This window comes from Streptomyces sp. NPDC031365 (assembly GCF_055569765.1).
The window spans coordinates 111,694-168,220 of the sequence record NZ_JBVIIM010000008.1; the positions used below are offsets into that span (position 1 = coordinate 111,694).

General features: G+C 72.2%; 46 protein-coding genes and 1 riboswitch (2 of these 47 running past the window's edge). Of the genes, 27 read left to right on the plus strand and 19 right to left on the minus strand.

Features of this window, described 5'->3' with window-relative positions; translation table 11 throughout:
• Window positions 1–1,193 carry the 3' portion of a glutamine-hydrolyzing GMP synthase gene (gene guaA / locus ACZ5C2_RS14970; protein ID WP_468790322.1) on the plus strand. 388 nt of this gene lie to the left of the window's left edge, so the window shows 1,193 of its 1,581 coding nt (coding positions 389–1,581); its start codon lies off the left edge, out of view; it ends in the stop codon at window positions 1,191–1,193.
• A 9-nt stretch (window positions 1,194–1,202) separates the two neighbouring features.
• On the opposite strand, the gene ACZ5C2_RS14975 is transcribed toward guaA, so the two are convergent.
• Complete coding sequence (locus ACZ5C2_RS14975; protein WP_468790324.1) at window positions 1,203–1,694, minus strand: pyridoxamine 5'-phosphate oxidase family protein; 492 nt, start codon at window positions 1,692–1,694, stop codon at window positions 1,203–1,205.
• Between the two features lie 179 nt (window positions 1,695–1,873).
• Here ACZ5C2_RS14975 and ACZ5C2_RS14980 point away from each other — a divergent pair, with 179 nt between their 5' ends.
• The 3 genes from ACZ5C2_RS14980 (at window position 1,874) to ACZ5C2_RS14990 (ending at window position 4,820) form a co-directional block, all read left to right on the plus strand.
• Window positions 1,874–2,668, plus strand: a complete 795-nt coding sequence (locus ACZ5C2_RS14980; protein ID WP_468790326.1) for a class II aldolase/adducin family protein — start codon at window positions 1,874–1,876, stop codon at window positions 2,666–2,668.
• A gap of 187 nt (window positions 2,669–2,855) precedes the next feature.
• Window positions 2,856–4,136, plus strand: a complete 1,281-nt coding sequence (locus tag ACZ5C2_RS14985; protein WP_468790328.1) for a hypothetical protein — start codon at window positions 2,856–2,858, stop codon at window positions 4,134–4,136.
• 153 nt (window positions 4,137–4,289) lie between these two features.
• Window positions 4,290–4,820 (plus strand): DoxX family membrane protein, encoded by a 531-nt coding sequence (locus tag ACZ5C2_RS14990; protein WP_468790329.1) that lies wholly within the window; start codon window positions 4,290–4,292, stop codon window positions 4,818–4,820.
• A gap of 7 nt (window positions 4,821–4,827) precedes the next feature.
• On the opposite strand, the gene ACZ5C2_RS14995 is transcribed toward ACZ5C2_RS14990, so the two are convergent.
• Window positions 4,828–5,043 (minus strand): hypothetical protein, encoded by a 216-nt coding sequence (locus ACZ5C2_RS14995; RefSeq protein ID WP_468790331.1) that lies wholly within the window; start codon window positions 5,041–5,043, stop codon window positions 4,828–4,830.
• Window positions 5,030–6,484, minus strand: a complete 1,455-nt coding sequence (locus tag ACZ5C2_RS15000; RefSeq protein WP_468790333.1) for a PspC domain-containing protein — start codon at window positions 6,482–6,484, stop codon at window positions 5,030–5,032. The genes ACZ5C2_RS14995 and ACZ5C2_RS15000 overlap by 14 nt, the downstream gene beginning before the upstream one ends.
• Before the next feature lie 179 nt (window positions 6,485–6,663).
• On the opposite strand from ACZ5C2_RS15000, the gene ACZ5C2_RS15005 reads away from it, so the two are divergent.
• Window positions 6,664–7,956, plus strand: coding sequence for an ATP-binding protein (locus ACZ5C2_RS15005; RefSeq protein WP_468790335.1), 1,293 nt, complete (start codon window positions 6,664–6,666; stop codon window positions 7,954–7,956).
• Window positions 7,953–8,696: a LuxR C-terminal-related transcriptional regulator gene (locus tag ACZ5C2_RS15010; RefSeq protein ID WP_468790337.1), complete on the plus strand. Its 744-nt coding sequence runs from the start codon at window positions 7,953–7,955 to the stop codon at window positions 8,694–8,696. Before ACZ5C2_RS15005 ends, ACZ5C2_RS15010 begins: the two co-directional genes overlap by 4 nt.
• A gap of 22 nt (window positions 8,697–8,718) precedes the next feature.
• Here the strand turns inward: ACZ5C2_RS15010 and ACZ5C2_RS15015 are convergent, their stop codons facing one another.
• Window positions 8,719–9,771: a C40 family peptidase gene (locus ACZ5C2_RS15015; RefSeq protein WP_468790339.1), complete on the minus strand. Its 1,053-nt coding sequence runs from the start codon at window positions 9,769–9,771 to the stop codon at window positions 8,719–8,721.
• Between the two features lie 358 nt (window positions 9,772–10,129).
• Here ACZ5C2_RS15015 and ACZ5C2_RS15020 point away from each other — a divergent pair, with 358 nt between their 5' ends.
• Window positions 10,130–10,483: a hypothetical protein gene (locus ACZ5C2_RS15020; RefSeq protein ID WP_468790341.1), complete on the plus strand. Its 354-nt coding sequence runs from the start codon at window positions 10,130–10,132 to the stop codon at window positions 10,481–10,483.
• Between the two features lie 226 nt (window positions 10,484–10,709).
• On the opposite strand, the gene ACZ5C2_RS15025 is transcribed toward ACZ5C2_RS15020, so the two are convergent.
• Entirely contained in the window at window positions 10,710–11,894 is a 1,185-nt protein-coding gene (locus ACZ5C2_RS15025) for a C40 family peptidase (protein ID WP_468790343.1), read from the minus strand.
• 10 nt (window positions 11,895–11,904) lie between these two features.
• Window positions 11,905–12,073, minus strand: a riboswitch (cyclic di-AMP (ydaO/yuaA leader).
• A gap of 261 nt (window positions 12,074–12,334) precedes the next feature.
• Here ACZ5C2_RS15025 and pcrA point away from each other — a divergent pair.
• Window positions 12,335–14,815 (plus strand): DNA helicase PcrA, encoded by a 2,481-nt coding sequence (gene pcrA / locus ACZ5C2_RS15030; RefSeq protein WP_468790345.1) that lies wholly within the window; start codon window positions 12,335–12,337, stop codon window positions 14,813–14,815.
• A gap of 85 nt (window positions 14,816–14,900) precedes the next feature.
• On the opposite strand, the gene ACZ5C2_RS15035 is transcribed toward pcrA, so the two are convergent.
• Both ACZ5C2_RS15035 and ACZ5C2_RS15040 read right to left on the minus strand, forming a co-directional pair.
• A complete protein-coding gene (locus ACZ5C2_RS15035) occupies window positions 14,901–16,523 on the minus strand; it encodes a M23 family metallopeptidase (protein ID WP_468790347.1) in 1,623 nt (540 codons plus the stop codon).
• Window positions 16,524–16,703: 180 nt separating this feature from the next.
• Window positions 16,704–17,573 (minus strand): esterase/lipase family protein, encoded by an 870-nt coding sequence (locus ACZ5C2_RS15040; RefSeq protein WP_468790349.1) that lies wholly within the window; start codon window positions 17,571–17,573, stop codon window positions 16,704–16,706.
• A 401-nt stretch (window positions 17,574–17,974) separates the two neighbouring features.
• On the opposite strand from ACZ5C2_RS15040, the gene ACZ5C2_RS15045 reads away from it, so the two are divergent.
• Window positions 17,975–18,391, plus strand: a complete 417-nt coding sequence (locus ACZ5C2_RS15045) for a cobalamin B12-binding domain-containing protein (protein WP_468790605.1) — start codon at window positions 17,975–17,977, stop codon at window positions 18,389–18,391.
• A gap of 245 nt (window positions 18,392–18,636) precedes the next feature.
• On the opposite strand, the gene ACZ5C2_RS15050 is transcribed toward ACZ5C2_RS15045, so the two are convergent.
• Both ACZ5C2_RS15050 and ACZ5C2_RS15055 read right to left on the minus strand, forming a co-directional pair.
• Window positions 18,637–20,265, minus strand: coding sequence for a DUF5691 domain-containing protein (locus tag ACZ5C2_RS15050; RefSeq protein WP_468790350.1), 1,629 nt, complete (start codon window positions 20,263–20,265; stop codon window positions 18,637–18,639).
• Between the two features lie 111 nt (window positions 20,266–20,376).
• Entirely contained in the window at window positions 20,377–21,729 is a 1,353-nt protein-coding gene (locus tag ACZ5C2_RS15055; protein ID WP_468790352.1) for an SWIM zinc finger family protein, read from the minus strand.
• Window positions 21,730–21,862: 133 nt separating this feature from the next.
• Here ACZ5C2_RS15055 and ACZ5C2_RS15060 point away from each other — a divergent pair, with 133 nt between their 5' ends.
• The 5 genes from ACZ5C2_RS15060 (at window position 21,863) to sucD (ending at window position 29,870) form a co-directional block, all read left to right on the plus strand.
• Window positions 21,863–23,074 carry an ATP-binding protein gene (locus tag ACZ5C2_RS15060; RefSeq protein WP_468790354.1) on the plus strand — a complete coding sequence of 404 codons (1,212 nt, stop codon included), beginning with the start codon at window positions 21,863–21,865 and terminating at the stop codon, window positions 23,072–23,074.
• Entirely contained in the window at window positions 23,071–25,542 is a 2,472-nt protein-coding gene (locus tag ACZ5C2_RS15065; protein WP_468790356.1) for a DUF5682 family protein, read from the plus strand. Before ACZ5C2_RS15060 ends, ACZ5C2_RS15065 begins: the two co-directional genes overlap by 4 nt.
• A gap of 29 nt (window positions 25,543–25,571) precedes the next feature.
• Entirely contained in the window at window positions 25,572–26,735 is a 1,164-nt protein-coding gene (locus ACZ5C2_RS15070) for a VWA domain-containing protein (protein ID WP_468790358.1), read from the plus strand.
• Window positions 26,736–27,785: 1,050 nt separating this feature from the next.
• Window positions 27,786–28,964, plus strand: coding sequence for an ADP-forming succinate--CoA ligase subunit beta (gene sucC / locus ACZ5C2_RS15075; RefSeq protein ID WP_468790360.1), 1,179 nt, complete (start codon window positions 27,786–27,788; stop codon window positions 28,962–28,964).
• A gap of 21 nt (window positions 28,965–28,985) precedes the next feature.
• The gene (gene sucD / locus ACZ5C2_RS15080) at window positions 28,986–29,870 is read left to right on the plus strand and encodes a succinate--CoA ligase subunit alpha (protein ID WP_468790362.1); all 885 of its coding nucleotides are present in this window, start codon (window positions 28,986–28,988) and stop codon (window positions 29,868–29,870) included.
• Window positions 29,871–29,955: 85 nt separating this feature from the next.
• On the opposite strand, the gene ACZ5C2_RS15085 is transcribed toward sucD, so the two are convergent.
• Window positions 29,956–31,146, minus strand: a complete 1,191-nt coding sequence (locus ACZ5C2_RS15085; protein ID WP_468790364.1) for a helix-turn-helix domain-containing protein — start codon at window positions 31,144–31,146, stop codon at window positions 29,956–29,958.
• A gap of 96 nt (window positions 31,147–31,242) precedes the next feature.
• Between ACZ5C2_RS15085 and ACZ5C2_RS15090 the strand changes: the two genes are divergently transcribed.
• Entirely contained in the window at window positions 31,243–32,943 is a 1,701-nt protein-coding gene (locus ACZ5C2_RS15090; protein WP_468790365.1) for a cell division protein PerM, read from the plus strand.
• Window positions 32,944–32,996: 53 nt separating this feature from the next.
• Here ACZ5C2_RS15090 and ACZ5C2_RS15095 read toward each other — a convergent pair whose 3' ends face one another.
• Complete coding sequence (locus ACZ5C2_RS15095; RefSeq protein WP_468790367.1) at window positions 32,997–33,797, minus strand: hypothetical protein; 801 nt, start codon at window positions 33,795–33,797, stop codon at window positions 32,997–32,999.
• A 383-nt stretch (window positions 33,798–34,180) separates the two neighbouring features.
• On the opposite strand from ACZ5C2_RS15095, the gene purN reads away from it, so the two are divergent.
• The gene (gene purN, locus ACZ5C2_RS15100) at window positions 34,181–34,819 is read left to right on the plus strand and encodes a phosphoribosylglycinamide formyltransferase (protein WP_468790369.1); all 639 of its coding nucleotides are present in this window, start codon (window positions 34,181–34,183) and stop codon (window positions 34,817–34,819) included.
• The gene (gene purH / locus ACZ5C2_RS15105; RefSeq protein WP_468790371.1) at window positions 34,816–36,378 is read left to right on the plus strand and encodes a bifunctional phosphoribosylaminoimidazolecarboxamide formyltransferase/IMP cyclohydrolase; all 1,563 of its coding nucleotides are present in this window, start codon (window positions 34,816–34,818) and stop codon (window positions 36,376–36,378) included. Before purN ends, purH begins: the two co-directional genes overlap by 4 nt.
• A 49-nt stretch (window positions 36,379–36,427) precedes the next feature.
• On the opposite strand, the gene ACZ5C2_RS15110 is transcribed toward purH, so the two are convergent.
• The 6 genes from ACZ5C2_RS15110 to ACZ5C2_RS15135 form a co-directional block, all read right to left on the minus strand.
• Window positions 36,428–36,730 (minus strand): ALF repeat-containing protein, encoded by a 303-nt coding sequence (locus ACZ5C2_RS15110; RefSeq protein WP_468790373.1) that lies wholly within the window; start codon window positions 36,728–36,730, stop codon window positions 36,428–36,430.
• The gene (locus ACZ5C2_RS15115) at window positions 36,691–37,125 is read right to left on the minus strand and encodes a peptidoglycan-binding domain-containing protein (protein WP_468790374.1); all 435 of its coding nucleotides are present in this window, start codon (window positions 37,123–37,125) and stop codon (window positions 36,691–36,693) included. The genes ACZ5C2_RS15110 and ACZ5C2_RS15115 overlap by 40 nt, the downstream gene beginning before the upstream one ends.
• Window positions 37,126–37,157: 32 nt before the next feature.
• Window positions 37,158–37,613 (minus strand): peptidoglycan-binding domain-containing protein, encoded by a 456-nt coding sequence (locus ACZ5C2_RS15120; protein WP_468790376.1) that lies wholly within the window; start codon window positions 37,611–37,613, stop codon window positions 37,158–37,160.
• A gap of 258 nt (window positions 37,614–37,871) precedes the next feature.
• Complete coding sequence (locus ACZ5C2_RS15125) at window positions 37,872–39,215, minus strand: protein kinase domain-containing protein (RefSeq protein WP_468790378.1); 1,344 nt, start codon at window positions 39,213–39,215, stop codon at window positions 37,872–37,874.
• Window positions 39,212–39,955, minus strand: a complete 744-nt coding sequence (locus ACZ5C2_RS15130) for an FHA domain-containing protein (RefSeq protein WP_468790380.1) — start codon at window positions 39,953–39,955, stop codon at window positions 39,212–39,214. Before ACZ5C2_RS15130 ends, ACZ5C2_RS15125 begins: the two co-directional genes overlap by 4 nt.
• Before the next feature lie 209 nt (window positions 39,956–40,164).
• Window positions 40,165–40,755 carry a hypothetical protein gene (locus ACZ5C2_RS15135; protein WP_468790382.1) on the minus strand — a complete coding sequence of 197 codons (591 nt, stop codon included), beginning with the start codon at window positions 40,753–40,755 and terminating at the stop codon, window positions 40,165–40,167.
• A gap of 297 nt (window positions 40,756–41,052) precedes the next feature.
• Between ACZ5C2_RS15135 and ACZ5C2_RS15140 the strand changes: the two genes are divergently transcribed.
• The 4 genes from ACZ5C2_RS15140 (at window position 41,053) to ACZ5C2_RS15155 (ending at window position 46,163) form a co-directional block, all read left to right on the plus strand.
• A complete protein-coding gene (locus tag ACZ5C2_RS15140) occupies window positions 41,053–41,907 on the plus strand; it encodes a bifunctional methylenetetrahydrofolate dehydrogenase/methenyltetrahydrofolate cyclohydrolase (protein ID WP_468790383.1) in 855 nt (284 codons plus the stop codon).
• Window positions 41,897–42,412 carry a DUF3017 domain-containing protein gene (locus ACZ5C2_RS15145; RefSeq protein WP_468790385.1) on the plus strand — a complete coding sequence of 172 codons (516 nt, stop codon included), beginning with the start codon at window positions 41,897–41,899 and terminating at the stop codon, window positions 42,410–42,412. Before ACZ5C2_RS15140 ends, ACZ5C2_RS15145 begins: the two co-directional genes overlap by 11 nt.
• A gap of 616 nt (window positions 42,413–43,028) precedes the next feature.
• A complete protein-coding gene (locus tag ACZ5C2_RS15150; RefSeq protein WP_468790387.1) occupies window positions 43,029–44,204 on the plus strand; it encodes a helix-turn-helix domain-containing protein in 1,176 nt (391 codons plus the stop codon).
• 969 nt (window positions 44,205–45,173) lie between these two features.
• Window positions 45,174–46,163, plus strand: a complete 990-nt coding sequence (locus ACZ5C2_RS15155) for a malate dehydrogenase (protein WP_468790389.1) — start codon at window positions 45,174–45,176, stop codon at window positions 46,161–46,163.
• 102 nt (window positions 46,164–46,265) lie between these two features.
• Here ACZ5C2_RS15155 and ACZ5C2_RS15160 read toward each other — a convergent pair whose 3' ends face one another.
• Window positions 46,266–46,958: a GNAT family N-acetyltransferase gene (locus ACZ5C2_RS15160; RefSeq protein ID WP_468790391.1), complete on the minus strand. Its 693-nt coding sequence runs from the start codon at window positions 46,956–46,958 to the stop codon at window positions 46,266–46,268.
• 335 nt (window positions 46,959–47,293) lie between these two features.
• Here ACZ5C2_RS15160 and ACZ5C2_RS15165 point away from each other — a divergent pair, with 335 nt between their 5' ends.
• From ACZ5C2_RS15165 to ACZ5C2_RS15185, 5 genes are all read left to right on the plus strand, one after another.
• A complete protein-coding gene (locus ACZ5C2_RS15165) occupies window positions 47,294–48,814 on the plus strand; it encodes an aldehyde dehydrogenase family protein (RefSeq protein ID WP_468790393.1) in 1,521 nt (506 codons plus the stop codon).
• A 208-nt stretch (window positions 48,815–49,022) separates the two neighbouring features.
• Complete coding sequence (locus ACZ5C2_RS15170) at window positions 49,023–50,564, plus strand: GMC family oxidoreductase (protein ID WP_468790395.1); 1,542 nt, start codon at window positions 49,023–49,025, stop codon at window positions 50,562–50,564.
• Window positions 50,561–51,643 carry a quaternary amine ABC transporter ATP-binding protein gene (locus tag ACZ5C2_RS15175; protein WP_468790397.1) on the plus strand — a complete coding sequence of 361 codons (1,083 nt, stop codon included), beginning with the start codon at window positions 50,561–50,563 and terminating at the stop codon, window positions 51,641–51,643. The genes ACZ5C2_RS15170 and ACZ5C2_RS15175 overlap by 4 nt, the downstream gene beginning before the upstream one ends.
• 61 nt (window positions 51,644–51,704) lie before the next feature.
• Window positions 51,705–53,720, plus strand: a complete 2,016-nt coding sequence (locus ACZ5C2_RS15180; RefSeq protein ID WP_468790399.1) for an ABC transporter permease — start codon at window positions 51,705–51,707, stop codon at window positions 53,718–53,720.
• Window positions 53,721–53,814: 94 nt separating this feature from the next.
• Complete coding sequence (locus ACZ5C2_RS15185) at window positions 53,815–54,819, plus strand: ABC transporter substrate-binding protein (RefSeq protein WP_468790607.1); 1,005 nt, start codon at window positions 53,815–53,817, stop codon at window positions 54,817–54,819.
• 111 nt (window positions 54,820–54,930) lie between these two features.
• Here the strand turns inward: ACZ5C2_RS15185 and ACZ5C2_RS15190 are convergent, their stop codons facing one another.
• Window positions 54,931–55,437, minus strand: coding sequence for a carboxymuconolactone decarboxylase family protein (locus ACZ5C2_RS15190; protein ID WP_468790401.1), 507 nt, complete (start codon window positions 55,435–55,437; stop codon window positions 54,931–54,933).
• Window positions 55,438–55,483: 46 nt separating this feature from the next.
• On the opposite strand from ACZ5C2_RS15190, the gene pdxR reads away from it, so the two are divergent.
• Window positions 55,484–56,527: the 5' portion of a MocR-like pyridoxine biosynthesis transcription factor PdxR gene (gene pdxR, locus ACZ5C2_RS15195; RefSeq protein ID WP_468790403.1), read on the plus strand. 345 nt of this gene lie beyond the right edge of the window; only the first 1,044 of its 1,389 coding nucleotides appear in the window; the start codon lies at window positions 55,484–55,486; its stop codon lies beyond the right edge, outside the window.

A 56,527-nucleotide genomic window follows, 5' to 3' on the forward strand; every position in this document is an offset into this window, starting at 1 on the left:
CCCCGGGTGAGCAGGCCGTCTGGATGTCGCACGGCGACGCCTGCTCCGCCGCCCCCGAGGGCTTCACCGTCACGGCCTCCACGGACGTCGTCCCGGTCGCCGCCTTCGAGAACGACGAGAAGAAGCTCTACGGCGTCCAGTACCACCCCGAGGTGATGCACTCCACGCACGGGCAGCAGGTGCTGGAACACTTCCTGTACCGGGGCGCGGGCCTGAGCCCCGACTGGACCACCGGCGGCGTCATCGAGGAGCAGGTCGCCGCGATCCGCGAGCTGGTCGGCGACCGGCGCGCCATCTGCGGTCTGTCCGGCGGAGTCGACTCCGCGGTCGCCGCCGCCCTCGTCCAGAAGGCCATCGGCTCCCAGCTGACCTGCGTCTACGTCGACCACGGACTGATGCGCAAGGGCGAGACCGAGCAGGTCGAGAAGGACTTCGTGGCCGCGACCGGCGTGCAGCTGAAGGTCGTGGACGCGGAGGAGCGGTTCCTGACCGCGCTCAAGGGCGTCTCGGACCCCGAGGAAAAGCGGAAGATCATCGGCCGGGAGTTCATCCGGGTCTTCGAGCAGGCCCAGGCCGAGATCATCGCGGACGCGGGCCCGGCCGTGGAGTTCCTGGTCCAGGGCACGCTCTACCCGGACGTCGTGGAGTCCGGCGGCGGCACCGGGACCGCCAACATCAAGTCCCACCACAACGTGGGCGGCCTCCCCGAGGACCTCGAGTTCCAGCTGATCGAGCCGCTGCGCCAGCTGTTCAAGGACGAGGTCCGGATGGTCGGCCAGGAGCTCGGCCTGCCGGACGAGATCGTCCATCGCCAGCCGTTCCCCGGCCCCGGCCTCGGCATCCGGATCGTCGGCGAGGTCACCAAGGAGCGGCTCGACCTGCTCCGCGAGGCCGACGCCATCGCCCGTGAGGAGCTCACCGCGGCCGGCCTGGACCGGGACATCTGGCAGTGCCCGGTCGTCCTGCTGGCGGATGTGCGCTCGGTGGGTGTCCAGGGCGACGGCCGCACCTACGGCCACCCGATCGTGCTGCGCCCGGTCTCCAGCGAGGACGCCATGACCGCCGACTGGTCGCGGCTGCCGTACGACGTCCTCGCGAAGATCTCCACCCGCATCACCAACGAGGTGCGCGACGTCAACCGGGTCGCCCTGGACGTCACCTCCAAGCCGCCGGGGACCATCGAGTGGGAGTAGTCCCGGCGGTCACGTCCGTCTGAGGGTCCGCACCGGCCCTCCGGGCTTCCAGACCTGGACGAGCAGGTACTTCTCGTCCTCGACGCAGGTCCGCACGACCTCCGTCACTTCGGTGCGGAAGAGGTGGAACGGCTCCGGCGGTTCCACCTCTTCGGCGTACCTGGCCCGGGTCCCGGTGTCGTCGCCGGCGATCTCGACCGCCCGGCCGCTGATCCGGACGTCGCCGCCGCCCATGCCGGTGCCCTCGCCCGGGTTCGCCTGGAGCGCGAAGCGCGGGTCGCGGCGCAGGTCCAGCGCCTTGAGCGAGTCCGGCATCATGCCGAACCAGAGCTCCCCGTTCAGGAAGCGGACCTCCAGGCCGGTGGTACGCGGTGAGCCGTCCCTGCGCAGGGTCGCGAGGACGTGGTGCGTGTACGCGGCGAAGCGCTCCTCGACGGTCTTCGCCAGCTCGGGTTCGGCCGCGGTGAAGGCCGCCCAGTTCGCGGTCGTGTCTGTGCTCATGGGCCGAGTGTGGCGTGGATACCGGACATCCTGTGCCGGGTATCCGGGTGTCTTCGGTGCATGTCTTCGGTGCATCCGGCGTTCGGTGCCGGGTATCCGGCGTTACGGAACAGAGCTGTCGTCCGGCGCGGCACACCGGTACCTTCCGGTTCGTACGCAAACCCCCCGCGGGAGGACTCATGCACGGGCCCACGCCGCCCCTGCCGCTGCCCACCGACAAGCTGCGCTTCGCCATGCCGCCCATGCACGAGTCGGTCGAGGACGAGCGCCGGCACCGCAAGGAACGGCTCGCGGGCGCCCTGCGGCTCTTCGGGCGGCTCGGCTTCGAGGACGGTGTCTCGGGGCACATCACCGCGCGGGACCCGGAGTTCAGCGACTGCTTCTGGGTCAACCCGTTCGGAATGCCCTTCCGGCACGTCACCGTGAGCGACCTGGTTCTCGCCAACCGGGACGGCCAGGTCGTCGAGGGCGGCCATCACGTCAACCAGGCCGCGTTCACCGTGCACGCACAGGTGCACGCGGCCCGGCCCGATGTCGTCGCCGTCGCCCACTGCCACTCCGTGCACGGGCGGGCCCTCGCCGCCCTCGGTGACCTGCTGGATCCGATCACCCAGGAGAGCTGCGCGTTCTACGAGGACCACGCCCTCTACGACGCCTACAGCGGCGTCACCGTCGACGCCGAGGAGGGAAGGCGCATCGCGGGTGTGCTCGGTTCCCGCAAGGCGCTGGTGCTGCGCAACCACGGGCTGCTCACCGTCGGGGACTCGGTGGACGCGGCGGCCTGGTGGTTCGTGACCATGGAACGGTCCTGCCAGGTGCAGCTCACCGCGAAGGCGGCGGGCCGGCCCGTCCTCATCGACCACCGGCAGGCGGTCGCCACGAGGGAGCAGCTCGGCGGGGACCTCGTGGCGTGGATCAACTACCAGCCGATGTGGCAGGAGGTCACCCGGAGTGAGCCGGAGCTGCTGACCTGAGCCCGGGTGGTCAATGCGACGCCTCGAAGTTCACTCGCGCGGACCGGGCCTGCCGGACGGGAAGGGCGTGCGGTAGGGCACAATTCGCTCTCGTCACGGGGGACTTGTGTGGTGGTCGCCGGCAGTGATCGTGGTGGTGTCCTGGTGGTGTCGTGATGGTTGACGGTGGGGAAGGCGGGCTTCGGGCGTGGCAGTGCAGGAGGCGAGGCAGGGCGGCGTGGACGCGGGCACGCACGAGGGCGGCTGCACCTGCGGGGACTGTCCCCACGGGGCGCGTGAGGGGCATCGCCGCGCGGTCGCCGCGTTTCTGCTGAAGCGGGACGAGTTCGCGGCCGGGCAGGGGGTGCCGGCCGCGGTGGCGCACTCCGCCTCCGCCTCCCGGCAGTGGGTGTCCGAGGAGTTGACGCAGGCCGCTGAGGCCGTCGCCGAGCGGGGGCGGGCCGAGGGCGAGGCCTGGCTGGTGCGGTTGTGGCGGTGGACCGCGATCGTGGTCTGGGCGGGCGTGGTATCACTGCTCCTGGGACAGGCGCTCACGGCGATCGGCGCGGGGTGGACCGCCGCGCGCACCGCCGGGCTGCTGGCCGCGCTGGTGGTGGCCGGCGCGCTGACCGCCGCGTCGTGGTTCCACCGGGCGCGCGGTGGTGCGCTGGCGCCGGTGATCGGTGAGGACAACAGGCTCTCCACCTCCCGTGCGGTGGCCGCGAGCTGGGTGCTGTTCCTGGCGTTCGCGGTGCTCGTTCTGGTGGGTCAGCTGGCGGCCGCCTCCGGGAACCGGCAGCGCGATGCGCTGATCGACGGGCTCGAACTCGCCCGCGGGGCGGGTGTCGTGACCGTGCTGGCCGTGGTGTGCGGGATCGCGGTGCTGGTACGGCGGGTGGTCGGGCTGCGGGTGCAGGGGCAGCGGCTGCAGAAGGTGCGCGCGTACCGGCCCAGGGCGGCGGACCTGTTGACCGATGACGCGGGGCGGGGGAGTTTCGCCGACATCCAGTACGTCGTGATCAGCGGCGTCGCCCTGGCGTTCGCCGCGGTGCGGCTGGCCCGGCGGCCGGAACAGCTGCCGGATCTGCCGTGGGGGCTCGCCGTGGTGGTGCTGGTGTCGGCGGGGACGTATCTCGCGGGGAAGTACGCGGAGGGCGGGCGTCCGGTGATCCTCTCGGTGGTGCGGGCGCGTGAGGCGGGTGACCTGGACGCACCGATCCGCACCGGGGACGACATCGAGATCCGGGGGGCCGGGTTCGTGCCGGTGGGTACGCAGGGGGCGGACCGGTTGTCGCGGATGGTGGTCCGGGTGGGGGCGGTGAACGTCCACGTACCGCTGGTCCCGGTCACCGGCGGCTTCGACAACCCCACGGACGCCCGGCTGACGGTGCCCGTCCCGGCGGAGGTCGAACCGGGCCGTGTGGACGTCCAGGTCGTCACCGCGGCGGGCGTGGAGACGAACCGGTACACGATCGACGTGACCGAGTAGCGGTGCGGTCGAACCTGCGGCGCGGCGGGTGGGATGTCCGCTGTACCGCTTCATCGAGGAAAACTCCGCGCTCAGGGTTGAGCCGCCACAGATTGTCGTACGTATGGTCTTCAAGGGAGCCCCCGGTACGGCAGTGAGAGGCGGCGGTCAGTGATGACTCACGGTATGCGCACGGACACGCGCGCCCCACACTTCGAAGGCGACAGGGACTGGCGGGACACCGCCACCCGCTACGCCCTGCTCCCCCTGCGTATCTTCCTCGGCGTCACCTTCGTCTACGCCGGCCTGGACAAGCTCACGGACAGCGCGTTCATGCAGGACTCCGGCACCGGTTCGATCGGTGACATGATGCGCGCCGTCCGGGATTCCTCCGCCATCCCCGCCATGGTCGACATGTCTCTGGAAAGTCCCGTCGCGTTCGGCTACGCCATCGCCCTGGGGGAGCTGGCCGTCGGCATCGGCACCCTGCTCGGTCTGCTCACCCGCCTCGCCGCCCTCGGCGGTGCGCTGATCTCCCTCAGCCTGTGGCTGACCGTGAGCTGGGCCTCCGATCCTTACTACTTCGGAAATGATCTCCCGTACCTCATGGCCTGGACTCCGCTGGTGCTGGCGGGCGCTCCGCTGTTGTCCATGGACGCCGCCCTTCGCGCACGGCGACGGCGGCGGACGGGGGAGTACCGGTAGCTCCTCGTCAGGCCGGGGTGTCCGCCCTGCCCCGGTGTCGGCGTATGCGGCCGGTCAGGAAGCCGACAGCACCGGCCAGGCTGAGGCCGCCCGTGACGACGGGGATCATGACGAACCACGGGGTGTCCCAGGCGCCGCCCGCGTCGCCGGCGTAGACCACCGCGGCGATGGTGAGGACGACGCCGGCGACCAGCCTGCCGGGCTGGAACTCATGACGTAGCACGGCTCACCTCCGCCTGTCCCACACCGACATGGAGATCGAGGTCGAGGGTGCCCGCCGCCTCGGTGCCCGCGGGCGGGTCCAGGGTCACTTCCTTGTGCTTGCCGGGTGCCACGTCCACGTCCTTCTGTTTGTCGCCCGGCAACCGGATGTCGCCCACGCCCACGTCGATGCTCAGCTTCACGGTCACGTCCCTGGGCACGATCACGTGGATCCGGCCCAGACCGACGTCGGCCCGTGTCGAGACGGTGTCGTTCGCGGGGACGCGTATCGCGGACAGGTCCAGTTTCCCCTCGCCCCCGCCCAGCTCGTATGAGGGGCGTATCTGCGCGACCGAGGGGGGCTCCCAGGTCGTGCGTGCCCAGTCGGTGCCGATGTCCTTGGGAACGGTGGTCGAGCCGGCCAGCAGGCCCGCTGTGACGACCGCCAGGATGATGGATCCCGCCCCGGTACGGCCGAGGAACGCGCTGACGGCGACGCCGACGCCGAAGACGGCGAGCGCGCAGGCGAAACCGGTCTGCAGGCTGGTGCCGAGAGGGTGTGCCTCCCAGGTCAGACCGGTGCCGAGACCGGCCGCGATCAGGGCGAGCAGGAAGACCCAGCCGCCGATCCCGCGGGGGCCGCGCGGCTTCGGCGGCGTGCGCGGCGGAGCGTACGCCTGGTCGCGGGTGCCGGTGCGGGTGCCGAGGCCGATGCTCATGGCGGCGGTGATGTCCAGGTCGCGGGTGTCCCGGGGGCCCCACAGATAGCCCGTGCCGCCGACATGCGTGCCGTCCTTGACGATGGGGTCGCGCCACCACGAGGGGAAGGCGGCGGGGACCGGCGGTGCCTGGGGCTCCGGCGGGGCGTCGGCGACGGCCTGGGCGGCGATGTGGTCGGGGCTGGGCGCGCCGCGCCGCCGCGACCAGTACCCGGCGCCGGCGAGCAGCAGGGACAGTATGACGGCGAAGCTCAGCACACCGTCATTGCCCAGCATGGTGAGGAAGACGCCGCAGCCGACCAGCGCGAACAGCACGGCCGTCAGGGTGTGGCCGTCTACCCGGCCGGTCAGCAGGCGGCGGATCTCGTTCTCCTCCTCGTCGTCGTACGGGACGAAGAGCCAGGCGAACCCGTAGAAGATGAGGCCGATGCCGCCGGTGGCGGAGAGGACCGCGAGGGTGATCCGGAAGATGACCGGGTCCATGTCGCACTGCCGGCCGAGTCCCGCGCAGACCCCGCCGAGCATCCGGTGCCGGCGGTTCCGCCGGAAGTGGTGGTCCGGGTCCGCGGGGCCGGTCCTGCCGGGCGGCGCGGCGGTCGCTCCTCCCCCCTCGGTCGTGCCCCCGCGCTCGTGCGCGCGCGGCGGGTCCGCGGCGGGTGCGGCGTCCTGTGGCCCGGACCCCACGGAGGGGCGCGGGCCGGAGCCGGGCCCCGGACCCGTCGCGGCGTGCTGGTGATCGGTCATGGGTCCATGGTGACGGGCGAGCCGTCGTGGCGGGAGTCGGAACGACCCTGGCCGGACCCTGATATCGGTCCCTGATCGGGACCCGGGGAGTGTTCGAGGGGCCCGGAGCGCGGAGATCAGGGGAGTCTCCGGGGCCGACCCTGATGCTCCGCCATCCCGGGCGTGTGACCATCGTTGGCATGTCGGAAGCCGCCGCAGCGCCACTCGCCGAGCCGCGGCCGCCGCGCAAGCTCTACCGCAGCAGTGACGGACGCTGGCTCGGTGGTGTGGCGCGGGGGCTCGCCGGACACCTCGGGCTGCCCGTGATCTGGGTACGTCTCGTCTTCGTCGGTCTGTTCATGGCCGACGGTCTCGGCGCGCTGCTGTACGCCGCGTTCTGGTTCTTCGTACCGCTGGGCGTCGGCGGTGTGGACGCCCAGCGGCCGCCCTCGCTGGTGACGGCGGAGACCTCGTCGGACGGCCGGCGCAGACTCGTCACCCGGAAACCGGACAAGGGGCAGATCGTCGCCCTGCTCCTCATGGTCGTCGTGGCCATGATCTTCGTGGGCAATGTGAACCTGGCCAACGGGGCCAAGGCGTACCTCTGGCCGACCGTGCTGGTCGGTGCGGGCGTCGCCCTGGTCTGGCGGCAGGCGGACAACGCGCGCCGGGCCCGCTGGATGGAGGTCGGCCGGCGTCGGCGCACGGTCACGCTGCTGCGGGCCGTGGCCGGTGTGCTGCTGGTGACGGCCGGCGCCTCGGGCATCTTCGTCCTGCGGGGTTCCGGCAGCCACCTCGGCTCGGTGCTCCAGGCGGCCCTCGCGGTCCTGGTGGGCATAACGCTCCTCGCCGGGCCCTACCTCGTGCGCATGACGCAGGACCTCTCCGAGGAGCGCCTGATGCGCATCCGCGCGCAGGAGCGGGCGGAGGTCGCCGCCCATGTCCACGACTCGGTGCTGCACACCCTCACCCTGATCCAGCGCAACGCGGGCAACGCGGGCGAGGTGCGCCGCCTGGCCCGTGCCCAGGAGCGCGACCTGCGCGCCTGGCTCTACAAGCCGGAGGGCAACGGCAAGGACGAGGACGAAGAACCCACCACCCTCGCCGAGGCCGTGAAGCGCAATGCCGCCGAGGTCGAGGACAAGCACGGTGTCCCCCTCGAGGTCGTCGTCGTCGGAGACTGCCCGCTCGACGAGGGAGTCGGGGCACAGATGCAGGCCGCGCGGGAAGCAATGGTCAACGCCGCCAAGTACGGTGGCGAGGGAGGCGCGGTGCAGGTCTACGCCGAAGTCGAGGGGAAGAAGGTCTTCGTGTCCGTCCGCGACCGCGGTCCCGGCTTCGACCTGGACTCGATACCCGCCGACCGCATGGGCGTCAGAGAATCGATCATCGGCCGCATGGAGCGCAACGGCGGCACGGCGCGGCTGCGCGCGGTGCCGGACGGCGGCACGGAGGTCGAGCTGGAGATGGAGAGGGTGGAGACGACGTCATGAGCGAGCCGACCGAGGCCAACGCAGCGACGGGAGCGGGGCAGGGGCCCGAGTCCGCGGAACCGGCCGGGAGCACCGCCGGGCGTCACGTGCGTGTCGTCCTCGTCGACGACCACCGCATGTTCCGTACGGGGGTTCAGGCCGAGATCGGGCAGACCGCGCAGACGGGTGTCGAGGTGGTCGGCGAGGCCGCCGACGTCGACCAGGCGGTCACGGTCATCACCGCGACCCGGCCCGAGGTGGTCCTGCTGGATGTGCACCTGCCCGGTGGCGGCGGAGTCGAAGTGCTGCGCCGTTGCGCCCCGTTGATGGGCGACAGCGAGCAGCCGGTCCGATTCCTCGCCCTGTCCGTGTCGGACGCGGCGGAGGACGTGATCGGGGTGATCCGGGGCGGCGCCCGCGGATACGTCACCAAGACGATCACCGGGACCGACCTGGTCGACTCGATCTTCCGGGTACAGGAGGGCGACGCGGTCTTCTCGCCGCGGCTGGCGGGCTTCGTCCTGGACGCCTTCGCCTCGACCGACGCCCCGCCGGCCGATGAGGACATGGACCGCCTCACCCAGCGGGAGCGGGAGGTACTGCGGCTGATCGCCCGGGGGTACGCGTACAAGGAGATCGCCAAGCAGCTGTTCATCTCCGTGAAGACGGTCGAGTCCCACGTCTCGGCGGTCCTGCGCAAACTCCAGCTCTCCAACCGCCACGAACTGACCCGCTGGGCGACGGCACGGCGGCTGGTGTGAGCCGGGGCCCCGCGCGGGACGCTCAGCCCACCCGCGTCGCCCCCGCGAAGGGCATCTCGTCGAGGGGAGCCACGCGGACCGGGGCCGAGGGGTTCGGGGCGTGGATCATGCGGCCGTTGCCGACGTAGATGCCGACATGGCTGATGCCCGAGTAGAAGAAGACCAGGTCGCCGGGGAGCAGCTCGGAGCGGGCGACGCGGCGGCCGGCGTTGATCTGGGCGTAGGTCGTGCGGGGCAGGGAGACACCGGCGGAGCGGTACGCGGCCTGGACGAGGCCCGAGCAGTCGAAGGCGTTCGGACCGGTCGCGCCCCAGACGTAAGGGCTGCCGATCTTCTCGTAGGCGTAGGCGACGGCCTCCGCCGCGCGGGCGCCGGGGGCCCCGGAGATCGCCGGGCCGGAGGCCGGCAGTCCGTCCCGAGGGCTCGGCGAGGAGTGTGAGGCGCGGCCGGTGCCCACGTCGCGCTGCTCGGGTGCCAGGCGGGACAGCAGCCGGCGGGCAGCGGTCAGTTTGCCGGTGATCGTCCTCTTGTGCCGCTTCATCTCGGCCCGGCGGGACGTCAGCGACTCCGCCTCGACACGGGCCGCCCCGCGCAACTGCTCGATCTCGCGGAGTTGTTTGCGTACGCGCCCGACCTCCGCCCTCTGGCGGCTGCCCACGCGTTCCGTGAGGGCGGTGCCGTCCAGATAGCCGTCCGGGTCCCCGGACAGGACGAGTTGCAGGGCGGGGTCCAGGCCACCGCCCCGGTACTGTGCCGCCGCGACCGAACCCAGGGCGTCCCGTGCGTCGTTGAGCCGGTCCTTCCTGCGGGCCGTCTCATCGTGCAGATCGTGCAGCCGCCGCTGGGCCGACTCCGCCTTCTCCTTCGCGCCGTTGTACTTCTCGGTGGCGGCCTCCGCCTCCTGGTAGAGCCCCGCGACGTCGGCTCTGACCTGCTCCGGTGTCGACCGGGGCTTGGCGAGCGCCGGCCCGTCGAAGCCGGTTGCGGCGGCCGCGCCGGCGAGGGCGATGGTGGCTGCCGTGCGGGCCGTGTGACCGCCCGCCGAGCGCTTCCGGGATGTGCGGTGCGCTGCCACCTGGATGTCCGTCCTTTCCGACGACCGCCCCGAACGGACTGCCGTTCGGCGGTCCGGCGGCGGGGTGCACAGGGGAGCCCTCCGCCGCCGGACCTTTCGGCGGTGGTGTCCGGCTGCCACCCCTGGCCCGGGCGGCGATGGAGAGCCGGTCACCTGGTGGAGGACGCTAGGCCCCACCGCACGGCACGGGTAACGGGTTGTGCGGAAGTGACGCGAGCGGACCGTCGAGTGACCGTACGTGACCAGAATTCCGTTCTGGCTTCACCTTCTTCACTCTGGGTGATGACCGATGTGGTGAAGGGCGGCAGGGTGAGGGCGCCGGAGTGCTATGGGGAGGGTGTGGTTAGGCTCCGGCCTCATGGACGTACTCATCCACCTCTTCGTCGGTCTGCACATCATCGGCATCGCGTCACTGCTCGGTGGCTTCCTCACCCAGATGAAGGCGATGGGCGAGGGCACCGCGCGCTTCAGCCCCGCGATGCTGCACGGCGCCCTGACGATGCTGGTCACCGGCGTCATCCTGGTCGGCCTCAACCAGGCGCAGGACTATTCCGTCGACAACATCAAGATCGGTGTGAAGCTGGCGCTGCTGATCGTCATCCTCGGCCTGGTCTATGTGAAGCGCGACGACGAGAAGGTGGACAAGGGGCTGTTCGGTCTGGTCGGCCTGCTGACCGTGACGAACATCTTCATCGCGGTGCTCTGGACCTGATCCCCTGCCGCGCCGGCGGAGGCGACCGCCCCCGCCGTCCGGTGACCGTACCCGCACAACGGAACACGCCCCGGGCCTCGAGCCCCGGGATGCCGACGGCGGTGGACGCGGACAGCGTCGCCGCCGCCGTCATGTCCGGGGGACACGGTTGCCCGGTGCCGGGCGGGAAGGGGGGCCGGGCACGTTCCGATGCCGACCGAACCTGCCGGCCCGGCCCTCGAGCGGCTCAGGCGGGGCGCACCACGCTGTGGATCGACGACTCGCCGTCGTAGAAGATCGACTCCTCGCGGACGTATGTGCCGGGCTTCGGCGCGTGGATCATCATGCCGTTGCCGATGTAGAGGCCCACATGGGTGATGTCGTCGTAGAAGAAGACCAGGTCACCGGGCTGTGCCTGGGAGACGGAGACGGTCGTGCCCGCGTTGACCTGGTCGTAGGTGGTGCGCGGGATGGTGACGCCGGCGGCCTTCCAGGCGGCCTGGGTGAGGCCGGAGCAGTCGTAGGAGCCGGGGCCGGTGGCCCCCCAGACGTACGGCTTGCCGATCTGTGCGCGGGCGAAGGCCAGGGCCTTCTCGGCCTTGGTGGCGTACGAGGAGTCCGTCGATGTCGACGTCGACGGCGGGGTGGTCGAGCCTGCGGACCCTGAGGCGTCTGTGCTGCCGCTCTCCTGTTGAGCGGCGGCCTCTTCCTGGGCCTTCCGCTGCTCCGCCTGCTGCTGTGCGAGCTCGGCGGCCTGGCGGGCGGCCTCTTCCTGCTTCTTCCTCTCGATCGCCGCGAGCCGTGCCTTCTCCTCGGCGGTCAGCTTCGACATCAGCTCACGCGCGTCGGTGAGCTTCTTCTGGACGGTGGCCTTGGCCGTCTTCAGGTCGCCCTGCGACTCGGTGAGCGTCCGGAGGCTCTCCGTGGCCTCCTTGCGCTTCTTCATCGTCTCGGACTGCTGGGTGACGTAGTCGTCGACCGCTTCCTTCTGGCGGCCGGTCACCCGGTCCATCACCTGGCGCTGGTCGAAGACGTCCTGCGGGGTGTCCGCGAGCAGGAAGGTCGCGGTGTCGGGGATGCCCGCGCCGGTCCGGTACTGGGCGGCGGCGAAGGAACCCAGTTCCTCACGTGCGTCGTTGAGCTTCTGGGTGCGCTTGGCCACGTCGTCGAGGAGGGTGTCGACGCGCTTGCGCTGCTTGGTCGTCTTCTCCTTGGCCGCGTTGTACTTCTCGGTGGCCGACTCCGCCTGGCGGTAGAGGTCGTCGACCTTCTTCTCGACCTCCTCCAGACTCGGCTTGTCGTCGTCCGTGGGGACGGCGCCCGCCGTCTGGGAGAGCAGGGCCACGGAGGTCAGGGCGGCCGTGGCGAGGGCCGGGGTTCGTATGCCTGCCACGCGGGTGCCGGGGGTGCGCGACTTGCGGTGCGACGCCAAGGGAGGCGACTCCTTCCACATGCTCCGCCTACCGGGTTAGCTGTCGGGTTCGGGCGGTGCTTCGGAAGGGTTGCCCTACGGCCGCTCCGCGAGGGAGTGGGCCGATTCACCCCAAGGTCTCGGTGGGTCCCCGGCTCCGGCTGCCACGGCGGCAGTGACGGACTCGGCGGAGGCCGCACGGTCCGGCGAGGTTCGCCGGCGGGGGACGAGCGGCCTGCCCGCACCGTAGCCAACTGGTGTGGCACCTGTGAAGGTTGATGGGTGATATGCCCGATACATTTTTGTGACCTCGCGTGGTGGGTGACTCAGGGTGAGGCAACGGTCCTCGAGGGTGCGCGTCCGTGCGGTGACCGGGGACGGGCGCCGTGGCCGCACGAAAACCGGGGGATGTTCCGGGGCGGGCACGGGTTGTCGGTGGGGCACCCTAGACTCGGAGAGCGATGAGCAGCCTCTTTGACGACAGCTTCCTGGCGGACCTCCAGGCCCGGCGGGGCCCCGCGGACGAACCCCCGCCACCACCCGAGGACGATCATGCTCCGGAGACCGTTCCGGACGATCTGTTCGGCGGGAAGTTCGACGTGCCGCCGGACAGGGACGCCTACTACCGCGACGGGGCGCCGCGCCCGGTGATGGACGCCGCCGCACTGCTGGAGGGGCTGAACGACAACCAGCGCGCCGCCGTCGCGCACTCCGGCTCCCCGCTGCTCATCGTGGCCGGCGCCGGTTCCGGCAAGACCCGCGTGCTCACCCACCGCATCGCCCATCTGCTGGCCGAGCGGCACGTCCACCCGGGCCAGATCCTCGCGATCACCTTCACCAACAAGGCCGCGGGCGAGATGAGGGAGCGCGTCGAGCAGCTCGTCGGCCCCCGGGCGGGCGCCATGTGGGTCATGACGTTCCACAGCGCGTGCGTGCGCATCCTGCGCCGCGAGAGCAAGAAGCTCGGCTTCACGTCGTCGTTCTCGATCTACGACGCCGCCGACTCCAAGCGTCTGATGGCCCTGGTCTGCCGCGACCTGGACCTCGACCCCAAGCGCTTCCCGCCGAAGTCCTTCAGCGCCAAGATCAGCAACCTGAAGAACGAGCTGATCGACGAGGAGGACTTCGCCGCGCAGGCCGGTGACGGCTTCGAGAAGACCCTCGCCCAGGCCTACGCGCTCTACCAGTCCCGGCTGCGTGAGGCCAACGCGCTGGACTTCGACGACCTGATCATGACGACGGTCCATCTGCTCCGCGCCTTCCCGGACGTCGCCGAGCACTACCGCCGCCGCTTCCGGCACGTCCTGGTCGACGAGTACCAGGACACCAACCACGCCCAGTACGCCCTGGTCAGAGAACTCGTCGGCACCGCCGAGCATCCTGTCGACGTGCCGCCGGAGGCCGAGATCCCGCCGGCCGAGCTGTGCGTGGTGGGTGACGCCGACCAGTCGATCTACGCCTTCCGCGGCGCGACCATCCGCAACATCCTCCAGTTCGAGGAGGACTACCCGGACGCGACCACGATCCTGCTGGAGCAGAACTACCGCTCCACGCAGACCATCCTGAGCGCGGCCAACGCCGTCATCGAGCGCAACGAGTCGCGCCGCCCCAAGAACCTGTGGACCAACGCCGGCTCGGGCGCGGGGATCACCGGGTACGTCGCGGACACCGAACACGACGAGGCGCAGTTCGTCGCCGACGAGATAGACCGCCTCACGGACGCGGGCGAGGCCAAGGCGGGCGATGTCGCCGTCTTCTACCGCACCAACGCCCAGTCCCGTGTCTTCGAGGAGATCTTCATCCGCGTCGGCCTGCCCTACAAGGTCGTCGGCGGCGTCCGCTTCTACGAGCGCAAGGAGGTCCGGGACGTCCTGGCCTATCTGCGGGTGCTCGCCAACCCCGAGGACTCGGTACCGCTGCGCCGCATCCTCAACGTCCCCAAGCGCGGCATCGGTGACCGCGCGGAGGCCATGATCGACGCCCTCGCCCAGCGCGAGAGGATCAGCTTCCCGCAGGCGCTGAAGCGCGTCGACGAGGCCTACGGCATGGCAGCCCGCTCGTCGAACGCGGTGAAGCGGTTCAACACGCTGATGGAGGACCTCCGTACGGTCGTCGAGTCCGGGGCGGGCCCGGCCACGGTGCTGGAGGCGATCCTCGAACGGACCGGGTACCTCGCGGAGTTGCAGGCGTCCACCGACCCGCAGGACGAGACGCGGATCGAGAACCTTCAGGAACTCGCCGCTGTCGCCCTGGAGTTCGAGCAGGAGCGCGGTGAGGGGGAGTCGGTCGCGCTGTCCGACTTCCTGGAGCGGGTCGCGCTGGTCGCCGACTCCGACCAGATCCCCGACGAGGACGAGGACGGCTCCGGCGTCATCACCCTGATGACCCTGCACACCGCCAAGGGCCTGGAGTTCCCGGTCGTCTTCCTGACCGGCATGGAGGACGGCGTCTTCCCGCACATGCGCGCCCTCGGCCAGGCCAAGGAGCTGGAGGAGGAGCGGCGCCTGGCGTACGTCGGCATCACGCGCGCGCGGGAGCGGTTGTACCTCACCCGGTCGACGCTGCGCAGCGCGTGGGGTCAGCCGTCGTACAACCCGCCCTCCCGCTTCCTGGAGGAGATCCCGGCCGCCCACCTGGAGTGGAAGCGGACGGGGGCGAGCGCGCCCGTGTCGTCCGGTCCCGCGTCGGGAGTGGCGGCCTCGCTGTCGTCGTCCCGTTCGCGCTCGACGGCGTCGGGCGCCTCCGGCTTCGCCACCCGGCGGACCGCGGAGAAGCCCGTGGTGTCGGTCGCGGTCGGGGACCGGGTCACGCACGACCAGTTCGGCCTCGGCACCGTGGTCGCGGTGAAGGGCACGGGGGCGAACGCGGAGGCGACGATCGACTTCGGTGACACCAAGCCCAAGCGGCTCCTGCTGCGGTACGCGCCGGTGGAGAAGCTCTAGCCGCGCGTTGCGGTCCGCGAGCCGGGTGCGGGCTCGCGGACGCTTGCGGGCTTGTGGCCGCGCTGCTGCCGGGCCGGTCCCTGACCTACGACGGCTCGAGGCCGTGACTGCGCAGCCAGGCGAGCGGGTCGATCGCCGAGCCGCCGCCGGGGCGCACCTCGAAGTGCAGGTGCGGGCCGGTCGAGTTGCCCGAGTTCCCGGAGAACGCGATCTGGTCGCCGGCCTTCACGGTCGTACCGGACGGAAGCTGGTAGCTGGAGAGGTGGCAGTACCACGTCTCGGTGCCGTCCTTCGCCGTCACGATCATCATGTTGCCGTACGCGGAGTTGTACTGCGTACGCACCGTGCCGTCGGTCGCGGCCAGTACCGGGGTGCCGTACGAGACGGGGAAGTCGATGCCGGTGTGGACGGACATCCAGTTGATGCCGGACTGGCCGTAGTAGGCGCTGAGGCCGTGCTGCGCGACCGGGAGCGAGAACTTGGGACGCAACCGCTCCTTGCGGGCCGCCTCCTCCGCCGCCCGCCTGCGGTCGGCCTCCTGCTGCGCCTTGAGGTCGATGCGCTCCTGGGTGCGGCTGGCCCGGTCGGCGAAGTCGTCGGCGCCGGCGGCGAGGCTCTCCAGCTGGGTGTCCAGCTTGACGTTGGCGGCGGACGGCTTCACCGGCTGGGCGTCGGCCGCGGTCGTCGTCGTGTCCTGGCCGCTGTCCTCGGTCAGATCGCCGACCGAGGCGGCGGCGATACCGGCGACACCCATCACACATGCCGAGGGAACGGCCACCGTGAGCAACGCGGAGCGCTTGGCAGGCGTACGGCGACGGGAGCGGGAACCGGAACGTGAGGCCGCACGCGGGGGCGGGACGGGGAGGGCCTCCTCCTGCTCGTCGAGCAGGGACACGGCGGGCAGTTCACCGGTGTCGACCGGGTCGCCGTGGGCCGGCTCGCCGGCGGCGGGAGCGTCGTACGGGTCCTGCGCGTACGTCTCCTGCGCGTAGGACTCGGCCTGTGGTTCGTAGGTCTCGGACGCGGGGGCCCTGGAGGCCGTGTCGCCGCCGTCGGAGTTCCACTGCGTGGCGTCGTACACGCCGCTGTCGAAGGTCTGCGTGCCCCAGTCCCACTGCTGGGTCCCGTCGGCGGTGCTCTCGGCCCGGTCGGGCTGGAGCCACGCACCGGCGTCCCACTGGCCGCTCGTCTCGGGGGAGCCGGCCTGCGGCGGGATCACCGTCATCGGCTGGGCGCCGGTGGTCCAGGCGGTCGTGTCGCAGCCGCCGGTGTCATACGAAGTGGGCTGCTGGGCCGCGTACATGTCGTACTGCCCGGTGTCCTGGCCGCTCGTGGGCCAGTGTCCGGTGTCGTACGCGCCTGTGTCGTGGCCGCTGCCCGGGAGGTCACCGAAGAGGGGGTCGGTGGCGAAGCTCCCGGTGGTGTGGGCGCCGGTGCCGTAGTGCGTGGCGGCGAAACCGGTGGCGTCGTAGCCACCGTAGGTGGTGAAATCGCCGTACTGGGCTTCCTGGGTGCCGTACGACGCGTAGGGCGCCGGGTCGGCATCGGAAGCCGGAGCCGGGGCCATGGTCCCCGACGGGTGACGGTCGTTCACCAACTTCTCTTTCGCCTCGACAACAGGGGCTGCCAGAGCAGTGCGGCGACTGTACCCGGCGGTACGCGGGCGCGACAATCTTCCTGAGGTTTCGCTCGCGCAGGAAACGGGCATTCGGTCGTGTTTTGGCGGAGGGCGGGCGCGGTCTTGGCTCTTTGTTCGAAACCTGTTCGAGATATTGGGTGGTTCAGCGGCCGTAAGTCGGCCGTGTCGGACCGTTGTTGTTCGGATGTGGACGCCCGGTGGCGCGGTGGTCACGGGAGTGGTTGCCGGGCGTGTCGTGTCCTGCCTCCCTCACGCCACCGTCAGTCCGTTCGCCCGGCCGGTGGACGGTTCTCCGGGGTGTGCCGTGTCCAGCGCCTGCCGGATTCCGGTCGCCACCGCCGGGTGCACGGGCAGGGCGAGATGGCCGACACCACTCACCCGGACGTTCACCGTGGTCAGGTCCGGGTGCGCGACGCACGCCGCCTCCAGCGGGTCCATGATGTGGTCGAGGTCGCTCCAGAAGGCGACGAAGTGCGTACGGCAGCCGGGCGCCGGCTGGGCGAGCTCCTCGATCACCGGCGAGCCGGGGCGCATCTGGCGCACGATGGGATGCGCGTTGGCCAGCGGGGCGACGCGCGTGCCGGAATGCGGGGTGCCGAGCGTGACCAGTGTCCGCACGCGGCTGTCACCGCCCAGTCGCTGTACGTAGTACCGCGCGATCAGCCCGCCGAGGCTGTGCCCGACCACGTCCACCCGGCGGCTGCCCGTGCGCTCGCACACCTGCTCTATGTGCCGGCCGAGCAGTTCCGCCGCGATGCGGATGTCGCAGGTCAGAGGCGAGTAGTTGAGCGACTCGATCTGCTGTCGGCCGTGCTGCGCCAGGCTGCGGCGCAACAGGACGAAGACCGAGCGGTTGTCGATGAAGCCGTGCAGCAGTACGACCGGGGGCTTGGCCTCCGTCGGCAGCTGTGCCGTGCCCTCCGGAGCGGGCAGCGCGACACGGTCCGGGCCCCGCCGCTCCTGGATGATCCCGGCGGGATAAAGCAGGAGGTGGCCCGCCAGGATCGCCAGCTCCAGAGCGGTCGCCTTCAGCAGGGCCAGGGAGAAATCCGTCAGCCGGGTCGGCATCAGGCGCCGGCAGAGCGGCAGGAAGGGAAGAGCTGCCTCGGTGACCTTCATGGCCGACCTCCTGTCGGCACGCGGCAGGACAGCCTTGTCCCCCGTGTGCCCTCATGGGATGTCGCTACGAAAGCGGTCGACGGTGCGCGCGTGCGGTGTGTGGAGGTGGAGGGGGCGCGCTGGTGCGGCGGCGTCGGTGCGAATCCCTTATGCGCATGTTCCCACCGATGCCAGTGAGTCGCACGGGCACGCGGTGTGCAAGCCTCGGAGCCCGGGAACGCTGCGCGGTGAACGTGTCCCACTGTGTGATTTCCCCCTCCCTGCGCACCGTGAAACTGCGGGTTGCGGGATGCTGGAGATAACGTTCGTTCACTTCTCCGACCGGTTCGGGGCGGAGTGTCCGTGCGATGTGTGCGGTACTTGTCGAAACGGATGGAAGTAGTCGCTTCATGGAGGCAGTGATGGGTGTGGCAGCCGGTCCGATCCGCGTCGTGGTGGCCAAGCCGGGGCTCGACGGCCACGATCGTGGCGCCAAGGTGATCGCGCGTGCGCTGCGCGATGCCGGGATGGAGGTGATCTACACCGGGCTTCACCAGACTCCCGAGCAGATCGTCGACACCGCGATCCAGGAGGACGCCGACGCGATCGGTCTGTCCATCCTCTCCGGCGCGCACAACACGCTGTTCGCGGCGGTCATCGAACTGCTCGAGCAGCGGGACGCGGCGGACATCCTGGTCTTCGGTGGCGGCATCATTCCCGAGGCGGACATTGCTCCGCTGAAGGAGAAGGGCGTCGCGGAGATCTTCACGCCGGGCGCGACCACGGCGTCGATCGTGGACTGGGTCCGGGCGAACACCCGTCAGCCCGCCGGGGCGTAAACCGATCATGTGACGCACGGGATGTGGTGGCGGGGCCCCGGCCGGTCGCCGGACCGTACTCGGTACCCCCGCCCCGTCGCCCCGGGGCCGGTGCGGGGCGGGGGCGGACCATGGGGCCCGGCGCCTGCGAGGTGCCGTCGTGCCCGCCCGTGCCGTCGCGGCTGCGCGAGTGTCCGCGGTGGGATCGGCTCGGCTGTCCGTGGTGTACGCGGCGTAATTGCTCGGCAGAGGCTGTCCGGGGTGGATCAGGGGGTGGCTGGGGCCAGCTCCGCCAGCATGGCCGCGCGCAGGCGCAGTGTGGTGACCAGCCGCTGGAAGGCCTCCGACCAGTAGCCGCCGGCTCCAGGCGACGCGTTCTCCGGCTCGTCCGGTATGGCCAGGAGCGCGTCGAGGCGGCCGGCCTCGGACGGGTCCAGGCAGCGTTCGGCCAGGCCCATGACTCCGCTGAAACTCCATGGATAACTCCCTGCGTCCCGCGCGATGTTGAGCGCGTCGACCACCGCCCGCCCGACGGGCGCGGCCCAGGGCACGGCACACACCCCGAGCAGCTGGAACGCCTCGGACAGGCCGTGCGTCTCGATGAAGGCGGCCACCCACTCCGCCCGTTCGGCGGCGTCCAGCGTGCCGAGCAGCCTGGCGCGTTCGGCCAGGGACACCGCCCCCGGTCCGCCCGCCTCCGCTGCGGAGGGCTCGCCCAGCAGGGCCCGGGACCAGGCCGCGTCCCGCTGCCGCACCGCCGCCCGGCACCAGGCCGCGTGCAGTTCGCTCTGCCAGCCGTCCGCCACCGGCAGAGCGACGATCTCCTGAGGTGTACGTCCGCCAAGCCGCCCCGGCCAGCCACGGAGAGGGGCCGACTCCATCAACTGGCCGAACCACCAAGACCGTTCACCCCGACCCGCGGGGGCCTTGGCCGTCACACCGTCGCGCTCCATGCCCGCGTCGCACTCGTGCGGTGCCTCGATGGTGATCGTCGGTGTGTCCCGTGTACGGTCCACGGCCACACACGCGGCGGCCCTGACCGCCATCCGCTCCGCCAGGGCCGATCCGGGCAGCGCCGACAGCAACTCCGCCGCCGTCGCCCGTACATTGCGGCTGCGGTCGGCCAGGGCCTGCTCCAGGAAAGGCTCGTCGTCCGGACCGAGTCCGGTGCGCAGTGAGTCGAGGAACATCAGCCGGTCCTCGGCACGCTCCGTCGCCCAGGTCTCCGCGAGGAGCGCACGCGCGTCGGCCGGTTTCCGGGAGCGCAGGGTGGTGAGGAGGGCGACCCGCTCGGCGAAGAGGCCCTCCTGCCAGAGCCGCCGTATCCCGTCCCTGTCGTGCAGGGCGGGCACGGACGTGCCACCGCCCGGTGTGGAACGCAGAGCGAACCGCCAGTCCGGGTTGAGCCGGGCCAGCCACAGCGCGCGCGGCCCCGCGAACCGCAGTGCCGCCGGACGCAGGTCCGTGCGCCCCCGCGCGGAGTCGAGCAGGGCGGGCAGGACGGCGGGAGGCGGCGCGAAACCGCGGGCGTTCGCCGCCGCCAGCCACTGGGGCAGCAGCTCCATGAGATCAGGTGCCGTCCCCCGGCGGCCGGCGCCGGAGGTGCCGGGGCGGCCGGTGAGCAGCATCTCGAGCCGACGGGCGGCGGCCGGTGGCAGCGCGGGGCGCGGGTCCGCGGGAGCCGGCTCCGGACGCTCCGCGGCCCGTGCCGGCCGCAGCCCCGCCCGTCGTCGTACGGTCGCCACGGCCGCGGCGTCCAGCAGGACCGACGGCGCCTGCGGACCGGGTGTGACGCCCGCCGGTGTGCGCCGGTCCGTGCCCAGCAGGGCCGTGGTCACCAGCTCCTCCCAGTCGCCCGGAAGGGACGCGTCCACACGGGCGGTCGTCCTGCTCATGAGCTTCCTTTCCGACGGGGGTCCCGGTGCGGTCGGGCACTCAGACGCATCGAGTGTCCAGTGATGTCCGAAAGATTCCTGGTGCGGGCGAGGACGGGGCGAGCGCACCGCTCAGCACAGCGGTACCGCCTCACCGGGCCCCTCGGGCCATGCCGCCAAAGGAGTGAATCCCTGATGGCCGCACTCACCGAAGACCCTGACCGGGGCGCCGCCCGCCAGGGAGATCAGGCGCCACAGGCCCGGACGTGACCGCGCGGCCGGGGAGAGCGGCAGGGCGGCGTCCTCGTCGGCGTCGGCAAGCTGCCAGCCGTCCCCGTCCGCGGCCGGTATCACCCGGTCCAGCGTCACCGGGACCGACTCCAGCCAAGGGTCGTCGCGCAGCGCCTCGCCGTAGCGGGCGACCGCCCGGGCCGTCGTCGTGCCCGCCGGCCGGGCGGTCGTCGGGGCGGGTGGTGCGAACTGTTCACCCAGGGCCATCCTCGGCTGTCCCGCGCCCGGGTATGCGGACAGCTCCGCGTCCAGGGCCAGACCGACCGGCAGCGCGAGCTCCGGGGCGCGGCCCGCCGCGCCGTAGGACAGGAGCAGCGCCGTACGCCCCGATCCGATGCCGTACAGCCAGACGCGGCGGGTCGTCAGCCGGGTGTCCGCGGTGTCGTACCGGGCGAGGACCAGCCAGCGGTCCCGCACCGGCCGGCCGTCCGCCGGGACGGGCAGGCCGACGCGGGAACGGACGGTCGCGGCGAGAGCCTGTGGAAGCCGCTCACGACGCAGCCAGCCCCGGGCCAGCAGGTGCAGCAGCGCGCACTCCTCCAGCAGCCGCACCGGCCCGGTGCCGGGGAGCGCCCCCAGCTCCCGCACCCGGGCCGCCAGTCCCGGCGCCTGGGCGTCGACCATGCGGGCCGCGGTCTCCTCCCACAGCCCGTACCCCACTCGCTCGGCCCCGGCCAGGCCGCCCCGCAGCAGATCGGCCAGACGCTGCTCCAACTCCTCGGCGCCCGCGGTGACCCGCTCGGCCCGGCGCTCCGCCCGGCGCCGCGCCGCCGCGGTACCGGCGGAACCCGGGGAGGAGCCCGCGGCATCCGGGGCCGCTGCCCCCTCGGCGCGCGGGCGTCGGCCCGCGAGCCACTGTGCGGCCCACCCCGGCACCTCCGCCCGCGGCACCGTCTCCTCTCCGCCCGCCCAGAGCAGCAGAAGACCGAGCGCGTGCTCGCACGGAAGGCTACGGCTCGGACAACTGCACGTGTACGCGGGCCCGGCGGCGTCCCCGAGGTCGACGACCGTCCGGTACGGCGTGCCGCCACCGCCACCGCCCCCGCACAGCCCCCACACCGTCCCCTCGCCGGAACTGCCGGCCTCCGACCACGGTCCCCTCGCGCCGAGTGCGCATCCCGCCGTGCGTGACGTCGGGTCAGGCGCCAGTGCCAGCACCTGGTCCGCGGTCCAGCGCACCCCCTGCTCAGTCATGTCCTCGACGGTAGGCCCCCCCACTGACAATCGACCCGGAGAACGCATTTGCGCAGGTCACAGCGATTGTCAGTGGTGTGGTGCACGGTTGGTGACAGATCTGAACCGGCCGAGCTGGAGGGGGACTCAAGCCATGACCGTGCCTGTTGAACCGACATCCGTCGACCCGAGCCGGAACGGCTCCGCGCCCGCGCACACGACGGCGGACACGACGCCCGCGCACACGACGGCGGACACGACGCCCGCGCACACGACGGGGTCGGACACGGACACGCTGCGGCCGCACGCCGAGGACGCCTTCGCCGCCGAACTCGCCGCGCTGGCCGCGCAGGACGACCGCACGCGCCCCGACCGATGGCGGCTGTCGCCGTGGGCCGTCGCCACCTACCTGCTCGGCGGCACACTGCCGGACGGCACGGTGATCTCCCCGAAGTACGTCGGCCCGCGCCGGATCGTCGAGGTCGCCGTCACCACCCTCGCCACCGACCGCGCCCTGCTGCTGCTCGGGGTGCCCGGCACGGCGAAGACCTGGGTCTCCGAGCACCTGGCCGCGGCGGTCAGCGGCGACTCCACCCTGCTGGTGCAGGGCACGGCCGGCACACCGGAGGAGTCCATCCGCTACGGCTGGAACTACGCCCGGCTGCTTGCCCACGGCCCCAGCCGGGACGCCCTCGTGCCCAGCCCGGTGATGCGGGCGATGGCGGAGGGCAGGACGGCCCGCGTCGAGGAGCTGACCCGTATCCCGGCCGACGTGCAGGACACGCTGATCACGATCCTGTCGGAGAAGACGCTGCCGATACCGGAACTGGGCCAGGAGGTGCAGGCGGTCCGCGGCTTCAACCTGATCGCCACGGCCAACGACCGCGACCGCGGGGTCAACGAACTGTCCAGCGCCCTGCGCCGGCGGTTCAACACCGTGGTGCTGCCGCTGCCGGAGACACCCCAGGCGGAGGTCGACATCGTCTCGCGCCGCGTCGACCAGATCGGCCGCTCCCTCGACCTGCCGGCCGTGCCCGACGGCATCGACGAGATCCGCCGTGTCGTCACCGTCTTCCGCGAGCTGCGCGACGGGGTCACGACCGACGGCCGCACCAAGCTCAAGTCGCCCAGCGGCACGCTGTCGACCGCCGAGGCGATCTCCGTCGTCACGGGCGGTCTGGCGCTGGCCGCCCACTTCGGCGACGGTGTGCTGCGGGCCGGGGACGTCGCCGCCGGCATCCTCGGCGCGGTCGTCCGCGACCCGGCGGCGGACCGTGTCGTCTGGCAGGAGTACCTGGAGACCGTCGTCCGCGAGCGAGATGGCTGGAAGGACTTCTACCGGGCCTGCCGGGAGGCCGGCGCGTGAGCGGAGGGAACGCGGACGCCGCGGGGCCGCTGCTGCTCGGGGTGCGGCATCACGGCCCGGGGTCGGCGCGGGCGGTACGGGCGGCGCTGGACGAGGCCCAGCCGGGCGTCGTCCTGATCGAGGGCCCGCCGGAGGCGGACGCGCTGATCCCGCTCGCCGCCGAGGAGGACATGCGGCCGCCCGTCGCCCTGCTCGCCCATGCCGTCGACGAGCCCGGCCGCTCGGCCTTCTGGCCGCTGGCCGAGTTCTCCCCGGAGTGGGTCGCGCTCCGCTGGGCGCTGGAACACGGGATCCCGGCCCGCTTCATCGACCTGCCGGCGACGCACACGCTGGTCTGGGAGGGGGACGAGGGGAGGGGGAAGGGCGGGACCCGACCGGCGGACGGGGGCCGGGACCCGCGCGGTGCACCCCCGGGCGGGGAGGACGGTTCAGGCGCGGAGGACCGACGGCCCGGTGGGGCGGAGGACGACTCCGGTCACGGAGCCGGAGCGGCCGGCGAGGGTGCCGGGCCGGCGGCCGATGTGCGGATCGATCCCCTGGGGGTGCTGGCCGGGGCAGCCGGGTACGACGACGCCGAGCGGTGGTGGGAGGACGTCGTCGAGCACCGGGGCGTGGGGAAGGGGGACCCGGTCGCGCCGTTCACCGCGCTCGAAGAGGCCATGACAGCGCTGCGGGAGGAGTGCGGCAGCGGGGGACACGAGCGGGACCTGGTGCGCGAGGCCCATATGCGGCTGCGGATCCGCGCGGCACAGCGGGAGTTCGGGGACGGCGTGGCCGTGGTGTGCGGGGCCTGGCATGTGCCGGCCCTGCGGCACAGGGCCGGCGTCGCCGCCGACCGGGCCCTGCTGAAGGGGCTGCCCAAGGTGAAGACGGACATGACCTGGGTGCCCTGGACCAACCGCAGGCTCTCCCGGACGAGCGGCTACGGCGCGGGTATCGACTCCCCCGGCTGGTACGGGCATCTGTTCCGCGCCCCGGACCGGCCGGTGGAGCGATGGCTGACCAAGGTGGCCGGACTGCTGCGGGCCGAGGACCGCATCGTCTCGCCCGCGCATGTCATCGAGGCGGTCAGGCTGGCGGAGACCCTCGCCGTGATGCGCGGACGCCCGCTGGCCGGGCTGAGCGAGACGACCGACGCGGTCCGGGCGGTGATGTGCGAGGGCTCCGACGTGCCCTTGGCCCTGGTGTACGACCGGCTGGTCGTCGGCGACGTCCTGGGGGAGGTACCGGCCACGGCGCCCGCCGTGCCCTTGCAGCGGGACCTCGCGCGGATCCAGCGTCGGCTGCGGCTGAAACCGGAGGCGGCGGAGCGGGAGCTGGAGCTCGACCTGCGCACGGAGACGGGCGCGGAGCGCAGCCGACTGCTGCACCGGCTGCGCCTGCTCGGCATCGGCTGGGGCGAGCCGGCCGTCTCGCGCGGCGGCACCGGGACCTTCCGGGAGACCTGGCGGCTGCGCTGGGAGCCGGAGCTGTCCGTGCGGGTCGCCGAGGCAGGGGTGTGGGGCACGACCGTACACGCCGCCGCGACCGCCAGGGCGGAGACGGACGCCGTCACCGCGCGGCGCCTCGACGGGGTCACCGGGCTCGCCGAACACTGCCTGCTGGCCGGGCTGTCCGAGGCGCTGCCCACGGTGATGCGGATCCTCGCCGACCGTGCGGCTCTCGACACGGACGTCGGCCACCTGGCCCAGGCGCTGCCCGCCCTGGTCCGCTCGCTGCGCTACGGCGATGTGCGCGGCACGGACACCGTCGCGCTGGCCCGGGTCGCCGCCGGTCTCGCCGAGCGGGTCTTCGTCGGCCTGCCCCCGGCCTGCACGGCACTGGACGCGGACGCCGCCGAGGAGATGCGCGGCCATGTCGACGCGGTGCACGCAGCGGTCGCCCTCCTCGGTGACGCCCCCGCACCGGGGCACGGGAAGTTGCGCGCCCGCTGGCGGTCGGTGCTGCGGACGCTGTCCGCCCGGGACACCGTGCCGGGTGTCATACGGGGCCGCTCGGTGCGCCTGCTGCTGGACGACGGGGAGCTGGCGCGGGACGAGGCGGCGCGGCTCATGGGACTCGTCCTGTCGCCGGGCACGCCGCCGGCGGACGCGGCCGCGTGGGTCGAGGGGTTCGTCGGCCAGGGTTCCGGCGGCGGGCTGCTCCTGGTCCACGACGAGCGGCTGCTCGGGCTGGTCGACGGATGGCTGACGGGCGTACCGGCGGAGGCGTTCACGGACGTACTGCCGCTGTTGCGGCGCACGTTCTCGGCGTACGAACCGGGGGTACGGCGCACCCTCGGCGAACTGGTCCGGCGCGGACCGGTGACGCGGGGGAGTGCGATGGCCGGGGGTCCCGGCAGACCCGGCTTCTCGCCCCGCCCCGACCTCGCCCGGGCGGACGCCGTGCTGCCGGTCCTGCGACTGCTGCTGGGACCGGACGGGGACGCGGCGGCAGCGAGCGCCGGACCGGCGGGGACGGCGGGATGACGGGCACACACCGAGAGGGGGAGACGAGCATGGCGATCACCACGACGGACCCGGCACAGGAGCGGCTGCGCAGATGGCGGCTCGTGCTCGGCGGGGACCCGGCCGACGGGACCGGCTGCGCGCTGTCCGGGCAGGACGCCGCGATGGACGGCGCACTCGCCGCTCTCTACGGCAAGGACGGCACACCGCGGACGGGCAGGGACCGTTCGGCGGGACTGGGGACGTCGGCGCCGTCGGTGGCCCGCTGGCTCGGGGACATCCGGACCTACTTCCCCACCTCCGTCGTCCAGGTCATGCAGCGCGACGCCATCGACCGGCTCGGGCTCGCCACGCTCCTGCTGGAGCCGGAGATGCTGGAGGCGGTCGAGGCGGACGTCCATCTGGTCGGCACCCTGCTGTCACTCCACAAGGCCATGCCGGAGACGACGGAGGAGACGGCACGGGCCGTCGTGCGCAAGGTCGTCCAGGACCTGGAGAAGCGGCTCGCCACCCACACCCGGGCCACCCTCACCGGCGCCCTCGACCGCAGCGCCCGCGTCAGCCGGCCCCGTCACCACGACATCGACTGGAACCGCACGATCGCGGCCAACCTCAAGCACTACCTCCCGGAGTACCGGACGATCGTGCCCGAGCGGCTCATCGGCTACGGGCATGCCGCGCGGTCGGTGAAGAAGGAGGTCGTCCTCTGCGTCGACCAGTCCGGGTCGATGGCGGCGTCCGTCGTGTACGCGTCGGTGTTCGGGGCGGTGCTCGCGTCCATGCGGTCGCTCGACACGCGGCTCGTCGTCTTCGACACGGCGGTCGCCGACCTCACGGACCGGCTCGACGATCCCGTCGACGTACTCTTCGGCACCCGGCTCGGCGGCGGTACGGACATCAACCGGGCGCTCGCGTACTGCCAGTCGCAGATCACCCGGCCGGCGGAGACGGTGGTCGTGCTGATCAGTGACCTCTACGAAGGAGGGATACGCGACGAGATGCTCAAGAGGGTGGCGGCGATGAAGGCATCGGGGGTGCAGTTCGTGGCGCTGCTCGCGCTGTCCGACGAGGGGGCGCCCGCCTACGACAGGGAGCACGCGGCGGCGCTCGCCGCGCTGGGCGCGCCGGCGTTCGCCTGCACGCCCGATCTGTTCCCGGAGGTGATGGCGGCGGCGATCGAGAAGCGGCCGTTGCCGGTACCGGACGAGGGATGAAGGGGCGGGCGGACTCGGGCCGGTGAAACGGGACATCGCTGACCACCGGTATCGGAGGGCTTGCGCAGCCTCGGGAGTCGCGTGCGAGGATCGGCGCCGTTCGATGTGGACCCGTGCAGCGTCCTCACTCGTCCCGCCGTACGTGAGGAATCCCTTTGGACCGGTGCCGACCGGCCCCGGCAGCGGGTCACACTGCGGCCACGGCGACCACCGGGGCGGCGCCCCCGCACGCGACGGCGTCCGCGCCGGTCCGGTCCTCGCCCCCCATGCTCCCGCCGACGGCCGGTCGGACGGCGTCCTGGGCAGTGGATCGGCGGCGGACCACGGCACACCGCGGCACGGTGACGTGTGCGCCGTCCCCGCGTGTCACCGGCCCGTCCCCCGGCTCGTACCGGGCGCCACCGTGCGCGTCGAGGCGGAGGGGACCCGGGACCGCTGCCGGGACGTTCCGGTCGCACCCGCTTAGGGCAGCCGCTCCCCCTGCCGTGGAGGTGTGCGGACGGGGGCGTGAGCAGGCATGCCCGTGCGGACAATCACCCCGCCCCGGCGGAAACCGGGGCGGGCGTCTCCCGTGAGGGCCCGGTTGCCGGCACCCGCGTCCCACCCGCAGCTGACTCACGGGTAACAAAGAACCCCGCGGGGCATCAGGACCCGGACGGCCGAAAGCCGTCGGCTCGTCCGGTCGCACCCTCGCGGAGGGGATCCGGCCCCCATTGGGGTGGGGGCCGGACGCCCCGCAACCCCGGAAGCGGGCGTTCACCGCCCTTCCGGGTTGTCCCAAAGGCCTCACCGGGTCAACCCCAGCCCGGTGAGGCCCCTCACCTCCGGCACGCCGTGCCGGAGATGACGGCATCATGTGACAGGTATCACCGCTCACGTGTGACCCGCGATTTAGAGAGGTCAGCCATGCGGCGATAACCTGCGAGACGGACATGCCGCGTGCTCGGACACCGTGTGCGCCTCCCTTGTGACACAGCGGACGTCACGTTGCCCTTCGCGGCACGCCCACGCACCCAACGACCGCGAGATCACTGATAGGGACGGAAGCGCGTGGACCTGTTCGAGTATCAGGCGAGGGACCTCTTCGCCAAGCACGATGTACCGGTGCTGGCCGGTGAAGTCATCGACACGCCTGAGGCGGCCCGCGCAGCCACTGAGCGTCTCGGTGGCAAGTCCGTCGTCAAGGCCCAGGTGAAGGTCGGTGGCCGCGGCAAGGCCGGCGGCGTCAAGCTCGCCGCGACCCCGGACGAGGCCGTTGCCCGCGCGACGGACATCCTCGGCATGGACATCAAGGGCCACACGGTCCACAAGGTGATGATCGCCGAGACGGCCCCGGAGATCCTGGAGGAGTACTACGTCTCCTTCCTCCTGGACCGTGCCAACCGCACCTTCCTCTCCATCGCGTCCGTCGAGGGCGGCATGGACATCGAGGAGGTGGCGGCCAACCGTCCGGAGGCCGTCGCCAAGACGCCGATCGACGCCAACGAGGGCGTGACCCCCGCCAAGGCCCGCGAGATCGTCGAGGCCGCGAAGTTCCCGGCCGACGTCGCCGACAAGGTCGCCGACGTCCTGGTCACCCTGTGGAAGACGTTCGTCGCCGAGGACGCGCTCCTCGTCGAGGTCAACCCGCTGGCCAAGGTCGCCTCCGGTGACGTCCTCGCCCTGGACGGCAAGGTCTCCCTGGACGAGAACGCCGAGTTCCGTCAGCCCGGCCACGAGGCCCTGCAGGACAAGGCCGCGGCCAACCCGCTCGAGGCGGCCGCCAAGGAGAAGAACCTCAACTACGTCAAGCTCGACGGCGAGGTCGGCATCATCGGCAACGGCGCGGGTCTCGTCATGAGCACCCTGGACGTCGTCGCCTACGCCGGTGAGGCGCACGGCGGCGTCAAGCCCGCCAACTTCCTCGACATCGGTGGCGGCGCCTCCGCCGCCGTCATGGCGAACGGCCTGGAGATCATTCTCGGCGACCCGGACGTCAAGTCCGTCTTCGTCAACGTCTTCGGCGGCATCACCGCCTGCGACGAGGTCGCCAACGGCATCGTGCAGGCGCTCCAGCTGCTCGCGGACAAGGGCGAGGAAGTCACCAAGCCCCTCGTCGTCCGCCTCGACGGCAACAACGCCGAGCTGGGTCGCACGATCCTCTCCGACGCCAACCACCCGCTGGTGCAGCGCGTGGACACCATGGACGGCGCGGCCGACAAGGCCGCCGAGCTCGCGGCTGCGAAGTAAGGGACGAGGGACAGAACAGCCATGGCTATCTTCCTCAACAAGGACTCCAAGGTCATCGTCCAGGGCATGACCGGTGCCACGGGCATGAAGCACACCAAGCTCATGCTGGCCGACGGCACAAACATCGTCGGTGGCGTGAACCCCCGCAAGGCGGGCACGTCGGTCGAGATCGACGGCAACGAGATCCCGGTCTTCGGCACGGTCGCCGAGGCGATGGAGAAGACGGGCGCGAACGTGTCCGTCCTCTTCGTGCCGCCGGCCTTCGCCAAGGCCGCCGTCGTCGAGGCCATCGACGCCGGGATCCCGCTCGCGGTCGTCATCACCGAGGGCATCGCGGTGCACGACTCCGCCGCCTTCTACGCGTACGCGGTGGAGAAGGGCGACAAGACCCGGATCATCGGCCCGAACTGCCCCGGCCTGATCAGCCCCGGCCAGTCGAACGCCGGCATCATCCCGGGCGACATCACCAAGCCCGGCCGTATCGGCCTGGTCTCCAAGTCCGGCACGCTGACCTACCAGATGATGTACGAGCTGCGTGACATCGGCTTCTCCTCGGCCGTGGGCATCGGCGGCGACCCGGTCATCGGCACCACGCACATCGACGCGCTCGCCGCGTTCGAGGCCGACCCCGACACCGACCTGATCGTGATGATCGGTGAGATCGGTGGCGACGCCGAGGAGCGGGCCGCGGCCTACATCGCGGAGAACGTGAAGAAGCCGGTCGTCGGCTACGTCGCGGGCTTCACCGCGCCCGAGGGCAAGACCATGGGCCACGCCGGCGCCATCGTCTCGGGTTCCTCCGGCACGGCCGCCGCGAAGAAGGAGGCCCTCGAGGCCGCCGGCGTCAAGGTCGGCAAGACGCCGACCGAGACGGCGAAGCTGGCGCGCGCGATCCTCGCCGGCTGAGTCACCGGCCGCGTCGCACCGTACGGGTGGGCCCGTTCCCCGCGCAGGGGGACGGGCCCACCGTCGTTGCCGCGCGGGAAGCGGCTCACCCCGCCTGGGGCGTCAGCCGCTGCGGTCCTCGCGGCAACTCCTCGCGCAGGCTGTCCCGCAGCTCCCGCTGCTCCTCGGACAGGGGACCGGGCGCCACCCGCGGCGGAACGCCCTGGACCGTCCCGCCCGGCGGCACCGGCGGCTCGTAGCGGGTGGGTGCCGTGTGCAGGGTGAGGGCCGTGGTGCCGATCAGGGCGACTGTGAAGGCGATGGCGGCGCGGGTCCAGAAGCGTGCCCGGCGCTCGCTGCCGCCGCGGACCTCCGGCGGCTCGGCCGCCCGCAGCCGCCCCGTGGACGCCAGCTCGGCCAGCCGTCGGCGCAGTTCCCCGGGATCCGACAGTTCCGGCAGCCGGGCGGTGACGGTCTCCCGTGCGTGCGTCAGCCGGCCGGCGGTCGCCCGGGTGCTGGCCTCCGTCTCCGCCGCCGTCTCCGGCAGGTCGAGGCCCACCCCGTCGTACAGCAGCAGCGTGCGGCGATACGGCGGCGGCAGGTGCAGCAGTGCCTCCAGGAGCGTGCGGTTGTCGTCATCGGGCGGCGGGGGTTCCGGCTGCCGGTAGCGGCGCCGGCAGCGGTGCCAGGGGGAGAGCGCCCACTCGTGTGCCGCCGCGCGCACCCAGCCGGCCGGGTCCGGGTCGCGGGCCACCTCCGGCCAGTGGTCCCAGGCCTGCTGGAAGGCACGCTCCACCGACTCACGGGCGAGGTCGCGGCGGCCACTGAGCAGGTACGTCTGCCGGACGAGGGCGGGGGCGCAGAAGGAGTACAGGGCGTCGAAGGCCTGAGCGGGCGTCAGTCCGGGACGGGCCTCCTCGATGGCCTGCGCAGGAGGGGGTGCCTGCGCGCACGTGGAAGGCCCCGGCCCGGCCGTCGCCGGGCCGCGGCCGCCCGGCTCGCCCACAGACACCGTCACCACCGCCGTGCCCTCCTTCTGCTGACGGCCCGGCACCGACTGCCCGGCCCCGACCGCGGTTTCGGTGGGCCCTTCCGCCCGCCCGGCCAGAGAGGCCAGCAGCTTCGCGTACGCCTCCCGGTTCCGGCCGCGCGGCGTGCTGCGGCCGGACTCCCACGAACGCACCGTCCCTGGCCGCACGCCCACACGCGCGGCGAGCTGATCACGCGTCAGCGCGCCCGCCTCGCGCAGGCGCCGGCGTTCACCGGGCTCAGGGAGTGGGGTGGGGCTGCGTGTCACTGGGCGCCCCTCCGTACAGAAAAGTACATAAACATATATTGAGCGACACAGCGGGGCTTCGCCCGTTACACCCGGAAAGCGCGTGTCGTTGGGAGCATGGCGGGCGTGATCCCGATGACCGCTCGCCATTCGACACCGGCCGCCCTGCTCTCCCGGCTGCGCGACCGCCCGCCCGGGCTGGCCTCCGGCGTCCTCGGCGGCGCACTCGCGGCCGGGCTCGGGCTCGCGGCGTTCACCGTGCTGGTGATGCTGCTGTGGGTCAGCTCCCCGTACCCGGACAGCGGACCCGGTGGCGCCCTGCACACCGCGGCCGCGCTGTGGCTGCTGGCGCACGGCGCCGAACTGGTCCGCACCGACACCCTCTCCGGTGTGCCCGCGCCCCTTGGCCTCCCCCCGCTGCTGCTGCTCACGCTGCCGGTGTGGCTGCTGCACCGCGCGGCCCGTGACGCCGCCGACGGGGACGCGGGCGACGAGGCCCCGCTGGTCCCCGGCCGTACGGCGCTGTCGGGCGTCGTCCTCGGCTACCTCGCCGTCGGTGCGCCCACCGCGTTCTACGCCGCCGCCGGGGAGCTGCGGCCCGTGTGGGTGGGGACCGCGGTGTGCGTGCCGCTGGTCGCCGTGCTGGCCGCCGGGAGTGGGGTGTGGTCGGCGTACGGCCGCCCGAGCGGGCCCCTGGAGCGGGTGCTGGGCCGGGTGCTGCCCAGGCGCGTACGCCATCTGGTCCTCGGACCCGACGGCCGCCCCGGGGTCGCGGCGCGCGCGGCGGCCGCCGGGGCGTCGGTGCTGGTGGGCGGCGGGGCACTGCTCCTCGCGGTGTCGCTGGCCTGGCACGGCGGGGAGACCCGGACGGCGTTTGTGCGGGTGACCGAGGGCTGGTCGGGATGGCTGGCGGTGCTGCTGCTCTGCGTCGCGCTGGCGCCGAACGCCGCCGTGTGGTCCGCGGCCTACGCCCTCGGCCCCGGTTTCCTCCTCGGCGACGGCACCCTGGTGACCCCGCTCGCCTCCGCACCGGCTCCGCTGCTGCCGCCGTTCCCACTGCTCGCGGCGGTCCCGGACGCGGGGACGGGGACGCCGTTGAACTGGGCGGCCGGGACGGTGCCGCTGACGGCAGGAGTGGTGGCGGGGTGGTTCGTGGGCCGGGGCGCCACGATCAGCGGACGGGCGCCCGCCCCCGTCTGGACGTCCGGCCGGACCGCCGGGGCGGCCGCGTTGTCGGCCGTGCTCTGCGCGGCCCTGCTGTCCGTCCTCGCCGCGCTCGCGGGCGGCCCGCTGGGCGTGGCGGCGCTCTCCCGGTTCGGCCCGGTGTGGTGGCAGGTGGGCGCCGCCGCACTGGTGTGGCTCTGCCTGACGGCGATCGCGACATCGCTGGTGGTGCGGACCTGGCGTGCCCGCCCGCTCGCCGGCGCCCCGGCGGGACGCATCCCGGGACCCGGTGCCCCGGCACCCGGCACCCCGGACGGGCCGTCCTCGCGCGGCGGGTGGTTCCGGATCCCCGGCTCCGGAGCCGGGAAGGAGACAACGGCCCGGGACACGCCACGGCAGTCGGCGCCCCCGGTTCCTGACGACGGCCCGGACGAGCCGTACCTGCTCCTCGACCACGACGCGTTCGACGCCACCCGCGACCGTGCACCCGGCACCGCGACCGGCATGCGGCAGCGCAGCGCTGCGCCGTACGAGGACCCCGGGCCCCCGGCGGTCACGCCGGAGACCCCCTGCCCGTCCCGCGCCGACGACTACCGGGAGTCGGTTGGGCGCGCCGGACCGGAGGGGACCGACGGCTCCTCGAAGCGCGGGTGAGCCGAGCCGGGGCTTCCGGCACGGTCCGCCGGACCGGCCTCAGGCCCGGTCCGTCACTCGCCGTCGCCCAGAAGACCGCGGAGCTCCTCCGGGAGGAGGTCGTCGCAGCCCTGGCGCGCCTCCTGTGTGAGGGCGTCGTTGGTGCAGGTGTAGTAGTCGCTGTAGACCAGCTGGGCCGCGAAGGACGCGGCGACCAGGGCGAGTGCCAGGGACGCCGTGACCAGACCGCTCACCGCGGCCGTGGTCTGCGGGCGGCCCTTCTGCTCGGGCGCCGGGGAGTCCGGGTCCTGTGCGCGGGGCTTGGCGCGCAGGGCGCTGATGGCCCAGTACATGGCGAGCGCACCCAGCAGCAGTGCGACATAGGGCCAGCTGAAGAGAGCGAAGAAGAAGGCCCACATGCCGGACAGCAGGGCATAGCGCGCCCGGCGCTGGGACGGGTCAGTGGGGTCCCAGCGGGTGCCGGGGGTCTGCGGGCCGCCGCCCTGCCCCTCGGGGCCGCGCGGGCGGTCGCCGAAACCGTCGGGGGAGCGGCCGGGCTGACGGTCGCTCCAGTTCCGGCCCCAGGGGGAGCGGCCGCCCTCCCCGCCCGAGGGGTGCCTCGGCTGCCAGGGCCGGTCGGGAGTCCCCTCCGGCGGCGGCGCGAACGGATTGTCCTCCTGGGAGCCCTGGGAGCCCTGGGAACCTCGCGGCCCTCCGGAGCCCTGGGACCCGCGCTGGTCGTCGCCGCTGTCCCCGCCCCGGGGAGCGTCGGGCGGTGAGGTGGGGCGCTCCCGCAGCAGCACGGCGCCACGCTCCCCTCCCTGGTCCGACTGCCGGGGGAACGTGAGGAATCGCAGGCTGCGGTACGGCGTCAAGTGAGCGTCTTCCCCTTAATGAAGCACGGCGTGGTCCGGCGCGACCGCCTCGCACGACGTATCGACTACGACTGAGCTGTGAGCTGGTGGGTTCCCTCCGGCTCCGCGCGGCCCGGGTCCGTCCTCCTGTGAACGCGCGATGCGCGGTGCGCGTTCCCACGCGCACCCCGCTTTCCAGTACCGGCTTTCCCGGACCGGCTCGTCCCAGACGCTACCTCCCGGCCACGCCCCCGTCCCGTGGGGGCCGCCCGGTGTGCCGGTATCGTTGCTGACGGTCGGCCGCTTCGTAGGCTTCCCCGTATCCGGTGCCGCGAAGCATTCGCATGAACATACAAAGCGCTGCGCCGCCGACCGTGCAGACGCTCCCGAGAAAGGGCCCCATCGTGGCCGCCAAGCCCGTGGCCGAGCGCGCCAGGCGTCTCGTCGTGCTGGTCTCCGGATCCGGCACCAACCTCCAGGCGCTTCTCGACGAGATCACAGCAGTCGGCCCTGAGGTGTACGGAGCCGAGATCGTGGCTGTCGGCGCCGACCGCGAGGGCATCGAAGGGCTGGCCCGCGCCGAGCGCGCCGGACTGCCGACGTTCGTGTGCAAGGTCAGGGACCACCCGACCCGTGAGGAGTGGGACGCGGCGCTCTCCGAGGCCGTCGCCGCCCACGATCCCGACCTCGTGGTGTCCGCCGGCTTCATGAAGATCGTGGGGAAGGAGTTCCTCGCGCGCTTCGGAGGGCGGTTCGTCAACACCCACCCCGCCCTGCTGCCCAGTTTCCCCGGAGCCCACGGCGTGCGGGACGCGCTCGCGTACGGCGCCAGGGTCACCGGTTGCACCGTCCACTTCGTCGACGACGGCGTCGACACCGGGCCGATCATCGCGCAGGGCGTGGTGGAGATCCGGGACGAGGACGACGAGAGCGCTCTGCACGAGCGCATCAAGGAAGTCGAGCGAAGGCTGCTCGTCGAGGTCGTGGGGCTCCTCGCCCGCAACGGCTATCGCATTGAGGGACGAAAGGTAGTTATCCAGTGACCGCCGAGAGCAACAAGCGGGCCATCCGACGGGCGCTCGTCTCCGTCTACGACAAGACCGGCCTCGAGGACCTCGCGCGCGGACTGCACGAGGCCGGCGTGGAGCTCGTCTCCACCGGGTCCACCGCCGCGAAGATCGCCGCCGCGGGCGTTCCCGTGACCAGGGTCGAGGAGCTCACCGGCTTCCCCGAGTGCCTCGACGGCCGCGTCAAGACCCTGCACCCCAGGGTCCACGCCGGGATCCTCGCCGACCTGCGCCTGGAGGACCACCGGCAGCAGCTGACCGAGCTGGGTGTGGAGCCGTTCGACCTCGTCGTGGTCAACCTCTATCCGTTCCGCGAGACCGTCGCCTCCGGTGCCACGCCCGACGAGTGCGTGGAGCAGATCGACATCGGCGGCCCGTCCATGGTGCGCGCCGCCGCCAAGAACCACCCCTCCGTCGCGGTCGTCACCAGCCCGGCCCGCTACGCCGACGTCCTCGCGGCCGTCCGTGACGGCGGCTTCGACCTCACCACCCGCAAGCGGCTCGCCGCGGAGGCCTTCCAGCACACGGCCGCGTACGACGTCGCCGTCGCCTCCTGGTTCGCCTCCGACTACGCCCCGGTCGACGAGTCGCGGTTCCCCGACTTCCTCGGCGCCACCTGGGAGCGCAAGAACACCCTCCGCTACGGCGAGAACCCGCACCAGCCCGCCGCGCTCTACGTGTCCGGCGCGGGCGGCCTCGCCGAGGCCGAGCAGCTGCACGGCAAGGAGATGTCCTACAACAACTACACGGACACGGACGCCGCCCTCCGCGCCGCGTACGACCACGACGCCCCGGCCGTCGCGGTCATCAAGCACGCCAACCCGTGCGGCATCGCGGTCGGCGCGGATGTCGCCGAGGCGCACCGCAAGGCGCACGCCTGTGACCCGCTGTCGGCGTTCGGCGGCGTGATCGCGGTCAACCGTCCGGTGTCGAAGGAGATGGCCGAGCAGGTCGCGGAGATCTTCACCGAGGTCATCGTCGCGCCGGACTACGAGGAGGGTGCGCTGGAGGCCCTCACCAAGAAGAAGAACATCCGCGTGCTGCGCGCCCCCGAGGCTCCGGCCGCCCCCGTCGAGGTCAAGCCGATCGACGGTGGCGCCCTCCTCCAGGTCACCGACCGCCTCCAGGCCGACGGCGACGACCCGGCCACCTGGACCCTCGCCACCGGCGAGGCCCTCTCCGAGGCCGAGCTGGCGAACCTCGCCTTCGCCTGGAAGGCATGCCGCGCGGTGAAGTCCAACGCCATCCTGCTCGCCAGGGACGGCGCCTCCGTCGGCGTCGGCATGGGCCAGGTCAACCGTGTCGATTCCGCGAAGCTGGCGGTGGAGCGGGCGGGCGCCGAGCGCGCGGCCGGTTCCTACGCCGCCTCCGACGCGTTCTTCCCCTTCCCCGACGGCCTGGAGATCCTCACCGGGGCGGGCGTCAAGGCGGTGGTCCAGCCCGGCGGCTCGGTCCGCGACGAACTGGTCGTCGAGGCCGCGAAGAAGGCCGGCGTGACGATGTACTTCACGGGCACGCGCCACTTCTTCCACTGACGTCTCCGTGCGCCCGGCCACCGATGAGGCGGCCGGGCGCACGGGAGTCCTACCTGTCCACCTCGTACTGGCCGGTCCCCAGGAAGTACCGCAGCTCCTCGGGCGTACCGTCGACGACGTCCTGCGCGGCCGCGCGGCGGGCATCGCCGATGTCCGGGTCGGCCAGGATCCGCGCGACGGCGACACGCCCGTCCCCGGTCTGCGCGAGGCGGTCGCCGGTCTCCAGGAAGGCGCGGGCGGCCTCCGGGGTGCCGGCCTCCATGACTTCGGTGGCTTCGCGCTTGACGCCCTCGCCGGGGTCGGGTGCCGGTCCTACGGCAGAGTCGCGCAGTGGCCGGTGGTGCTCTGCCACTTCAGCTTGTCGCGGGTCTTCGGGCCGTACATGCCGTCGTCGTCGAGGTGCAGGGCGGCCTGCACGATCTCCAACTGCCGCTCGGTGACCGGTCCGAACTCGCCGTCGACCACCACGGTGGTCCGCTTGTGGCAGTGGCGCAGCGCCTTCTGGATCGCCTTCACGTGCGAGCCGACGGCGCCTCGCCCGGTGATGCAGTTGTCCGTGTTGCCGTAGGCGGGGATGTTGGCCAGCTCGTGGCCGGTTCCTCCGCCGATGAAGCGGCCGAGTGTCTTGTTGCACCAACTGGTGGCGGCGCTCGCCTGGGTGGCGGTACCGGCCACTCCGAGCCCGGCCAGCAGCATCGCACCGGCCGCGACGCCCGCCTTGGCGCGCGGCATGCGGGTCTTCCTCATGAGCTCCCTCGTTTCTGGATGGTTCGCACGGGTCAGATCCGGGCGCAGCGCGTCGACGCGTTGCGGGTGAACTCCCACTTCAAGTGGGTGCGGCTGTCCTTGCCGTAGATGCCGTCGCCCGCGATTTCCTCGCGCTGCTGTGCGGCCGCGAGCGCGTTCCTGGTCTTCGCGCCGAAGATCCCGTCGACCTTGAGACTGTGGCCCGTGGCCTGGCTGTAGCACATGTTCAGGGAGCGCTGCAGCAGGCCGACCGAGGCACTCCGTGCTCCACTGCCCATCGTGCAGTCCATGTCGGCCTGGTAGCCGGGCAGGTACGCCGTCCACGTGGTGCCGGAGAACGTCCTCGCCACCGTCGCGTAGCCGTCGTTGCAGTAGCCCGCGTACGCGGCGGCCGGTGCCGCCGTGGCGACTCCGATGCCCAGGCCTGACAGCAGTGTCAGTCCGCCGACGGCACCGGCCGTGATCCGCCGCCCTCGTAACCTCTTCATGCCTTCCCCCGGTTCCCGTTGTCCGTCGTTGTGCCGTGGCCATCGTGGGCAGGGCAGGCGGCCGGGGGAACCTGCAACGTTGTAGGGACGGAAGGAGGCGGGACCCCGCCAGACTGCGGACGGGGCTCGCCATCGCGGGCTCCTCCCCAGCAGGGAGGTGACCGCGCGGCCGTCGGCGGCCCGAGACCGGCGGACCCGGTGTTCACCGGGGGGCCGGCTGCTGCGAAAGCCCGGGCGCCCCCCGGGAGCTCGCCGGATTCAGTCGTCCGTCCGGCGCAGGGCGCGCCAGGTGGACGGGCCCACCATGCCGTCCGCGTCCAGCCCGGCCCGTTCCTGGAAGGTGACGACCGCCCCGTGGGTCAGCGGGCCGAAGTCGCCGTCGACCTCGCCGACCTCCGTGATGCCGTGCAGGTACCGGAGCAGGCACTGGAGCTCTCTGACCTGGCTTCCTCCGTCCCCCCGCTTGATGGTGAAGTCCCACGTGCCGCTGTGACCCGCCATGTAGCCGGGGCCGTGCTTGGCGTCCTCGTACACCACCGGTTTCTCGCACGTGGGCGGCGCCGCGACCGCCGGCGCCTCGTCCCGCAGGGTTGTGTACGCCACGCCGGAGCCCACGAGCACCAGCGCGGCGACGACCGCCGCCGGCGCCGTGGGGCGCCGCCACCGCCGGGGCCTCAGCCGGGGCAGACGGGCCGAGCGGGAGGCGCCCGCGGCCTGTTCCACGCGGCGCAGCAGTGCCGCCGTGTCCGCGGCGCGCTCCTCGTGAGTGGCGGCCAGACAGTCGCGTACGATCTCCCGCCAGTCGCCGGGGAGCCGGGGGGACAGCCGCAGTTCCTCCGCGCCGCGGGCATAGCGCATCGCCGCGTCGGTGCGGGCCTCCGTGGTGCCGCCCGGGAGCGGGAACGAACCGGTCAGCACGATGTGGGCGAGTACGCCGAAGGCCCAGATGTCGGCAGTGGGCCGGATCCGGGTGCCCCGCTCGTCGATCTCGGGCCAGAGGAGCTCGGGTGCGGTGTAGTCGGGGGTGGCGAAGGCCGGGGAGTAGGCGTGGGTCCCCTCGAGTTCGGCGGCCAGGTTGAAATCGGCGAGGCGGACGGAACCGTCTGCCATCAACAGCACGTTGGCCGGTTTGAGGTCCCCGTGCACCCAGCCCGCGTGGTGCAGCTGATGCAGGCCCTCGCAGATCTGCGCGAGCAGAGCCGGGCCGGCCTCCGGCGCCGGGGTCCGGGCCAGTACGGCGTCCAGGGACCCCTCCGCCCGTTCGAGGACGAGGACGGTGGCCCCGTCCAGTTCCGGGTGGGCCGGGTCGTCGACCGTCAGCGTCTCGTACATGCGGATCAGCCGCGGTGCGCGGATCCGGCCCAGCAGGTCGACCTCCCGTTCGGCCAGTTCGCGCAGGTGGTTGAGCTGGCGGGGAGTGCGGGTGCCGGTTGGCAGGAACTTGAGGGCTGCCTGACGGGGCAGGGCCGGGTCCGGGTTGTCCACGGCCGGGCGGGCCGCGTAGACGGTGGCGAACGCACCGGAGGCGAGGGGTTCGCGCACCTCCCAGGCGCCCACCCGGTAGCCCTTCGGGACGGGGACGGCATACGGCTGCCTGTTCACCGGACCACCCCGCTGCGGGTCGGGTCGAGCACGATGAGGTCGTACTCGCGCACCAGGTCGAAGCGGAGGGCGAGTGAGACGAGGGACTGCTTCTTGCCGTTGGCCCGCCGGCCGCTCTGGGCGACGTCACCGGGGCCCGGTCTCAGACGGAGCTTCACGGCCAGGTAGTCGATGTTCCAGTAGACGGCGGAGCGGCTGACCTTCGGCCAGGTGGGGCGAAGCCGCTCGACGAGCTCCTCGACCGCGGGCAGCGGGGCGTGCGGTTCGCCCCGCAGCCGGGGCTCGCACAGCGCCGCGAGCACCGCGAAGTACCGTTTCGTACGGTCGAGGGCGAACGCCGGAACGGTCGCCGGGCCCCCGAGTCCGCCGCGGTCGACGCTGCGGAAGGCGTGGCACGGAGCCCAGACGTCGAAGGTGAGCAGGTCGCCCGCGGAGGGCAGCACCACCCGTGCGAACTCGAACGGAACGGGTGTCTCCAGCCTGCCCGGCGTGACCTTGATGTGTTCGCCGGCGCCCTCCGGGTTGTCCACCACATAGGTCTGGTCCTCGCTGAGATTGCTCAGCAGCCAGAACGTTCGGTGCGCCGAGATCTCACCGGCGATCCGGGGCACCCCCTCATGGGCGAGGACGAGGCCCTCGTCCGTCACGGCTCTGCCGAACCTGAGACGCTCCCCCGTGGCGATCCGGATCTGGTCGCCTCCGACGCCGCCCGACGGCGGCACGACAATGACGCTGTACATGGAGTCGTTCCCCCTTCCCCGATTTCTCGGGGCCACTTTCCCCAGTCCAACGAGGAGCAGGCTAAGGGACGCTTCTGTGAAGAGGCGAAGCTTCCGGCGGCAGGGCGCGTCCCGGGCACCGTGGTCGGGTGCCGCGACGCACCAGGGGCCGTGTCCCGCCGGTGTGGCGGGACACGGCCCCTGGGAGCGGGACGACGCAGACCGTTCGTTCAGTACCTCGGTCGCCTGAACCACTCCGCGCTGGCCCGCCTCGCCGCGAAGATGATCACCAGGACCGAGACGATCATGATGAGCAGGCCGAGGCCGTAGAGGGCCAGGGAGAAGATGCCGCTGACGATCGCGAACGAGGCGTACACGATCGAGCAGACGCGGACGCCGTTGCCGCCCTTGGCGTACTGCAGCAGCAGCACCAGGCCGAGGACCGCGAAGACGGCGGCCAGACCGAGGAAGAAGACGACGACCCCCTTGCCCAGGTCGGCGTACCGCTCGGCCTCGGCGTCACCGGCGATGCCGGCCTCGATCATCGTCTTGTCCCAGTCGGCCAGCGCCTTGCCGTACACACCCGCGATGATGACGTGGGCCACGGCGATCACGGCGAGCAGGATCTGCGCGGCGCGCGTGAGGCCGGGCATCTGGGTGGGCGCGTAACCGCCGCCGTACGACTGGGACACGGGCGGGGCCGCGGGGTAGCCGTAGCCCTGCTGCGGGGCGCCGGGCTGCTGGGGGTAGCCGTAGCCCGGTCCGGCCGGGGGCTGCTGGGGAGGCTGCCCGTAGGGGTTGTTCGGGTCGCCGAAACTCATGGCGGTTCTTCCTCCGTTTGCGCTTCAGGTGCGGGGACGACGCGAGGGCCGGCGCGGAGGAAGGTCTACAGATGCGGCCCGTCCCCCCGGTTCTGCCCGCGGCACTGCGCCACTCATCGTTCTTGACCGTTCCTTTCCTTGTCCAGCCGTACGCCGTATGTGTTGTGCAAGTGCAACATCACTGATCTTGGGCCGATTCGGGTGGAAGAGGATCGGTTACGGAGTGAAGGGTGCCCGGGTGGCCCGGAATACGGGCTGATTGGAACCGGGGCCCGGTCATCCGCGAGGATGGGGGGCATGACCGCCCAGATTCTCGATGGCAAGGCCACCGCAGCCGAGATCAAGTCCGATCTGACCGCCCGCGTGGCGGTGCTGAAGGGGAAGGGCGTCACGCCCGGCCTCGGCACGATCCTCGTGGGGGAGGACCCCGGCAGCCAGAAGTACGTGGCGGGCAAGCACCGCGACTGCGCCCAGGTGGGCATCGCCTCCATCCAGCGCGAACTGCCGGACACCGCCACGCAGCAGGAGATCGAGGCGGTCGTCCGGGAGCTGAACGAGGACCCCGCCTGCACCGGTTACATCGTCCAGCTGCCGCTCCCCAAGGGCATCGACGAGAACCGCATCCTGGAACTGATGGACCCGGACAAGGACGCCGACGGCCTCCACCCGATGAACCTCGGCCGTCTCGTCCTGAACGAGCCGGCCCCGCTGCCCTGCACCCCCAACGGCATCATCACCCTGCTGCGCCGCCACGGAGTGGAGATCAAGGGCGCCGAGGTCGTGGTCGTCGGGCGTGGTGTCACCATCGGCCGCCCGATGCCGCTGCTGCTGACCCGGCGCAGCGAGAACGCCACCGTGACCCAGTGCCACACCGGCACGCGTGATCTGCCCGCGCATCTGCGGCGGGCGGACATCATCGTGGCCGCCGCCGGCAGTGCCCATCTGATCCGCCCCGAGGACGTCAAGCCGGGCGCCGCCGTGCTCGACGTCGGTGTCTCCCGCAGCGCCGAGGGCAAGATCGTGGGTGACGTCCACCCGGGCGTGGCCGAGGTGGCCGGCTGGGTCGCCCCGAACCCCGGCGGTGTCGGCCCGATGACCCGGGCGCAGCTGCTGGTCAACGTGGTCGAGGCGGCGGAACGCAGTGCCGGCTGAGCAGAACGCCCCCGATGCCCCGGACGTCTCCGAAGCCCCTCAGGAGCCGGAGCGACCCGAGGACCTCATGGTCCGCGATCCGGTCAGCGCACCCGACGCCGAGGGCAGGCCGCGGCGTACCACCCGGCGGTTCCCCCTGTTCACCCGGGACACCGCGCGCCCCGAGGGCGGAGGCAGGGCGGCCCCGGGTGACGCGCCCGCGCCCGCTCGCCAGTGGCCGATCCTCGCCGTGCTGCTCACGGTCGCACTGGGGCTGCTGATGACCGCCCTGGACCAGTTCCGGCTCGGCACGCTGCTGATCGGCGTGGCCCTGGTGGCCGGTGCCCTGCTGCGCTGGCTGGTACGGAATGTCGGCATGCTCGCGGTGCGCTCCCGCTTCACCGACATCGTCACGTACGGCGGGCTGGGCCTGGGGATCGTGATGCTGGCGCTGATGGTCCAGCCGGAGCCGAAGCTGAGGATTCCGTTCCTGGCGGACCTGCTGCACTTCACGATCAGCGGCTGAGTCGGCCGGGTGGTCGTTGCATGGGGCGGCCCGTCCTCACCCCCGTGAAAGGACGGGCCGCCGCCGCGCACCACACTCCTGCACGGCTCAGCGCCCGTTCAACGGCTGTCCGGCCGCTGTGGCACGGAAGTGACCGTTCCGCTACGTGGCCCGGAATCCGCCGACAGCACCGCGACATGGCTGCGCCACGCTCGCGGCACGTCCGCCTGTGCGGACTTCCGTGGGGTGGGTGGTGTGTGCGGTGGGGCGGAGGGAGCACGCGGGATTCATGTGATCATCCGGGTGGCTGGTTTATGGCGATGTGTTGACACGTTCGTGGATGTGCGACGAAGTGGTGGGACGGCAGGACGAGTGCGAATAATGGGGACGGTCCGGGATTCCCCTCCGGTTGTTCCGGGTTCTGTCCGGTCGAGGGGGTGACCGATGGGACACTGGACCGCAAGCGGGCAGGCGCGCGACGGTGCGCGCCCGCGGCCCTGATGATCCCGTGCGCCCCACCCCGGGAACTGAGACCCTGGCTGGCGGCATCCCTGTGGGTAGCCGGACGGGGACTCGGCAGAGGGCACCATGCGCGAGGGCAAGAACAGCACGAACCGGGGGGAAGAGGGGGGAAGCAATGCCTCGTTGGAAGGCCTTGCCGGATGAACTCGATCCGCAGATCAGGGAGTTCACGAGCCAGCTCAGGCGGGTGGTGGACCGCAGCGGCCTGAGTGTCGCGTCGGTCTCCGACCGCACGGGCTACAGCAAGACGTCCTGGGAGCGTTATCTGAACGGACGGCTGCTCGCGCCGAAGGGCGCGATCGTGGCCCTGGCCGAGGTCACCGGGACCAACCCGCTGCACCTCACCACCATGTGGGAGCTCGCCGAGCGCGCCTGGAGCCGTTCGGAGATGCGTCACGACATGACCATGGAGGCGATCCGGATCTCGCAGGCGCGTGCCGCGCTCAGCGAGCTCGGCGGGCCGTCGTCGGGCGGCAAACCCCGTAAGGGCGGGGCCGCGGTCCGTCCGGGTGTCGCGGGGCCGGCCGGTGTCGCGCCGAGCGTGCCGCCGCAGCCGACGGCCTCGGACGCACACGACGCCGTGGGCGGCGCGCGGGAGGACGGCGAACGGGACGGTTCGCCCGGGGGGAACTCCTGGGGGGTCTCCGGATCCGCCGGCTCGCCGCAGCCGGGCCACCGCCGCTCCGGTGCCGCGGCCGCACCGCCCGCCCCCGGTGGATGGGAGGCGGGGGCGTACGGCGCGCCGCCCCAGGGCGCGTCCGGTCACGGCCGCTCGGGCGGCTCCGGCCACCCCGCCGGCAAGAAGCGGACGTCCACGTTCATCGCCGGCGCGGTGGGGGCGCTGGTGGTGATCGCCGCCGCGTTCTACGTCACCGGGACCGAGGACGACAAGAAGGAGGACGAGGCGCGGAAGTCCCCGTCGCCCACCGCCACCAGCAACGCGAACCTGCCCCCGGGCGTCGAGTGCAGCGGCGAGAGCTGCGCCGGCAAGGACGCCGAGGTCATGGGGTGCAGTGGGGACCTCGTCACCACGGCGCAGACCGCGACCGTCGGCGCCACCACGGTGGAGGTCCGCTACAGCGAGACCTGCGGCGCGGCGTGGGGGCGGATCACCCAGGCCACCCAGGGGGACACGGTCGAGATCGGCTCGGGCACGTCGAAGCAGAGCGACACCATCTCCGCGGCCGGTGACACGGTCACGTACACCCCGATGGTGCCGGTCGACAGCGCGACGGACGTGAAGGCCTGCGTGGTTCTGGCCGCGTCGGGTGAGAAGGGCTGTACGGAGTAGGCCGACGCTCCCGGAGGGCGTGGCGGGAGCGTCACGCGCTCGGCCGGTCCGGTACCCCCGGAACTCCGGAGCGGCAGGCGCGTACCCGCGCGGTGCCGCGCGTCCGGTGGTGAACCGACGCGTCGCCGGCCCGGCGCCGACGACCAGTGGTGGCGTCGCTCGTCCGGTCCTGACGGCCGGGGGAGTGCGGGGCGGCGGGCGTATGCCCCGGTGTGGCGCTTGGCCGGGGGCGGTGAGGGCGCGCCCACCCGGTCCGGCAGCTTGCGACCGGCTGTGGGGTCGCTCGTCCGGTCTCCGGGATGCGGGTGCGGCCGCGCGGCACGGTAACCCGCCGGGCCCTCGGCGGCGGGAGGGCGGTGTGCCCCATCCGCGGCTTAAGGGACCGGGGCCGGGTCGCTGGTTCGGGGCGATGCCGTGGGACGGCGGGCGCGCACTCGAGGGCTCCGCTCCGTGGCGCCGGGCGGGAGCGTGGTGTGTTCGGTCCGGCACTCTCCGGGGCTCCGGCGTCTCGCGGCTCCGGGGCGGGAGGCCCTCGCGGGGTTCGGTGCTCCACTCGGGTCACCGCGTGTGAGCTGTATGGACCGTATATGTGGGGAATTCATGGGGACGTGAATGGCGCGGCGAAAGACGGGCACGTGAACAGTACCCCCCACGGGAATCCGGCACGGTCGGTCCCCGACGGCGGCCGCCCCGCCCCCACCTCTCCCGGACGGAGCGGCCGCCCTTTCTGCGGGCTCCCGGCTACCCGCGTACCCGCGCGGTCACTCTGTGGGGCGGGCCACAGGGAGCCCGGCCGTCCGTGCTCGCGGATGCGCGATAGCCTGACCGCTGGATCTCTCTTGACGCCAAGAGATCGATCATTCGAACCGATGATCGATCATCGTGGCGGATGCCGGTCACGAGCCGGAGCGGGATCCCGCACCCCGGGGCAGGGACCGCCCCACCGCCAGCTGTCATACGGAGAACGCCATGACCCGCACTCCCGTGAACGTCACCGTCACCGGCGCGGCCGGCCAGATCGGTTACGCCCTGCTCTTCCGCATCGCCTCCGGCCAGCTGCTCGGCGCGGACGTGCCGGTCAAGCTGCGTCTGCTGGAGATCACCCCGGCGCTGAAGGCCGCCGAGGGCACGGCCATGGAGCTGGACGACTGCGCGTTCCCGCTTCTGCAGGGCATCGACATCACGGACGACCCGAACGTGGCCTTCGACGGCGCCAGCGTCGGACTCCTCGTGGGCGCCCGCCCGCGCACCAAGGGCATGGAGCGCGGTGACCTCCTCCAGGCCAACGGCGGCATCTTCAAGCCGCAGGGCGAGGCCATCAACGCCCACGCCGCGGACGACATCCGCGTCCTGGTCGTCGGCAACCCGGCCAACACCAACGCCCTCATCGCCCAGGCCGCCGCCCCGGACGTCCCGGCCGAGCGGTTCACCGCCATGACGCGTCTGGACCACAACCGCGCGCTGACCCAGCTGTCGAAGAAGACCGGCGTCCCGGTCTCCGAGATCAGGAAGCTGACGATCTGGGGCAACCACTCCGCCACCCAGTACCCGGACATCTTCCACGCCACCGTCGCCGGCAAGAACGCCGCCGAGGTCGTGAACGACGAGAAGTGGCTGGCCGAGGACTTCATCCCGACCGTCGCCAAGCGCGGTGCCGCGATCATCGAGGCCCGTGGCGCCTCGTCGGCCGCCTCCGCCGCCAACGCCGCCATCGACCACGTGTACACCTGGGTCAACGGCACCGACGAGGGCGACTGGGTCTCCATGGGCATCCCGTCGGACGGCTCCTACGGCGTCCCGGAGGGCCTCATCTCCTCCTTCCCCGTCACCGTGAAGGGCGGCCAGTACGAGATCGTCCAGGGGCTGGAGATCAACGACTTCTCCCGCGCCCGCATCGACGCCTCCGTCAAGGAGCTCGAGGAGGAGCGCGAGGCGGTCCGCGGCCTCGGCCTCATCTGATCCGACCCGCGCCAGGCTCCGGGCCCACGATCCGGCCTGACGCGGAACTTCGGGCCCCGTACCGGTGGAACCCAAGCGGAACCGGTGCGGGGCCCGCCGCGTTCACCCGTTCAGCGGGGCAACCGCTTCTCGAACCAGTGATCGGCGTACGCGTGGTCGGTAGGGGCCGGGATTCTCGGTGCAGCCGGCCGTCCGGTACGTCGCCTGTGCCTCCGTGAGCGCCGCGTGCGTGTCCAGTCGGACGACGCTCCAGTCGCGGCGCAGCGCCTCCGCCTCCAGCGCGGCGAGGATACGGCGCGCCAGGCCGATCCGGCGGGCGTCGGCCTGGACCCGGACATGCCGGATCTCGCAGATCCCGGGAGCGTGCCGGCGCAGCGCCCCGCAACCCACCGGACGGCCCTCCTCGTACGCGACGAAGAACGCCCCCGCGTCCCCCGACACCTCCTCCGGGCCCACCAGGTCCGCGCGGTCGAAGCCCTCGAGGACACGGGCGTCGGGATCGTCGGCGTAGGCGGCGGGACGGGCGCGGGTGTCCGGGGCGTGTCCGCCGGCAGGTTCGACGGTGCTCGCCGCCGGCCGCAGCAGGTGCCGGGCGGTCGCCATCGCCTCGCTGAGCCGCGCCCGTCGGTCCGTGTCCAGCCCTTCCAGCACTCCGGCGGCGAACGTGTCGGCACGGCGGTTCCGCTCCGTGACCCCGACGCGCCCGGCCCGGGTCAGCCGGACCGTGCGCAGCCGGTTGTCCGCCGGACGCAGGCTCAGCCGGACCATGCCCTGTGCCTGGAGTGTCTTCGTCATCCGGCTCGGATACCCGGCGTCCAGACCGAGCCGGCTCCTCAGCTCACGCAGTGGCACACCGTCCGGACCGTCGTGCTCGGCGATCTCGAAGAGCAGCCGGCTCGCCGCGGCTTCGGGCAGGGGTCCAGCCGGATGCCGGCGCCTCGACCACGCTGTGACCGACTGCTCACAGCACGGGTGATTTCTGGTGTTTTCTCCCCGGATTCAGTGACTCGGCGCACTCCGTTCGGCGATTCGGCATGCATTCGATGCGCCAGGGCAGGAGCACCCGGTCCCGTGGGTGACACATGTGTCATGCACGGACGTGGAACAGGGACGGAAGGCAGTTACCGATCATGGCGGACAGCACAGAACTTCAGGCGCGCGGCACCATCCACGTGGGGGGTGAGTGGCGGGCCGCCGTCTCGGGAGCCTCCCGCGAGATCCTCGACCCCGCGGACGCCCTGCCGTTCGCCGTCGTCGCGGAGGGCGACGAGAAGGACACCGACCTCGCGGTGGCCGCCGCGCGCCGCGCCTTCGACGAGGGTCCCTGGCCGCACACGCCCGTCGCCGGACGGGCCGCGCTGCTGCGCCGCGTCGCCGAACTGCTCGTGCGGGACCGGGAGAAGCTCGGCCTGTTGGAGAGCAGGGACGCGGGCAAGACCCTCGAGGAGGGGCGCGTCGACATCGACTGCGTGGCCGATGCCTTCCGTTACTTCGCCGACCTCGTCGCCGGGGAGGCGCCCGGACGGGTCGTCGACGCGGGCTCCCCCGACATCCACAGCGTCGTCGTGTACGAGCCGGTCGGTGTCTGCGCGCTGATCACTCCCTGGAACTACCCGCTGCTCCAGGCCAGTTGGAAGATCGCCCCGGCTCTCGCGGCAGGCAACACGTTCGTGGTCAAGCCCAGTGAGATCACCCCGCTGACCACCGTCGCCCTCATCGACCTGCTGACCGAGGCGGGACTGCCCGCCGGTGTCGCCAACATCGTCACCGGTCCCGGCCACACAGTCGGCGCCCGGATGGCCGAGCACCCCGACGTCGACCTGGTCTCCTTCACCGGCGGCCTGATCAGCGGCACGAAGGTCGCTCAGGCCGCGGCCCCGAGCGTGAAGAAGGTGGCCCTCGAACTCGGCGGCAAGAACCCCAACGTCGTCTTCGCCGACGCCTGCGCCACCGACGAGGGCTTCGACACCGCCGTCGACCAGGCCCTCAACGCCGCCTTCATCCACAGCGGCCAGGTCTGCTCCGCGGGTGCGCGGCTCATCGTCGAGGAGTCGGTCAGGGACCGCTTCGTCGCCGAACTCGCCCGCCGTGCCGAGCGGATCAGGCTCGGCCGGGGCACGGCGGACGGCGTCGAATGCGGTCCGCTGGTCTCCGAACAGCAGCGCGCGAAGGTCGAGGCGTACGTCGAGTCCGCGCTGAGGGAGGGTGCGGTACTGCGTTCCGGCGGCAAGCGGCCCGAGCCGTCCGCCGAACGCCCCGAGGGCGGCTACTTCTACGAGCCGACCGTCCTCGACCGCTGCCACCGGGAGATGCACGTCGTGCGGGAGGAGGTCTTCGGTCCGGTCCTCACCGTCGAGACCTTCCGCACCGAGGACGAGGCCGTCGCCCTCGCCAACGACACCGAGTACGGACTGGCCGGCGCCGTATGGACCGCCGACGCGGGCCGCGCCCGGCGCGTGGCCGGGCGGTTGCGCCACGGCACCGTATGGATCAACGACTTCCACCCCTACCTCCCGCAGGCGGAGTGGGGCGGCTTCGGCAAGAGCGGAGTGGGCCGTGAGCTCGGCCCGGCCGGTCTCGCCGAGTACCGCGAGACCAAACACGTCTACCAGAACCTGGTGCCCAAGCCGGTGCGCTGGTTCGCGGGCTGAGCCACAGACGCCGCGGACCACCGGCCGGTGTCCCCGCACCGCCGCTCCTTCCTCCGGCCGTACCGCTCTCCTCGGCGGAACCGATCGCGGCAGTCGCACCGCTCGTCACGCCGTTCGTCGTACCGTCTGCCACACCGCTGTCCGTCACACCGCTCGTCGCACCGCGAGCCACACACGTGTCCCGAATCCCCGGAGGAGTACCACCCAGATGCCAGCTCACACCCACGAACGTGAACTCGTGTACGACTACGTCGTCATTGGTGGTGGCACCGCCGGATCCGTCGTCGCCTCGCGGCTGACCGAGAACCCGGACGTGACCGTCGCCGTCATCGAGGGCGGCCCCAGCGACGTCGGCCGCGACGACGTGCTGACCCTGCGCCGCTGGATGGGTCTGCTCGGCGGTGAGTTGGACTACGACTACCCGACCACCGAGCAGCCGCGCGGCAATTCGCACATCCGGCACAGCCGCGCCCGCGTCCTCGGCGGCTGCTCCTCGCACAACACGCTCATCGCGTTCAAGCCGCTGCCGTCCGACTGGGACGAGTGGGAGGCGGCCGGTGCCAAGGGCTGGGGCGCGGTACAGATGGAGGGGTACTACGCCCGCCTCAAGAACAACATCGTCCCGGTCGACGAGAAGGACCGCAACGCCATCGCCCGGGACTTCGTCGACGCCGCGCAGACGGCCCTCGAAGTCCCCCGCGTCGAGGGCTTCAACAAGAAGCCGTTCGCCGAGGGCGTCGGCTTCTTCGACCTGGCCTACCACCCGGAGAACAACAGGCGTTCGTCGGCGTCGGTGGCGTACCTCCACCCGGTGATGGACGAACGCGCCAACCTCACGATCATGCTGGAGACCTGGGCGTACAGGCTGGAGCTGAACGGCACCCGTGCCGAGGGCGTCCATGTGCGCACCAAGGACGGCGAGGAAGCCCTTGTCACGGCGCGCAGGGAGGTCGTGCTGTGCGCGGGCGCCGTCGACTCGCCTCGCCTGCTGCTGCATTCCGGCATCGGGCCCAGGGCCGACCTGGAGGCGCTCGGCATACCCGTGGCGCTCGACCTGCCCGGCGTCGGTGAGAACCTGCTCGACCACCCCGAGTCGGTGATCGTCTGGGAGACCGACGGACCCATCCCGGAGAACTCCGCGATGGACTCCGACGCCGGCCTGTTCGTGCGCCGCGATCCCGAACAGGCGGGCCCCGATCTGATGTTCCACTTCTACCAGATCCCGTTCACCGACAACCCGGAGCGAATGGGCTACCGGCGGCCGGAGTTCGGCGTCTCCATGACCCCGAACATCCCCAAGCCGAAGTCCCGCGGCCGCCTCTACCTCACCAGTGCCGACCCCGAGGTCAAGCCCGCACTGGACTTCCGCTACTTCACCGACGAGGACGACTACGACGGCCGCACCCTCGTCGACGGCATCCGCATCGCCCGCGAGATCGCGAGGACCGAACCGCTGGCCCACTGGCTCAAGCGCGAGGTCGCCCCCGGACCGGACGTCACCGGCGACGAGGAGCTCGGCGCGTACGCCCGCAAGGCCGCCCACACCGTCTACCACCCGGCGGGCACCTGCAAGATGGGCGCACCGGACGACGGACAGGCGGTCGTCGACCCCGAGCTGCGTATCCGCGGCCTCGAGGGCATCCGGATCGCGGACGCGTCCGTCTTCCCGACCATGACCGCCGTGAACCCGATGATCGGCGTCCTCATGGTCGGCGAGCGCGCCGTCGACCTGATCGGTGGTGCCGCGTGACGACCACCGCCCCCGACATCGCTGTCACCGACACCCCCGTCTTCTCCGTCGACGGACTGTGGAAGGTCTTCGGACCCAAGGCCGACCGCGTCCCCGGCGACCCGGACCTCGCGGCACTCGACCCGGCCGAGCTGCGTTCCCGCACCGGCTGCACGGCCGCCGTGCGCGATGTGGGCTTCGACGTCCGCAAGGGCGAGGTCTTCGTCGTCATGGGCCTGTCCGGCTCCGGCAAGTCCACGCTGGTGCGCTGTCTGACCCGGCTGATCGAGCCGACCGCGGGCACCATCGTCATCGACGGCGAGGACGTCCGCGCCATGGACAAGGCACGGTTGCGTGAACTGCGCCGGCACCGCGCCGCCATGGTCTTCCAGCACTTCGGCCTGCTGCCGCACCGCACCGTCCTCGACAATGTCGCCTACGGCCTGGAGATCCAGGGCATGGGCAAGGCGGAACGCCGCGAGAAGGCAGCCAGGGTGGTCGCCAAGGTCGGCCTGGAGGGCATGGAACAGCGCAGGCCCTCCCAGCTCTCCGGTGGTCAGCAGCAGCGCGTCGGCCTCGCCCGCGCACTCGCCGTCGACCCCGAAGTCCTGCTCTTCGACGAGCCGTTCAGTGCGCTCGACCCGCTTATTCGGCGTGACATGCAGGAGGAGGTGATCCGGCTGCACCACGAGGAGGGCCGCACCATGGTCTTCATCACCCACGACCTCAGTGAGGCCCTCAAGCTGGGCGACCGCATCGCCCTGATGCGCGACGGCCGTGTGGTCCAGCTGGGCACGCCCGAGGAGATCGTCGGCTCGCCCGCCGACGACTACGTCCGCGAGTTCGTCCGCGACGTGCCGCGCGAACAGGTCATGACCGTTCGCAGCGCGATGCGCCCCGGTGACTGCGGCGGCCCCGACCACCCGGGGGCCCTCGCACCCGACACCGTCGTCTCCGGCGCCATCGAGGTCGTCGCCCGTACGGGCCGGGCGGCCTGCGTCGTGGAGGACGACCGCTGCCTGGGCCGGGTCGGCCACGCCGACCTCCTGCGGGTCGTCGCCGGAATCGACGGCGGCCCGGCGAAGGAGGCCGTCCGATGAGCGCCGGCATCGAAACCCCCGCCGCGGACACGGTCGCCGGGACGGCACGGGGGTGGAGCACATGAGCGCCGTCACCACCCCGGCCCCGCCCTTGCCGCCCAAGGAACCGGCCAAGGAGCAGGCGCCGCGAGGGGCCCGACGGCGGGTCCACCCGCTGCTGCGCCGTCTCCTGCCGCTGGCCGTCGCCGCGGTCCTGCTCGTGCCGGTCGCGGCGGCCCTCTGGGGCAGCGGAACCTGGCCGTCCGAGCTGACCGCCGACGTCAAGACACCGCTGGACGACGCGTACGCCTGGGTCGTGCGCAACCGGGAGACCAACCCGGTCTTCCTCTACTTCCTGCTCCACCTGAGCAACTGGTCCGACAGCTCCGTGAGCTGGATGACGGACCTGCTGGTCAACGTCGGCTGGTTCCCCGTGACGCTGGGCGCGGTCCTGCTCTCCTGGCGCATCGGCGGCCTGGCGAGCCGGCGCGGACTCAAGCTCGCCGGCGTCACGCTGGGCGTCTTCGCGGTGTGCGGAGTGCTCGGCATGTGGGAAGCCACCATGGAGACCCTCGCCCTCATGGCGATCGCGGTCACCGTGTCCGCGGTCATCGGCGGCCTGCTCGGCCTGGGCGGCGGTCTGTCGGACCGCTTCCAGAAGGTCCTGCGCCCGGTGCTGGACACCATGCAGATCATGCCGGCGTTCGCCTACCTGCTTCCGCTGGTGCTGCTCTTCGGCATCGGCGTGCCCTCCGCGCTGATCGCCACGATCATCTACGCCGCCCCGCCCATGGCCCGGCTCACCGCGCTCGGCCTGCGCGGCGCCGACGCGGGCGTGATGGAGGCCGCCCAGTCACTGGGCGCGAGTCCGTGGCAGCGGCTGCTGACCGCGCGTCTGCCGCTGGCACGCAAGGAGATCCTGCTCGGCCTCAACCAGACGATCATGATGGCTCTCTCCATGGTCACCATCGCCTCCGTGGTCGGCGCCGGCGGCCTCGGCGAGGAGGTCTTCCAGGCCCTGTCCACCGTCGATGTCGGCCGGGCACTCGCCGCGGGCATCCCGATCGTGCTGCTGGCCGTCTGGCTGGACCGCACCACGGCCGCGGCCGGAGACCGTCTCGGTGAGGGCTCCGACCCCTCCGCCGTCCGGCTGCTGCACGGCTGGCGCGGCTGGAGCCTGACGGCCGGCGTGTGCGCCCTGGCCTCCACGGCGGGCGCCGCGCTGCTCATCGAGGAGTGGCCCGATCCGTGGACCGTGGACATCTCCCAGCCGGTCAACGAGGCCATGGACTGGTTCACCGGCCACCTCGCCGAGGGCGTGCCCGTCCTGGGCGGCACCCGCACCTGGGCGGACGGCTTCACCACGTGGGTGCTCGACCCGCTCCGCGACGGCCTCACCGCCACCCCGTGGTGGGTCCTGGTGCTGCTCGCCGCGGCGCTCGGCCTCCTCGCGGGCGGCTGGGGCGCCATGGTCACGGCCGCCGCGTCCATGGCCGGCCTCGGTGTCATCGACGTGTGGAACAACTCCCTCGACACCCTGTCCCAGGCCATCGCGGGCGTCGTCGTCACCCTCGTCCTGGGCTTCCTCATCGGGGTGGTCGCCGCCAGGGTGCCGGTGGTGGAACGCGCGCTGCGCCCCCTGCTCGACACCATGCAGACCCTGCCGCAGTTCATCTACCTGATCCCGGTGGTGGCCCTGTTCAACGTGGGCCGCTCCGCCGCCGTCGCCGCCGCGGTGCTCTACGCGCTGCCCGCCGTCATCCGGATCACCGTGCAGGGCCTGCGCCAGGTGGACCCCGCGGCGCTGGAGGCGGCCCGCTCCCTGGGCGCCAGTACCTTCCAGCAGATCCGCCAGGTCCAGGTGCCGCTGGCCCGCCCGGCGCTGATGCTCGCCCTCAACCAGGGCGTCGTCCTGGTCCTCGCCATGGTCATCATCGGCGGCTTCGTCGGCTCCGGCGCCCTCGGCTACGACGTGGTCTACGGCCTCCAGAAGAGCGCTCTCGGCACCGGTCTGACCGCCGGCGTCGCGATCGTGCTGCTCGGACTCGTCCTGGACCGCACGACCCAGCGCACCCGGGCGACGACCGGCACGCCCTGACCTCCGACCCGGCGCGCCCGCTCCGGCGCCCCGCGGGGTCCCCACACCCGACCGCACCATCCGCCCCACCGAAACGAGAGAACCCGCCATGCGCATGAAGAACCTGAACCCGACCCACCAGAACAACCCGAGGCCCAGCGGAAGCAGAACGCGCCTCACCCGCGTCGCGAGCGCCGCCGCCGTCGTCCTCGGCCTCACCGCTCTGACCGCCTGCGGTGCCGCCGACACCGGCTCGTCGTCGTCCAAGGGCTCCTCCGACTCGGTCACCATCGCCGTGCCGTCGTGGGTCGGCGCGGAGGCCAACGCGGCCGTCGCCCAGTACATCCTCGAGAACGAGCTGGACACCAAGGCCGAGCTCACCCAGCTCGACGAGTCGGTCGCCTTCGACGCCCTCAACAGCGGCAAGGTCGACGCCATCCTGGAGGACTGGGGCGGCGCCCCGAAGAAGGTCGACCTCTACGTCGAGGACAAGAAGACCGTCGTCGCGGGCGGCGACCTCGGTGTCGTCGGCCACATCGGCTGGTTCGTGCCGAAGTACCTGGCCGATGAGCACCCGGACATCACGGACTGGAAGAACCTCGACAAGTACAAGGATCTCTTCAAGACCGCCGAGAGCGGCGACAAGGGCCAGCTCCTGGAGGGCTCGCCGTCGTACACCACCAACGACGACGCGATCATCAAGAACCTCGACCTGGACTACAAGACGGTCTACGCGGGCTCCGAGGCCGCCCAGATCACCCAGATCAAGGAGAACTACAAGGCCAAGAAGCCCTTCATCACCTACTGGTGGACCCCGCAGTGGCTGAACGCCCAGCTCGACCTGGTCGAGGTGAAACTGCCCGAGTACAAGGAGGGCTGTGACGCCGACCCCGAGAAGGTGGCCTGCGCCTACGCCCAGACCCCGCTGCAGAAGTACTTCAACGCCGGCTTCGTCAAGGACGGCGGCGACGCGGCCACGTTCCTGAAGAACTTCAACTGGACCGCCGAGCAGCAGAACGAGGTCGCCTCGATGATCGCGGACGAGAAGATGAACTCGAAGGCGGCGGCCGAGAAGTGGGTCAAGGCCAACAAGGACGTCTGGCAGAAGTGGCTGCCCTGATCCGCGGCCCCCTCACAGGCACACGGCGATCTCCGGCAGCGCGTCGGCCGCGCGCTGCCGGAGTCCCGGGCCGAACCCGCGAATCCGCCGTCGCGGGGGTCCTACGAGCCGTCAGCGGCGCTGTCCCGGCTGGTAGTGACCGGGCGTCATACGGCAGGTCACCCCGAACCGGTTCCACGCGTTGATCACCGTGATCGCGGCGATCAGCTGGGACAGCTCCGCCTCGTCGAACCGCTTGGCGGCCCGCTCGTACACCTCGTCGGGCACGAACCCCTCCGTCAGGACGGTGACGGCCTCCGTCAGCTCGATCGCCGCGAGTTCCTTCTCCGTGTAGAAGTGCCGCGACTCCTCCCACGCCCCGAGCTGCACGATCCGCTCGACGCTCTCGCCCGCCGCGAGCGCGTCCCTGGTGTGCATGTCGATGCAGAAGGCGCAGTGGTTGATCTGCGAGGCGCGGATCTTCACCAGCTCGTACAGTTTCGGGTCGAGGCCCTTCTTCGCGGCGGAGTCCAGCCGGACCATCGCCTTGTAGACCTCGGGCGCGTGCCGGGCCCACTCCAGCCGGACGGGCGGCTCGGCGGCGTAGGGCTCGGCCGCCGTGGTTTCGGTGTTCGTCATGCCTCGACCGTAGGGGCGAGCCGGCCCACGGGTATGGTCCATTTCCATGGCGGAACGCCGGTCCACTTCCCGAGGCGGCCTTCAGGGCATCGACCTCCACCTCGACCCGACCGGGCCCGGCCTGCGTCGCGGCCTGACCGACGCCCTGCGCGAGGCCGTCCGCACCGGCCGGCTCCCCCCGGGCACTCGGCTGCCCTCCTCCCGCTCCCTCGCCGGTGACCTGGGCATCGCCCGCAACACCGTCGCCGACGCCTACGCCGACCTGACCGCCGAGGGCTGGCTCACCGCACGGCAGGGCTCCGGCACCCGGGTCGCCGACCGGGCGGTAGGCAGCCCGCCGACCCCTCCGGCGTCCGCACGGCGCACTCCCGGCCGCCTCCCGTACAGCCTCATCCCGGGCACCCCGGACCTCGCCTCCTTCCCCCGCGCCGAATGGCTCAGGGCCACCCGCCGCGCCCTCGCCGCCGCGCCCCACGAAGCCTTCGGCTACGGCGACCCGCGCGGCCGCCCCGAACTGCGCACCGCCCTCGCGGGCTACCTGGCACGCGTCCGTGGCGTACGCGCCGACCCCGAACGTGTTGTCGTCTGCTCCGGCTTCGCCCACGGCCTCCAGCTCCTCTGCGAGGTCCTGCGCGCCCGTGGCGCCCGCACCCTCGCCGTGGAGTCCTACGGCCTGAACGTCCACTGGGACCTGGCCGCCCGCGCCGGCCTGCGCACCACCCCGCTGCCCCACGACGACCTCGGCACCCGCACGGAGATCCCGGGCGACGCGGACGCGGTGCTGCTCAGCCCCGCCCACCAGTTCCCCCTGGGCGGTGCCCTGCGTCCCGAACGCCGCGCCGCCGTGCTCGACTGGGCCCGCCGCACCGGTGGTCTGATCCTGGAGGACGACTACGACGGTGAGTTCCGCTACGACCGGCAGGCCGTCGGCGCTCTCCAGGACCTCGACCCCGACCACGTGGTCTACCTCGGCACGGCCAGCAAGTCCCTCGCCCCCGGCCTCCGCCTGGGCTGGATGGTCGTGCCGCCCCGGCTGGTGCCGGACATCACCGCCCACTCCGTCAGCGTCGTGGAACAGCTCACCCTTGTT

What these genes read in the sequence shown, in the direction of transcription:
- ACZ5C2_RS14975 (WP_468790324.1), bottom strand. Translation starts at nt 1,694, where the DNA reads ATGAGCACAGACACGACCGCGAACTGGGCGGCCTTCACCGCGGCCGAA.
- ACZ5C2_RS14980 (WP_468790326.1), top strand. Translation starts at nt 1,874, where the DNA reads ATGCACGGGCCCACGCCGCCCCTGCCGCTGCCCACCGACAAGCTGCGC.
- ACZ5C2_RS14990 (WP_468790329.1), top strand. Translation starts at nt 4,290, where the DNA reads ATGACTCACGGTATGCGCACGGACACGCGCGCCCCACACTTCGAAGGC.
- ACZ5C2_RS15000 (WP_468790333.1), bottom strand. Translation starts at nt 6,484, where the DNA reads ATGACCGATCACCAGCACGCCGCGACGGGTCCGGGGCCCGGCTCCGGC.
- ACZ5C2_RS15005 (WP_468790335.1), top strand. Translation starts at nt 6,664, where the DNA reads ATGTCGGAAGCCGCCGCAGCGCCACTCGCCGAGCCGCGGCCGCCGCGC.
- ACZ5C2_RS15010 (WP_468790337.1), top strand. Translation starts at nt 7,953, where the DNA reads ATGAGCGAGCCGACCGAGGCCAACGCAGCGACGGGAGCGGGGCAGGGG.
- ACZ5C2_RS15020 (WP_468790341.1), top strand. Translation starts at nt 10,130, where the DNA reads ATGGACGTACTCATCCACCTCTTCGTCGGTCTGCACATCATCGGCATC.
- pcrA (WP_468790345.1), top strand. Translation starts at nt 12,335, where the DNA reads ATGAGCAGCCTCTTTGACGACAGCTTCCTGGCGGACCTCCAGGCCCGG.
- ACZ5C2_RS15035 (WP_468790347.1), bottom strand. Translation starts at nt 16,523, where the DNA reads ATGCCCGTTTCCTGCGCGAGCGAAACCTCAGGAAGATTGTCGCGCCCG.
- ACZ5C2_RS15040 (WP_468790349.1), bottom strand. Translation starts at nt 17,573, where the DNA reads ATGAAGGTCACCGAGGCAGCTCTTCCCTTCCTGCCGCTCTGCCGGCGC.
- ACZ5C2_RS15045 (WP_468790605.1), top strand. Translation starts at nt 17,975, where the DNA reads ATGGGTGTGGCAGCCGGTCCGATCCGCGTCGTGGTGGCCAAGCCGGGG.
- ACZ5C2_RS15050 (WP_468790350.1), bottom strand. Translation starts at nt 20,265, where the DNA reads ATGAGCAGGACGACCGCCCGTGTGGACGCGTCCCTTCCGGGCGACTGG.
- ACZ5C2_RS15055 (WP_468790352.1), bottom strand. Translation starts at nt 21,729, where the DNA reads ATGACTGAGCAGGGGGTGCGCTGGACCGCGGACCAGGTGCTGGCACTG.
- ACZ5C2_RS15060 (WP_468790354.1), top strand. Translation starts at nt 21,863, where the DNA reads ATGACCGTGCCTGTTGAACCGACATCCGTCGACCCGAGCCGGAACGGC.
- ACZ5C2_RS15070 (WP_468790358.1), top strand. Translation starts at nt 25,572, where the DNA reads ATGGCGATCACCACGACGGACCCGGCACAGGAGCGGCTGCGCAGATGG.
- sucD (WP_468790362.1), top strand. Translation starts at nt 28,986, where the DNA reads ATGGCTATCTTCCTCAACAAGGACTCCAAGGTCATCGTCCAGGGCATG.
- ACZ5C2_RS15090 (WP_468790365.1), top strand. Translation starts at nt 31,243, where the DNA reads ATGGCGGGCGTGATCCCGATGACCGCTCGCCATTCGACACCGGCCGCC.
- ACZ5C2_RS15115 (WP_468790374.1), bottom strand. Translation starts at nt 37,125, where the DNA reads ATGAGGAAGACCCGCATGCCGCGCGCCAAGGCGGGCGTCGCGGCCGGT.
- ACZ5C2_RS15120 (WP_468790376.1), bottom strand. Translation starts at nt 37,613, where the DNA reads ATGAAGAGGTTACGAGGGCGGCGGATCACGGCCGGTGCCGTCGGCGGA.
- ACZ5C2_RS15130 (WP_468790380.1), bottom strand. Translation starts at nt 39,955, where the DNA reads ATGTACAGCGTCATTGTCGTGCCGCCGTCGGGCGGCGTCGGAGGCGAC.
- ACZ5C2_RS15135 (WP_468790382.1), bottom strand. Translation starts at nt 40,755, where the DNA reads ATGAGTTTCGGCGACCCGAACAACCCCTACGGGCAGCCTCCCCAGCAG.
- ACZ5C2_RS15140 (WP_468790383.1), top strand. Translation starts at nt 41,053, where the DNA reads ATGACCGCCCAGATTCTCGATGGCAAGGCCACCGCAGCCGAGATCAAG.
- ACZ5C2_RS15150 (WP_468790387.1), top strand. Translation starts at nt 43,029, where the DNA reads ATGCCTCGTTGGAAGGCCTTGCCGGATGAACTCGATCCGCAGATCAGG.
- ACZ5C2_RS15155 (WP_468790389.1), top strand. Translation starts at nt 45,174, where the DNA reads ATGACCCGCACTCCCGTGAACGTCACCGTCACCGGCGCGGCCGGCCAG.
- ACZ5C2_RS15160 (WP_468790391.1), bottom strand. Translation starts at nt 46,958, where the DNA reads ATGACGAAGACACTCCAGGCACAGGGCATGGTCCGGCTGAGCCTGCGT.
- ACZ5C2_RS15165 (WP_468790393.1), top strand. Translation starts at nt 47,294, where the DNA reads ATGGCGGACAGCACAGAACTTCAGGCGCGCGGCACCATCCACGTGGGG.
- ACZ5C2_RS15170 (WP_468790395.1), top strand. Translation starts at nt 49,023, where the DNA reads ATGCCAGCTCACACCCACGAACGTGAACTCGTGTACGACTACGTCGTC.
- ACZ5C2_RS15180 (WP_468790399.1), top strand. Translation starts at nt 51,705, where the DNA reads ATGAGCGCCGTCACCACCCCGGCCCCGCCCTTGCCGCCCAAGGAACCG.
- ACZ5C2_RS15185 (WP_468790607.1), top strand. Translation starts at nt 53,815, where the DNA reads ATGAAGAACCTGAACCCGACCCACCAGAACAACCCGAGGCCCAGCGGA.
- ACZ5C2_RS15190 (WP_468790401.1), bottom strand. Translation starts at nt 55,437, where the DNA reads ATGACGAACACCGAAACCACGGCGGCCGAGCCCTACGCCGCCGAGCCG.